This is a genomic window from Streptomyces sp. NPDC051576, from assembly GCF_040681835.1.
In the GTDB taxonomy this organism is placed as follows: Bacteria; Actinomycetota; Actinomycetes; order Streptomycetales; family Streptomycetaceae; genus Streptomyces.
Map to the genome: position 1 here is coordinate 348073 of NZ_JBFAZO010000004.1, position 55971 is coordinate 404043.

At 70.6% G+C, this 55971-nt stretch carries 56 protein-coding genes and 1 pseudogene (1 of these 57 only partly in view); 24 read left to right on the top strand and 33 right to left on the bottom strand.

All coding sequences use genetic code 11. From position 1 onward, the window contains the following. Positions 1-146 (bottom strand): annotated as a pseudogene (locus AB0M63_RS15230) (ADP-ribosylglycohydrolase family protein); the annotation flags it as partial. A 2-nt stretch (positions 147-148) separates the two neighbouring features. Then, positions 149-1267 (bottom strand): ADP-ribosylglycohydrolase family protein, encoded by a 1119-nt coding sequence (locus tag AB0M63_RS15235; RefSeq protein ID WP_366019676.1) that lies wholly within the window; start codon positions 1265-1267, stop codon positions 149-151. A 167-nt stretch (positions 1268-1434) separates the two neighbouring features. Here AB0M63_RS15235 and AB0M63_RS15240 point away from each other — a divergent pair, with 167 nt between their 5' ends. Beyond that, the gene (locus AB0M63_RS15240; protein ID WP_366019677.1) at positions 1435-1833 is read left to right on the top strand and encodes a nuclear transport factor 2 family protein; all 399 of its coding nucleotides are present in this window, start codon (positions 1435-1437) and stop codon (positions 1831-1833) included. Between the two features lie 5 nt (positions 1834-1838). On the opposite strand, the gene AB0M63_RS15245 is transcribed toward AB0M63_RS15240, so the two are convergent. The 3 genes from AB0M63_RS15245 to AB0M63_RS15255 all read right to left on the bottom strand — a co-directional run bounded on the left by AB0M63_RS15245 (position 1839) and on the right by AB0M63_RS15255 (position 6033). Further along, positions 1839-2693 (bottom strand): isocitrate lyase/PEP mutase family protein, encoded by an 855-nt coding sequence (locus AB0M63_RS15245; RefSeq protein ID WP_366019678.1) that lies wholly within the window; start codon positions 2691-2693, stop codon positions 1839-1841. Positions 2694-2803: 110 nt separating this feature from the next. Continuing rightward, the gene (locus AB0M63_RS15250) at positions 2804-3355 is read right to left on the bottom strand and encodes a hypothetical protein (RefSeq protein ID WP_355905523.1); all 552 of its coding nucleotides are present in this window, start codon (positions 3353-3355) and stop codon (positions 2804-2806) included. Positions 3356-3447: 92 nt separating this feature from the next. Next, on the bottom strand, positions 3448-6033 hold the full coding sequence (locus AB0M63_RS15255; protein ID WP_366019680.1) for a bifunctional FO biosynthesis protein CofGH: 2586 nt from the start codon (positions 6031-6033) through the stop codon (positions 3448-3450). Positions 6034-6273: 240 nt separating this feature from the next. Between AB0M63_RS15255 and AB0M63_RS15260 the strand changes: the two genes are divergently transcribed. Next, a complete protein-coding gene (locus AB0M63_RS15260; protein WP_366019681.1) occupies positions 6274-7848 on the top strand; it encodes a CehA/McbA family metallohydrolase in 1575 nt (524 codons plus the stop codon). On the opposite strand, the gene AB0M63_RS15265 is transcribed toward AB0M63_RS15260, so the two are convergent. Beyond that, positions 7808-8665 carry an endonuclease/exonuclease/phosphatase family protein gene (locus AB0M63_RS15265; protein ID WP_366019682.1) on the bottom strand — a complete coding sequence of 286 codons (858 nt, stop codon included), beginning with the start codon at positions 8663-8665 and terminating at the stop codon, positions 7808-7810. The two genes, AB0M63_RS15260 and AB0M63_RS15265, sit on opposite strands and share 41 nt — an antisense overlap. A gap of 52 nt (positions 8666-8717) precedes the next feature. On the opposite strand from AB0M63_RS15265, the gene AB0M63_RS15270 reads away from it, so the two are divergent. Beyond that, positions 8718-9110: a nitroreductase/quinone reductase family protein gene (locus tag AB0M63_RS15270; RefSeq protein WP_366019683.1), complete on the top strand. Its 393-nt coding sequence runs from the start codon at positions 8718-8720 to the stop codon at positions 9108-9110. 18 nt (positions 9111-9128) lie between these two features. On the opposite strand, the gene AB0M63_RS15275 is transcribed toward AB0M63_RS15270, so the two are convergent. The 4 genes from AB0M63_RS15275 to AB0M63_RS15290 form a co-directional block, all read right to left on the bottom strand. After that, on the bottom strand, positions 9129-10592 hold the full coding sequence (locus AB0M63_RS15275; protein ID WP_366019684.1) for an aldehyde dehydrogenase family protein: 1464 nt from the start codon (positions 10590-10592) through the stop codon (positions 9129-9131). Next, positions 10589-12319 carry a D-aminoacylase gene (locus AB0M63_RS15280; RefSeq protein WP_366019685.1) on the bottom strand — a complete coding sequence of 577 codons (1731 nt, stop codon included), beginning with the start codon at positions 12317-12319 and terminating at the stop codon, positions 10589-10591. Before AB0M63_RS15280 ends, AB0M63_RS15275 begins: the two co-directional genes overlap by 4 nt. Before the next feature lie 30 nt (positions 12320-12349). After that, positions 12350-13468 carry an LLM class flavin-dependent oxidoreductase gene (locus AB0M63_RS15285; RefSeq protein ID WP_355905547.1) on the bottom strand — a complete coding sequence of 373 codons (1119 nt, stop codon included), beginning with the start codon at positions 13466-13468 and terminating at the stop codon, positions 12350-12352. 88 nt (positions 13469-13556) lie between these two features. Then, entirely contained in the window at positions 13557-14327 is a 771-nt protein-coding gene (locus tag AB0M63_RS15290) for a glucose 1-dehydrogenase (RefSeq protein WP_355905550.1), read from the bottom strand. Between the two features lie 181 nt (positions 14328-14508). On the opposite strand from AB0M63_RS15290, the gene AB0M63_RS15295 reads away from it, so the two are divergent. Together AB0M63_RS15295 and AB0M63_RS15300 are read left to right on the top strand one after the other, a co-directional pair. Next, complete coding sequence (locus AB0M63_RS15295; protein WP_366019936.1) at positions 14509-15243, top strand: hypothetical protein; 735 nt, start codon at positions 14509-14511, stop codon at positions 15241-15243. A gap of 61 nt (positions 15244-15304) precedes the next feature. Then, complete coding sequence (locus AB0M63_RS15300; RefSeq protein ID WP_366019686.1) at positions 15305-16099, top strand: hypothetical protein; 795 nt, start codon at positions 15305-15307, stop codon at positions 16097-16099. A gap of 21 nt (positions 16100-16120) precedes the next feature. Here the strand turns inward: AB0M63_RS15300 and AB0M63_RS15305 are convergent, their stop codons facing one another. The 3 genes from AB0M63_RS15305 to AB0M63_RS15315 all read right to left on the bottom strand — a co-directional run bounded on the left by AB0M63_RS15305 (position 16121) and on the right by AB0M63_RS15315 (position 19051). Then, complete coding sequence (locus tag AB0M63_RS15305) at positions 16121-16771, bottom strand: response regulator transcription factor (protein ID WP_366019687.1); 651 nt, start codon at positions 16769-16771, stop codon at positions 16121-16123. 115 nt (positions 16772-16886) lie between these two features. Then, positions 16887-17810, bottom strand: coding sequence for an LLM class F420-dependent oxidoreductase (locus AB0M63_RS15310; RefSeq protein WP_366019688.1), 924 nt, complete (start codon positions 17808-17810; stop codon positions 16887-16889). After that, complete coding sequence (locus AB0M63_RS15315) at positions 17807-19051, bottom strand: amidohydrolase family protein (protein WP_366019689.1); 1245 nt, start codon at positions 19049-19051, stop codon at positions 17807-17809. The genes AB0M63_RS15310 and AB0M63_RS15315 overlap by 4 nt, the downstream gene beginning before the upstream one ends. 210 nt (positions 19052-19261) lie before the next feature. Here AB0M63_RS15315 and AB0M63_RS15320 point away from each other — a divergent pair, with 210 nt between their 5' ends. The 3 genes from AB0M63_RS15320 to AB0M63_RS15330 all read left to right on the top strand — a co-directional run bounded on the left by AB0M63_RS15320 (position 19262) and on the right by AB0M63_RS15330 (position 23807). Further along, complete coding sequence (locus tag AB0M63_RS15320; protein ID WP_366019690.1) at positions 19262-22216, top strand: BTAD domain-containing putative transcriptional regulator; 2955 nt, start codon at positions 19262-19264, stop codon at positions 22214-22216. A gap of 213 nt (positions 22217-22429) precedes the next feature. Continuing rightward, positions 22430-22600: a hypothetical protein gene (locus AB0M63_RS15325; protein ID WP_366019691.1), complete on the top strand. Its 171-nt coding sequence runs from the start codon at positions 22430-22432 to the stop codon at positions 22598-22600. Between the two features lie 574 nt (positions 22601-23174). Continuing rightward, positions 23175-23807 (top strand): hypothetical protein, encoded by a 633-nt coding sequence (locus tag AB0M63_RS15330; RefSeq protein ID WP_366019692.1) that lies wholly within the window; start codon positions 23175-23177, stop codon positions 23805-23807. Here the strand turns inward: AB0M63_RS15330 and AB0M63_RS15335 are convergent. Together AB0M63_RS15335 and AB0M63_RS15340 are read right to left on the bottom strand one after the other, a co-directional pair. Beyond that, on the bottom strand, positions 23804-24181 hold the full coding sequence (locus tag AB0M63_RS15335; RefSeq protein ID WP_355905577.1) for an ATP-binding protein: 378 nt from the start codon (positions 24179-24181) through the stop codon (positions 23804-23806). The genes AB0M63_RS15330 and AB0M63_RS15335 overlap by 4 nt on opposite strands. Next, complete coding sequence (locus AB0M63_RS15340) at positions 24178-24405, bottom strand: hypothetical protein (RefSeq protein WP_355905580.1); 228 nt, start codon at positions 24403-24405, stop codon at positions 24178-24180. Before AB0M63_RS15340 ends, AB0M63_RS15335 begins: the two co-directional genes overlap by 4 nt. A 117-nt stretch (positions 24406-24522) precedes the next feature. Between AB0M63_RS15340 and AB0M63_RS15345 the strand changes: the two genes are divergently transcribed. After that, positions 24523-25377, top strand: a complete 855-nt coding sequence (locus AB0M63_RS15345) for a helix-turn-helix transcriptional regulator (RefSeq protein ID WP_366019693.1) — start codon at positions 24523-24525, stop codon at positions 25375-25377. After that, on the top strand, positions 25355-25564 hold the full coding sequence (locus AB0M63_RS15350; protein WP_366019694.1) for a DUF397 domain-containing protein: 210 nt from the start codon (positions 25355-25357) through the stop codon (positions 25562-25564). Before AB0M63_RS15345 ends, AB0M63_RS15350 begins: the two co-directional genes overlap by 23 nt. On the opposite strand, the gene AB0M63_RS15355 is transcribed toward AB0M63_RS15350, so the two are convergent. Next, positions 25481-25876, bottom strand: coding sequence for a hypothetical protein (locus AB0M63_RS15355; protein ID WP_366019695.1), 396 nt, complete (start codon positions 25874-25876; stop codon positions 25481-25483). The genes AB0M63_RS15350 and AB0M63_RS15355 overlap by 84 nt on opposite strands. Before the next feature lie 205 nt (positions 25877-26081). Here AB0M63_RS15355 and AB0M63_RS15360 point away from each other — a divergent pair, with 205 nt between their 5' ends. Both AB0M63_RS15360 and AB0M63_RS15365 read left to right on the top strand, forming a co-directional pair. Then, positions 26082-26441, top strand: a complete 360-nt coding sequence (locus AB0M63_RS15360; protein ID WP_355905589.1) for a hypothetical protein — start codon at positions 26082-26084, stop codon at positions 26439-26441. Further along, a complete protein-coding gene (locus AB0M63_RS15365; protein ID WP_366019696.1) occupies positions 26434-26703 on the top strand; it encodes a hypothetical protein in 270 nt (89 codons plus the stop codon). The genes AB0M63_RS15360 and AB0M63_RS15365 overlap by 8 nt, the downstream gene beginning before the upstream one ends. A gap of 10 nt (positions 26704-26713) precedes the next feature. On the opposite strand, the gene AB0M63_RS15370 is transcribed toward AB0M63_RS15365, so the two are convergent. Then, positions 26714-28279, bottom strand: coding sequence for a FadD3 family acyl-CoA ligase (locus AB0M63_RS15370; RefSeq protein WP_366019697.1), 1566 nt, complete (start codon positions 28277-28279; stop codon positions 26714-26716). Positions 28280-28375: 96 nt separating this feature from the next. Between AB0M63_RS15370 and AB0M63_RS15375 the strand changes: the two genes are divergently transcribed. Genes AB0M63_RS15375 through AB0M63_RS15385 form a run of 3 tightly spaced genes read left to right on the top strand, consistent with a single transcriptional unit; the run spans position 28376 to position 30735 of the window. Further along, positions 28376-29524 carry a lipid-transfer protein gene (locus tag AB0M63_RS15375; RefSeq protein ID WP_366019698.1) on the top strand — a complete coding sequence of 383 codons (1149 nt, stop codon included), beginning with the start codon at positions 28376-28378 and terminating at the stop codon, positions 29522-29524. Positions 29525-29545: 21 nt separating this feature from the next. Continuing rightward, a complete protein-coding gene (locus AB0M63_RS15380; protein WP_355905601.1) occupies positions 29546-29965 on the top strand; it encodes an OB-fold domain-containing protein in 420 nt (139 codons plus the stop codon). Continuing rightward, positions 29962-30735 carry an enoyl-CoA hydratase/isomerase family protein gene (locus AB0M63_RS15385; protein WP_366019699.1) on the top strand — a complete coding sequence of 258 codons (774 nt, stop codon included), beginning with the start codon at positions 29962-29964 and terminating at the stop codon, positions 30733-30735. The genes AB0M63_RS15380 and AB0M63_RS15385 overlap by 4 nt, the downstream gene beginning before the upstream one ends. 3 nt (positions 30736-30738) lie before the next feature. On the opposite strand, the gene AB0M63_RS15390 is transcribed toward AB0M63_RS15385, so the two are convergent. From AB0M63_RS15390 to AB0M63_RS15400, 3 genes are all read right to left on the bottom strand, one after another. Further along, positions 30739-31296, bottom strand: a complete 558-nt coding sequence (locus AB0M63_RS15390) for a hypothetical protein (protein WP_355905607.1) — start codon at positions 31294-31296, stop codon at positions 30739-30741. Positions 31297-31328: 32 nt separating this feature from the next. Then, positions 31329-33674 carry a serine/threonine-protein kinase gene (locus AB0M63_RS15395; protein ID WP_355905610.1) on the bottom strand — a complete coding sequence of 782 codons (2346 nt, stop codon included), beginning with the start codon at positions 33672-33674 and terminating at the stop codon, positions 31329-31331. A 179-nt stretch (positions 33675-33853) separates the two neighbouring features. After that, the gene (locus tag AB0M63_RS15400; protein WP_366019700.1) at positions 33854-34588 is read right to left on the bottom strand and encodes a VOC family protein; all 735 of its coding nucleotides are present in this window, start codon (positions 34586-34588) and stop codon (positions 33854-33856) included. A gap of 133 nt (positions 34589-34721) precedes the next feature. On the opposite strand from AB0M63_RS15400, the gene AB0M63_RS15405 reads away from it, so the two are divergent. Further along, on the top strand, positions 34722-35357 hold the full coding sequence (locus AB0M63_RS15405) for a TetR family transcriptional regulator (RefSeq protein ID WP_355906050.1): 636 nt from the start codon (positions 34722-34724) through the stop codon (positions 35355-35357). Positions 35358-35415: 58 nt separating this feature from the next. Here AB0M63_RS15405 and AB0M63_RS15410 read toward each other — a convergent pair whose 3' ends face one another. Together AB0M63_RS15410 and AB0M63_RS15415 are read right to left on the bottom strand one after the other, a co-directional pair. Then, positions 35416-35913 carry a nitroreductase family deazaflavin-dependent oxidoreductase gene (locus AB0M63_RS15410; protein WP_366019701.1) on the bottom strand — a complete coding sequence of 166 codons (498 nt, stop codon included), beginning with the start codon at positions 35911-35913 and terminating at the stop codon, positions 35416-35418. After that, positions 35910-37100, bottom strand: coding sequence for an acyl-CoA dehydrogenase family protein (locus AB0M63_RS15415; RefSeq protein ID WP_366019702.1), 1191 nt, complete (start codon positions 37098-37100; stop codon positions 35910-35912). The genes AB0M63_RS15410 and AB0M63_RS15415 overlap by 4 nt, the downstream gene beginning before the upstream one ends. A gap of 76 nt (positions 37101-37176) precedes the next feature. On the opposite strand from AB0M63_RS15415, the gene AB0M63_RS15420 reads away from it, so the two are divergent. Then, positions 37177-38349, top strand: coding sequence for an acetyl-CoA acetyltransferase (locus AB0M63_RS15420; protein ID WP_366019703.1), 1173 nt, complete (start codon positions 37177-37179; stop codon positions 38347-38349). On the opposite strand, the gene AB0M63_RS15425 is transcribed toward AB0M63_RS15420, so the two are convergent. The 7 genes from AB0M63_RS15425 to AB0M63_RS15455 all read right to left on the bottom strand — a co-directional run bounded on the left by AB0M63_RS15425 (position 38247) and on the right by AB0M63_RS15455 (position 43193). Continuing rightward, positions 38247-39428, bottom strand: a complete 1182-nt coding sequence (locus tag AB0M63_RS15425) for an acyltransferase (protein ID WP_366019704.1) — start codon at positions 39426-39428, stop codon at positions 38247-38249. The genes AB0M63_RS15420 and AB0M63_RS15425 overlap by 103 nt on opposite strands. Before the next feature lie 275 nt (positions 39429-39703). Beyond that, entirely contained in the window at positions 39704-40099 is a 396-nt protein-coding gene (locus AB0M63_RS15430; protein WP_355905631.1) for a VOC family protein, read from the bottom strand. Between the two features lie 44 nt (positions 40100-40143). After that, the gene (locus AB0M63_RS15435) at positions 40144-40815 is read right to left on the bottom strand and encodes a pyridoxal 5'-phosphate synthase (protein ID WP_366019705.1); all 672 of its coding nucleotides are present in this window, start codon (positions 40813-40815) and stop codon (positions 40144-40146) included. 10 nt (positions 40816-40825) lie between these two features. Then, complete coding sequence (locus AB0M63_RS15440) at positions 40826-41710, bottom strand: GNAT family N-acetyltransferase (protein WP_366019706.1); 885 nt, start codon at positions 41708-41710, stop codon at positions 40826-40828. Further along, positions 41707-42306 (bottom strand): GNAT family N-acetyltransferase, encoded by a 600-nt coding sequence (locus AB0M63_RS15445; protein ID WP_366019707.1) that lies wholly within the window; start codon positions 42304-42306, stop codon positions 41707-41709. The genes AB0M63_RS15440 and AB0M63_RS15445 overlap by 4 nt, the downstream gene beginning before the upstream one ends. Before the next feature lie 12 nt (positions 42307-42318). Beyond that, a complete protein-coding gene (locus tag AB0M63_RS15450; protein ID WP_366019708.1) occupies positions 42319-42744 on the bottom strand; it encodes a Zn-ribbon domain-containing OB-fold protein in 426 nt (141 codons plus the stop codon). Then, positions 42744-43193: a DoxX family protein gene (locus AB0M63_RS15455; RefSeq protein WP_355905646.1), complete on the bottom strand. Its 450-nt coding sequence runs from the start codon at positions 43191-43193 to the stop codon at positions 42744-42746. The genes AB0M63_RS15450 and AB0M63_RS15455 overlap by 1 nt, the downstream gene beginning before the upstream one ends. A gap of 240 nt (positions 43194-43433) precedes the next feature. Here AB0M63_RS15455 and AB0M63_RS15460 point away from each other — a divergent pair, with 240 nt between their 5' ends. The 4 genes from AB0M63_RS15460 to AB0M63_RS15475 all read left to right on the top strand — a co-directional run bounded on the left by AB0M63_RS15460 (position 43434) and on the right by AB0M63_RS15475 (position 49550). Continuing rightward, positions 43434-45020, top strand: coding sequence for a subtype B tannase (locus AB0M63_RS15460; RefSeq protein WP_366019709.1), 1587 nt, complete (start codon positions 43434-43436; stop codon positions 45018-45020). A 191-nt stretch (positions 45021-45211) separates the two neighbouring features. Further along, positions 45212-46402: an NAD(P)/FAD-dependent oxidoreductase gene (locus AB0M63_RS15465; RefSeq protein WP_366019710.1), complete on the top strand. Its 1191-nt coding sequence runs from the start codon at positions 45212-45214 to the stop codon at positions 46400-46402. A gap of 128 nt (positions 46403-46530) precedes the next feature. Further along, a complete protein-coding gene (locus AB0M63_RS15470) occupies positions 46531-48756 on the top strand; it encodes an acetate--CoA ligase family protein (RefSeq protein WP_355905655.1) in 2226 nt (741 codons plus the stop codon). After that, a complete protein-coding gene (locus tag AB0M63_RS15475; protein ID WP_366019711.1) occupies positions 48747-49550 on the top strand; it encodes an enoyl-CoA hydratase-related protein in 804 nt (267 codons plus the stop codon). Before AB0M63_RS15470 ends, AB0M63_RS15475 begins: the two co-directional genes overlap by 10 nt. Before the next feature lie 24 nt (positions 49551-49574). On the opposite strand, the gene AB0M63_RS15480 is transcribed toward AB0M63_RS15475, so the two are convergent. After that, positions 49575-50168, bottom strand: a complete 594-nt coding sequence (locus AB0M63_RS15480) for an HAD family acid phosphatase (protein WP_366019712.1) — start codon at positions 50166-50168, stop codon at positions 49575-49577. 228 nt (positions 50169-50396) lie between these two features. Here AB0M63_RS15480 and AB0M63_RS15485 point away from each other — a divergent pair, with 228 nt between their 5' ends. Beyond that, a complete protein-coding gene (locus tag AB0M63_RS15485; protein WP_355905664.1) occupies positions 50397-51005 on the top strand; it encodes a flavin reductase family protein in 609 nt (202 codons plus the stop codon). A 116-nt stretch (positions 51006-51121) separates the two neighbouring features. Continuing rightward, complete coding sequence (locus tag AB0M63_RS15490) at positions 51122-51415, top strand: hypothetical protein (RefSeq protein ID WP_366019714.1); 294 nt, start codon at positions 51122-51124, stop codon at positions 51413-51415. A 3-nt stretch (positions 51416-51418) separates the two neighbouring features. On the opposite strand, the gene AB0M63_RS15495 is transcribed toward AB0M63_RS15490, so the two are convergent. Continuing rightward, positions 51419-52744: an MFS transporter gene (locus AB0M63_RS15495; protein WP_355905670.1), complete on the bottom strand. Its 1326-nt coding sequence runs from the start codon at positions 52742-52744 to the stop codon at positions 51419-51421. A gap of 72 nt (positions 52745-52816) precedes the next feature. On the opposite strand from AB0M63_RS15495, the gene AB0M63_RS15500 reads away from it, so the two are divergent. Beyond that, the gene (locus AB0M63_RS15500; RefSeq protein WP_366019715.1) at positions 52817-53875 is read left to right on the top strand and encodes a helix-turn-helix domain-containing protein; all 1059 of its coding nucleotides are present in this window, start codon (positions 52817-52819) and stop codon (positions 53873-53875) included. A gap of 34 nt (positions 53876-53909) precedes the next feature. Here AB0M63_RS15500 and AB0M63_RS15505 read toward each other — a convergent pair whose 3' ends face one another. Continuing rightward, complete coding sequence (locus AB0M63_RS15505) at positions 53910-55130, bottom strand: MFS transporter (RefSeq protein WP_366019716.1); 1221 nt, start codon at positions 55128-55130, stop codon at positions 53910-53912. A gap of 86 nt (positions 55131-55216) precedes the next feature. After that, positions 55217-55971 carry the 3' portion of a Zn-dependent alcohol dehydrogenase gene (locus tag AB0M63_RS15510; RefSeq protein WP_355905679.1) on the bottom strand. It continues 298 nt past the right edge of the window, so the window shows 755 of its 1053 coding nt (coding positions 299-1053); its start codon lies beyond the right edge, outside the window; its stop codon occupies positions 55217-55219.

Consider the following 55971-nt stretch of genomic DNA (forward strand, 5'->3'; position numbering starts at 1 on the left):
CCATGCAACGCAGGCCCCTGAGTCATCTCCACGGCGAAGTCGTCCGCGAGGACGAGCAGCGTAGGACGGCCCTCCAACTCGGCCAGCCAGGCCGGCGGGAGGGCCATCTGACCGTGCAACCCCCAGCACCCAGCCGTAGCACTCCCGGTCAGCTCCCTCGCGGATACCGCGCGATCCACCCCGGCGAAGACCCAGCCGGCCCATGCAACGCAGGCCCCTGAGTCATCTCCACGGCGAAGTCGTCCGCGAGGACGAGCAGCGTAGGACGGCCCTCCAACTCGGCCAGCCAGGCCGGTGGGAGGGCCGTCTCGCCGTGCAGGGCGCCCAGGAGGCCGCCGGTGAGTGCGCCGGCCGTGCCGGAGGGGCCGCCCTGGTTCACGGACAGGCACAGGCCGTGTCGGACGTCCTCGCCCACCAGCGCGCAGTAGACCGCACCGGCGAGCAGGCCGTCCGCGTTCCCGTCCGCCACCAGCTCCTCGACCCGGGCGGAGGAGGGCATGCCCTGGCGTACGGCGCCGAGGGCGTGTTGCAGGCCGGTGGAGACGGGCTGGTGGCCGGGGCGGGCGGCGAGGAGCGCGAGTGCGCGTTGGACGGCCGCGTCGAGGCTCTCGCCGCGGGCGAGGCCGTGCACGATGACGGCGTAGGCACCGGCCGCCAGATAGCCGACGGGATGACCGTGGGTCTGGGCCGCGCACTCCACCGCGAGCTGCATCACGAGCTGCGGCTCCCACCCGACCAGCAGCCCGAAGGGCGCGGAACGGGCGGCGGCCTCGCCCCCCGCCTCGCCGGGATTCTTGGGCGCGTCCAGCGTCCCCATCCGCTCGTCCCCGAAGCCCAGCAGACAGGACCGCGTCGGATCCCGCCGCGCGTACAGCCATTCCTCCCGCGCGAGCCACCCGTCGTCCTTACGGCGCTCGTCGGGCCCCCAGTCGTGCTGGGTGGCGGCCCACCGCAGATACGCCCGGTGCAGATCGGTCGGCGGATGCCAGGCCCCGGTGTCCCGCCGCACCTGGGCCCGGATCAGCCCGTCGACGGTGAAGAGGGTGAGCTGGGTGAGATGCGTGACGGCACCGCGCCGCCCGTACCCGAACGCGAGATCCACGACGCCCTCCGCGCCGTAGGCCTCCCGGATCTCGTCGATCGCCAGCAGATCGACGGGCGCGCCGAGCGCGTCCCCCACGGCGGCCCCGAGCAGCGTCCCCCGCACCCGGCTCCGGAAGTCCTGCTGCTCGACCCGGCCCCAGACGGCCCCTGTTGCCGTACTCACCGAGGCCTCCTCAGGGCTCCGTCCTTACGTACGAGTCAGCTCAGCACTGTAATCGAACGGGGACGGTGCGTTGAGAGGCAGATCGGTTTACGAAGCGGGCTCCACGGAGTGATGTTGGCGACCTTGCTACGTTCGCTTCAGGACGATGTGATCAGGAGGCGACCCCCATGGCAGACACCGCGCGAGCGGCCGCCGTTCCCGACTGGGTCCTGAAGTTCATGGACGCCATCGACACCCTGGAGTTCGGTGAGGGCTTCGCGCCGCTCACCGAGGACACCGACATGTTCTTCGGCACCGCGCATCTCCACGGCGTCGAGGCCATCAAGGCGTTCTTCGTCAAGATCGACGAGCCGCTGGTCATCACCCACGAGGTCCTGGAGTTCTGGACCGCCGGCGACGGCGTCCGCCTGCTGCGCGGTGAGGCGACCATGGCCAGGAAGAGCGAGCCGGACAAGGTGGTGCGCGCCCCGTTCACCCACATCTTCTACCTCGACCGCGAAGAGCCGGTCCGCGTCCGGACGATCCGCATCACCGCGGGCCCGCTGCAAACGGACACGGTGATGTGACGCCCTCACCTGCTCGCCGTATGGAGATTGCGGCTCAGCAGCTCGACCGACTCGGCGACACCGACCCGGTCACCGCTGTCGCCGGCCGGCAGGCGCCCCTCCGCAGCCCTGAGTTCCGTCAGCGCCCGGTCCATCGCCTGGTGCGCGGCGAACAGACACGGCGTGCTGTAGATCGCCACATCCACGCCGAGTTCCGCCAGTTCGGGCAGTGACAGGCGGGGAGAGCGCCCGCCGGCGATCTGGTTGAAGAGCAGCGGCTTGTCGCCGATGGCCGAGCGGATGCGCCGGATCGCGTCGGTGTCGCGCACACCGTCGACCAGCACCACATCGGCGTCGGTGGCCGCCAGCGCCTTGGCCCGTACGAGGATCTCGGCCTCGTCGGTGGCGTCCGTGCGGGCCACCACCACGAGGTCGGTACGGCAGGCCAGCACCTGCTCCAGCTTGTCGAGGTACTCCTCCAGCGGCAGGATCTGCTTCCCCGCCACGTGCCCGCAGCGGCGTGGACGTTTCTGGTCCTCCAGGATCACCCCGGACGCGCCCAGCGCCTCCAGGCGTCGCGCCACGTGGCAGGCGACGGCCGGGTCGCCGTAACCGTCGTCGATGTCCACCAGCAGGTGGTGGCGGGGGAAGGCCCAGCGCAGCCGTTCCACGAAGGCCAGCATGTCGGGCCAGGCGATGAAGCCGATGTCCGGCAGGCCGTAGTAGGACCCCGCGAAGCCGAAGCCCGAGACGAACATTCCGTCGTAGTGGGCGGCCGCGAGCGAGGCCGAGTACATGTCGTGCACGCCGATCAACGGCGTGGTCCCCGCCGCGGCGATCGCCTCGCGCAGCGCGTTCCCGTGAGGCCCTGAATGACGCATCGAACTGTCTCCCTTGCCGAGGCCACCATTGCGAACGGCACAACGGCGACGTTCACACGTGGGTCACGCGGGGAGCGATCATGTTCAGAGTGCGTTCAGAGGCGCCGCGGCTAGCCGACGACCCTGACCTTCGTCCCCGTCGTCCCGAACGACCACAGCGCCGCCCCGTCCGCCTTGCCCATGCGGACCCCGCCTGTCTGCTTGCCCGCGGCCGGGGGCGGGGAGGAGCCGTCCACCGCGTTGGAGAAGGCGATGTTGAGGCCGGACTTGGTGGCGAAGTAGACGATGTTCTCGATCGCGACGCCGTCCGAACCCGTCGTGGCGTCCTTGCGGACCGACACCGTGTACTTGCCGGGGTCTGGGCTGACCGTCCCCGGCCAGACCGCGAACGTGCGGCCCGCCTTGTCGCTCGCGTCGACCAGCCAGACCCGTTTCTGCCCCACCGAGTAGACGATGCGCCGCCCGCTGCCGGAGTCGGCGGGAACGGCGGCCGGAGCGGCGCTCTTCGTCTGCTTGGGATGCGCGCTCGCGGACGCCGAGGCGTTCGGGCGGGCGGCGGACGCCTTGGGGTGCGGCCCCTGGTTGGCCTGGACAGCCAGGACCGTGACCGCGGCGATCGCTCCCACCGTCAGACCGGTCACCCAGACCTTCGAGGCAGGCACGGGCACGCATCTCCTCAGCTACACATCCCCCGCATCCCGATCGAACAGGGGTCGGATCATCGTACCGGCCACCGTCCCGGCCACCCGCCCCCTCAGTCCAGCACCGGCAGCAGCTCCGGCAGATGCCCGTCCGAGAGGGCCGCGGCCCGCTGCCGCTCCTCCGACACCTCGCCGTACAGCGTGGTGCGCGGCCTCGCCGGCCGACCGGCCGCCTCCGCCACCGCGATCAGGTCCTTCACCGACTTGTACGAGCCGTACGACGACCCCGCCATCCGCGAGATCGTCTCCTCCATCAGCGTGCCGCCCAGGTCGTTCGCACCGGAGCGCAGCATCTCCGCCGCCCCCTCCGTGCCCAGCTTCACCCAGCTCGTCTGGATGTTGGGGATGTGCGGGTGGAGGAGGAGGCGGGCCATCGCCACCACCGCCCTGTTGTCCCGCATCGTCGGACCCGGCCTCGCGATCCCCGCCAGGTACACCGGCGCGTTGGTGTGGATGAACGGCAGCGTCACGAACTCCGTGAATCCGCCCGTGCGTTGCTGGATCCCGGCGAGGGTCCGCAGATGCCCCAGCCAGTGCCGAGGCTGGTCCACGTGGCCGTACATCATCGTCGACGACGACCGGATGCCCAACTCGTGTGCTGTCGTGACGACTTCGATCCAGGTCGCGGTCGGCAGCTTGCCCTTCGTCAGGACCCAGCGGACCTCGTCGTCGAGGATCTCCGCCGCCGTGCCGGGGATGGTGTCGAGCCCCGCCTCCTTAGCCGCCGTCAGCCACTCGCGGATCGAAAGCCCGGTCCTGGTCGCGCCGTTGACGACCTCCATCGGGGAGAAGGCGTGGACGTGCATCCCGGGGACGCGTTCCTTGACCGCCTTCGCGATGTCGAAGTAGGCGGTACCGGGCAGATCCGGGTGGATGCCGCCCTGCATGCAGACCTCGACCGCCCCGACCTCCCAGGCCTGTTGGGCCCGGTCCGCCACCTGGTCCAACGACAACGTGTACGCGTCCGCGTCCGTACGGCGCTGCGCGAAGGCGCAGAAACGGCAGCCCGTGTAGCAGACGTTGGTGAAGTTGATGTTCCGCGTGACGATGTAGGTGACGTCGTCGCCGACCGCCGACTTCCGCACGTCGTCCGCGATCCGCGTCAGCGCGTCCAGCGCCGGACCGTCCGCGTGCAGCAGGGCGAGAGCCTCCGCGTCGGTCAGTCGCGTCGGGTCGTCGGCCGCCGTCGCCAGCGCCTGCCGTACGTCCGTGTCGATGCGCTCGGGGACCATGCCGGGCGCCGCGGCCTCGCGCAGGGCGCCCCAGTCGCCGTAGACCTCGTCGAAGTCGTCACGACGGTCGGATGTACGGCCGTCCGTGTCGATCGTGGTGTGGAGGTCCGTGCGGCCGGTGGCGACGAAGGCCTCCTCCGGTTCCTGCCAGGCGTGGCCCTCCACGACCGCGTCAGGAAGGGCCAGGCCCGTCTCCGGGTCCGCGAGGGCCCGGACGTGCGGCAACAGGCGCGGGTCCAGCCAGGGTTCGCCCCGGCCCACGAACTCCGGGTAGACGCACAGCCGTTCACGGAGCTCGAAGCCCGCCTCCGCCGACTGCTCGCGCAGCAACTCGATCTGCGGCCAGGGGCGTTCGGGGTTCACATGGTCGATGGTGAGCGGGGAGACCCCGCCCCAGTCGTCGATGCCCGCGCCGATCAGGCGCTTGTACTCCGAGTCGACGAGGTTGGGCGGCGCCTGGAGGCAGGCGGACGGGCCCATGATGTGCCGGGCCACCGCGACCGTCGCCACCAGCTCGTCCAACTCCGCGTCCGGCATCCCGCGCATCGCGGTGTCCGGCTTGGCGCGGAAGTTCTGGATGATCAGTTCCTGGATGCCGTGGTAGGCCCGCGACACCTTGCGCAGCGCGAAGAGCGAGTCCGCGCGCTCCTCGTACGTCTCACCGATGCCGATCAGGATCCCGGACGTGAAGGGGACGGACGACCGGCCCGCGTCCTCCAGCACCCGCAGCCGTACGGCGGGCTCCTTGTCCGGGGAGCCGTAGTGCGGGCCGCCGGGCTCGGACCAGAGCCGGGTGGCGGTCGTCTCCAGCATCATGCCCATGGAGGGAGCAACAGGCTTCAGGCGCTGGAAGTCCGTCCAGGTCATCACCCCGGGGTTGAGGTGGGGCAGCAGTCCGGTCTCCTCCAGGATGCGGATGGAGATGGCGCGGACGTAGGCGATCGTGTCGTCGTAGCCATGCGCGTCGAGCCACTCACGGGCTTCCGGCCAGCGGTCCTCGGGCTTGTCGCCGAGGGTGATCAGGGCTTCCTTGCAACCGAGTTCGGCCCCGCGCCGGGCGATGTCGAGGACCTCGTCGGAGGACATGAACATCCCGTGGCCGGCCCGGCGCAGCTTGCCGGGGACGGTGACGAAGGTGCAGTAGTGGCACTTGTCACGGCACAGGCGGGTGAGGGGGATGAAGACGCTCTTCGAGTACGTGATCACGCCGGGCCGGCCGGCCGCCGCCAGGCCCGCGTCACGCACCCGGGCAGCAGACGCGGTGAGGTCGTCCAGGGCCTCGCCGCGGGCCTGGAGCAGCACCGCCGCTTCCGTCACGTCGAGGGCGACGCCGTCACGGGCCCGTTTGAGGGCGCGACGCATGGAGTTCTCGGTCGGGCCTGTTCCGGAGCTCGCGGGTGTCGTCATCCTTCGAGCATACGATCGGTCTGATCAGGCCAAAGAGGGGCGCCCGATTCGTTCCGGCCGGGCAGTTCGTTACACGGTGTCACTGGCGGCGGGCGGGCGCGGCTGTCGGCGATGCCGTCTCCGGTTTCCCGACACCCGCCGATTCCCTTTCCTTGCACGGGAGTTCACAGCCGACTATCAGAGTCGTACGGGTCACCCCTGCACGATCCCTGTCAGCGACGACACTCCGGGAGCAGCAGCATGTGCGACGACGATCACGGAAACGGCGATCACGGACACGGCGATCACGACTTCGGGATGAACAGACGCGCGCTGATCGTGACGGGCGCCGCCGCCGCGCTTACGTTGGGAAGCGTGACCTTCGCGAGCGGCGCCGAGGCCGCGGCAGACGGCGAGCAGGAGAGCCGGACGGTACGGGGCACCCTCCCGCCCGGCTCGCCCGACTATGTGTACGTACCCGTCGAGGTCCCCGCCGGGGTCCGCGAGCTCAAGGTGGCGTACACCTACGACAAGCCGTCCGTACCGGCCGGGACCCAGGGCAACGCCCTCGACATCGGCATCTTCGACCAGCACGGCACCGACCTCGGCGGCCGGGGTTTCCGGGGCTGGTCGGGCGGGGCGCGCACGGAGTTCTTCCTCCGGGTGGACGACGCGACGCCCGGCTACATCCCCGGCCCGGTCGGCGCCGGCACCTGGCACATCGCGCTGGGCCCCTACACGGTGGCCCCGCAGGGCCTGTCGTACGAGTTGACGATCACGCTCACCTACGGCGAACCGGGCGCCGCCCCGCACCCCGTGTACCCGCCGGAGCGGGCGAAGGGCCGCGGCCGGTCCTGGTACCGGGGCGACTGCCACCTGCACTCCTGGTACTCGGACGGGCGCCGCACCCCCGCCGAGATCGCCTCACTGGCACGGTCGGCGGGCCTGGACTTCATCAACTCCTCGGACCACAACACCCACTCCTCGCACCCGCATTGGGCCTCGGAGGCGGGCCCCCATCCCGACGGCGAACTGCTGATCCTGCTCGGCGAGGAGGTCACCACGCGCAACGGCCATGTGGTCGCCCTCGGCACCGAGCCAGGCACCTTCGTCGACTGGCGCTACCGGGCCCGCGAGAACCGCTTCGGACGCTTCGCCCGCGAGATCCGCCGGGCCGGCGGCCTCGTCGTCCCCGCCCACCCGCACGCCACCTGCATCGGCTGCGCCTGGAAGTTCGGCCTCGGCGAGGCGGACGCCGTCGAGGTGTGGAACGGCCCCTACACGCCCGACGACGAGGTCGCCCTCGCCTCCTGGGACGCCACGCTCGTGGCCTCCGTGCGCGACAACCGGGAGTGGCTCCCGGCGATGGGCAACAGCGACGCCCACCGCGACCCGGACGCGGTCGGCCTGCCCCAAACCGTGGTCCTGGCCGAGGACTTGACGAGGGAGGCGATCCAGGACGGTATTCGGGCGGGGCGTTCCTATGTCGCCGAGTCGGCGAACGTCTCCCTCACCTTCACCGCGTCCGGCGGCCGGGCCGAGCACGCCGGAATCGGCGAGCGGTTGAGGGTCGACGCGGACACCCCGGTCACGGTACGGCTGGAGGTCACCGGCGCCCCGCGCTGCACCGTCCGCTTCGTGACCGACCAGGGGGTGCTGTTCACCAGCGATCCGCTGCCGGTGGCCGGCGCGGGGAGCGTGGAGTGGCGGACGACCGCGGCCTACGCGGCTTATGTACGCGCCGAGTTGAGGCACGAGACGGCGGCGGGACCGGTGCCCGGCGCGCTGGCGGCCTTCACGAACCCGATCTTCCTGGGCTCGCCGGACCGCAGCTGACGGAGCCGTCGCTCAGGTCCACCACGACCGCCGCGTGATCGGAGGGCCACACCCCGTCGACGGGCCCGTCCCCGGCCCTCCGTACGCCCCGCACATGACCGCCCGCTCCCCTCCCCGTCGGCGCCACGAAGACGTAGTCGATACGGACGCTCGGCCCGAACGTGCCCGCGACGTACGGGTTCCCGAGGTCCCAGGTGACCGAAGGGGCGCCCGGCTCGGCGAAGTCCCAGGCGTCCATGAGGACTTGGCCGGGCACGGCGGGCGCCGTCCGGTACCCGCCGAACAACCGGACCTCGTCGGAGTCCGGCCAGGCGTTGAAGTCACCGGTGACGACGGCCGGAAAGGGGCCGTCGCCGGTGTGCTCCGCGACGAACCCGGCGAGCGCGGTGACCTGTCGGCACCGTACGGCCGAGGCGTCGGTGGCGGAGGAGAGGTGGACGGTGAAGAAGGGCACGCGCTGCCCCGGCGCGTCGATCCCCGCGTACAGCGCGAGCCGTCCGCCGTCCCCGTCCCCCGGCGGCAGCGGCAGTACGGCCTGCTCGGCGACGGGCCAGCGGCTGAGCACGGCGTTGCCGATCCCGACACCGGGGTCGCCCAACCGCCGCTGCCAGAACCCGGGATCGTGCGAGGCTCCCCAGGCCCAGTGCATACCAAGCTCCCCGGCGAGCCACCCGGCAAGATTGGCCCCGCCGCCGTCCCACACCTCCTGCAACCCGACGACATCGGGCCGCAGTTCACGCAACACGGCGAGAATCGCCTTCTGCCGGGCCTCCCAGGGCCCGTACCGCCACCACAGGTTCCATGTCACGACGCGCACGGGATCATTGAAGTCCACGGAAGCAGCAGGCCGACAGGAGATCCGGAAACCGATGCCCAGCACTCCCGAGTCCAAGTACCGCACCATCACGAGATTCCAGCGCCTGCTGAACTCGGTCACCCGCCACCTCCCCACCCAGACCGTCCTGGAGACCACCGGCCGCGTCTCCGGCCTCCCCCGCCGCACCCCGCTCGGCGGACGCCGTATCGGCGACACCTTCTGGCTGGTCTCGGAGTTCGGCGAACTCTCCCACTACGTCCGCAACATCAAGGCGAACCCGGAGGTCCGCGTACGCATCATGGGGCGCTGGCACACGGGCACGGCCCACCTCCTCCCCGACGACGATCCCCAGGCACGGCTGCGGACGTTGCCGCGGTTCAACAGTGCGGCGGTGAAGGCGGTGGGTGCGAGGTTGCTTACGGTGCGGGTGGATCTGCGGGATTGAAGCCCCGCGCCCCTCACCTCACCCCGCCCAGACGATCGCCTGCACCTCGCTGTAAGCATGCAGCGCATACGCCCCCACGTCCCGCCCGACCCCGCTCCTCTTGAACCCCCCGAACGGCGCCTCCATGTTGCGCCCCACGGTGTTGACGCCCACCCCGCCGGCGCGCAGCCGCCGCGCCACCCGGAAGGCGCGCGCCACATCCCCCGACCACACGTAGTCGATGAGGCCGTAGTCGCTGTCGTTGGCGAGGGCGATGCCTTCCTCCTCCTCGTCGAAGGGGACGACCACGACCACCGGGCCGAAGATCTCCTCGCGGACGACCCGCATCTCGGGGGTGCAGTCGGCGAGGACGGTGGGGGCGACGAGGAAACCCGGTCCGGCGGACGGGCGTTCGCCGCCCGTGACCAGCACCGCGCCCTCCTTCCGGCCCAGTTCGACGTACGACTCGACGCGCTCCCGGTGTGCCGCCGAGATCACCGGGCCGACGACGGTGTCCGGGGAGCGTGGGTCGCCGACCTTCAACCGACTGGCGTACGCGGCCAGTTGCTCCACGAGCCTGTCGTACACACCGCGCTGGGCCAGCACCCGCGTCGGCGCCGTACAGATCTGCCCGCTGTAGAAGGAGAAGGTCGTGGCGATCCCGGAGACGGCGGAGGCGAGATCCGCGTCGTCGAAGACGACCGCCGCTCCCTTGCCCCCCAACTCCATCAACTGCCGCTTCATGTCGCGCCCGCAGACCTCGGCGATCCGCTGCCCGACCGCCGTGGACCCGGTGAAGCTGACCATGTCGACGTCCGGTGAGGCCACGGCCGCCTCGCCGACCTCCACCGCTTGGCCGTTGACGACGTTCACGACCCCGCGCGGCACCCCGGCCGCCTCCAGCGCCTCGGCCATCCGGTAGACGGACAGCGGGTCCTGCGGCGCGGGTTTCACCACGACCGTGTTGCCCATGGCGAGGGCGGGGGCGATCTTTCCGGCGGGGTTCGCCCACGGGTTGTTGTACGAGGTGATGCAGGTGACGACGCCTACCGGCTGCCGTACGGCAAGCGCCCCCATGACGGCCGCCCGGCCGAACGGCCCGGCCTCGTTGACCTGCGGCGGGATCGCCCACTCGGCCGGCTCCACGGTCGCGTAGCGCCGGAAGCGAGCGGTGGCCACGCCGACCTGCATGCCCCGCGCGGTCCCGGTCGTCGCGCCGGTCTCCGCCTGGGCCAGTTCGGCGTACGGCACGAGTCGGCCCCGGACGATGTCCGCCGCCCGGCCGAGGATCGCCGCGCGTTCCTCGGCCGGGGTGCGTGACCACGGCCCGAAGGCCTCGCGGGCCGCGGCGGCAGCCGCGTGCACCTGATCCCGCGACGCCTCCGGCGCCCACCCCACGGTCTCCTCGGTCGCCGGATCGACCACGGCGTAGTGCCCGCCGTCCGGCTCAACCCACTCCCCACCGACGAACAACCGCTGTCCGTCCGCCACTTGGGAACTCACCTGGTGCTCACCGTCCTGGTGTCCCGCCCCGACCGCAGCACCCGACCGGGCACGGAACCGCTCACCACGTCGTCGCGGATCGCCTCGACTCCGTTGACCCACACGGCCCGTACGCCGATCGCCTTGGAATCCAGACGCGGACTGTCACCCGGCAGGTCGTGCACCAGGGTGGCCTTGCCCGCGTCGATCCGCTCCGGGTCGAAGAGCACCAGATCCGCATGCCAGCCCTCCCGCACCTGCCCCCGCTCCCGCAGCCCGAACAGCCGCGCCGGATCGTCGGTCAGCATCTTCACCGCCCGCTCAAGACCCACCAGCTTCCGCCCGCGCAGACAGTCCCCGATGAACCGGGTCGTGTACGGCGCCCCGCACATCCGGTCCAGATGCGCCCCCGCGTCGGACCCGCCGAGCAGCACGTCCTCGTGCTGCCAGGTCTCGGCGCGCAAGGCCCAGGAGGCCGGGTCGTTGTCGGAGGGCATCGGCCACAGGACCGTACGGAGTTCGTCGGCCGCGCAGATCTCCACCAGGCACTCGAAGGGCTCCTGCCCGCGTTCGGCGGCGATGTCCTTCACCACCCGCCCGGTCAGCCCCTCGTTGGCCGCGCTGTACGTGTCTCCGATGACATACCGCCCGAAGTTCGCGAGCCGCCGGAAGACGCCCGCCTCCTTGCTGTTGGCGTTCCGCAGCATCTCGGCGCGCACGTCCGGCTCGCGCAGCTTCGCGATCCGCTCCGGCACCGGGAGGCTCAGGATCGGCCCCCACCCGGGTATCAGGTTCAGCGCGCAGAAGGTGCCGAGGGACATGTTCATCGGCGTGAGGATCGGCATGGTCAGCGCGACGACCCGGCCGCCGGCCTTCCGCGCCCGCTCACTCGCGAACAACTGCCGGGGCACCCGCTCGGGTACGGCCGCGTCCACCGTCAGCACGTTCCAGTTCAGGGGCCGCCCGGCCACCGCGCTCATCTCGACGAACAGATCGATCTCCGGGTCGCTGAACTGATCCAGACAGCCGGCGACGATCGCCTCGATCTGCGTACCCTCGTGCTCACCGACCGCCCTGGACAGAGCGATCAGTTCGGCGGGCAACGCGTGCCGCGAGGCGACCGGCTTGCCGTCACCGTCCGAGTGGGTGGAGGACTGGGTGGTGGAGAACCCCCACGCCCCGGCGTCCATCGCCTCATGGAACAGCCGTAGCATCTCGGCGAGTTGCTCGTCTGTCGGCTGGCCGCCGACCGCATCCGCGCCCATCACATACCGGCGCAGCGCGCAATGCCCCACCATGAAGCCCGCGTTGACCGCGATCCGCCCCTCCAGCGCGTCCAGATACTCCCCGAACGACGACCACGTCCAGGGCGCCCCCTCTTCGAGAGCGACCAGCGACATGCCCTCGACCTTCGACATCATCCGGCGGGTGTAGTCGGCGTCGTCGGGGCGGCCGGGGTTCAACGGGGCAAGCGTGAAGCCGCAGTTGCCGGCCGCGACGGTCGTCACGCCGTGGTTGAGGGAGGGCGTGGCATACGGGTCCCAGAAGAGCTGGGCGTCGTAGTGGGTGTGGGGGTCTACGAACCCGGGGGCGAGGACGAGACCGCGCGCGTCCTCGCGGGTGCGGGACTCCTCGGTGACAGTGCCGATGACGGCGATACGACCGTCGCGGATGCCGACGTCGGCGACGAATGCGGGCGAGCCGGTCCCGTCGACAACCGTCGCCCCTTCGATGACGTGATCGAGCACGAACCTTGCCTCCTCAAGCGCCGTACGACCTCAGGCCGTCTCCCGGAACCGCGTGGTCCGATGCACCGGATCCGTGTCGATCTTCGGAATCACGTGCTCCCCGATCAACCGGATCGTCTGCAACGTCTCCTCCTTCGGCACCCCCACCGGCAGCCCGAAGCTCAACTGATCCGCCCCGGCCTGCTCCCACCGCTTGCACTGCGTGAGCACTTCGTCCGGGTCGCCGCAGATCAACAGCTCCTCCTCCACGAGGAGTTCGACGAACTCCGGCGTGTACTCGGGCAGCGTCTCCGGCCACACCGGGAAGCCCTCGGGCCGGGGGAACGTGTCGTGGTACCGGAACACGAGCGACGGCAGATAGTGCAGCCCACCGCTCGTCGCGATCCGGATCGCCTCGTCGTGCGTCGGCGCGCAGATCGCGGTCGTCGTCACCATCACGTTGTCGTTGACGAACGCGCCCACCGGCTCGGCGTTCACGATCGCCGTCTTGTACTGCTCCAGCACCCACTCCATGTCGGACACCTTCTGGATGCTGAACCCCAGCACCCCGAGCCCCTTACGGGCGGCCATGGCGTACGAGGGCGGGGACCCGGCCGCGTACCACATCGCCGGGTGCGCCTTGCCGTACGGCTTGGGCAGGATCTTGCGGGGCGGCAACTGCCAGTGCTTGCCCTGGAAGCCGACGTACTCGTCCTGGAGCCACATCTTGGGGAACTCGGCGATGGTCTCTTCCCAGATCTCCTTGGTGTAGTTCATATCGGTCACGCCCGGTATGAACCCCAGGATCTCGTGCGAGCCGGCGCCCCGCCCGCTCCCGAACTCGAAGCGGTTGCCCGAGAGATGGTCGAGCATGGCGACCTTCTCGGCGACCTTCACCGGGTGGTTGACCTGCGCGAGGGGGTTGAAGATGCCGGATCCCAGATGGATGCGGTCCGTCGCGTGCGCCAGATAGCCGAGGTAGACGTCGTTGGCCGAGAGGTGCGAGTACTCCTCCAGGAAGTGGTGCTCGGACGCCCAGGCGTACTTGAACCCGGACTTGTCCGCCTGGATGACGTACTCGGTCTCCTCCATCAGCGCCTTGTGCTCGGCCAGCGGGTCCGTCTCGGCACGCTTGCCCACGTATCCCTGTACAAAGAGCCCGAATTCCAAGGAGGTTCACCGTCCCAAGTCCAGATGGTTCGTATGAGTGCTACGACTTTCTGACGTGTCGTCAGATTCGTCAATAGATGACGGCCCGTCAGATGACACTGACTCCCGCCAGCCAGCCCCCGTCGATCACGAACGGCTGCCCCGTGATGTACGACGAGTCGTCCGACGTCAGGAACAGCGCGAGCCGCGCCACCTCGTCGGCCCGCCCGATCCGCCCGAGCGGCACGAGCTTGCGGTACAGCTCGTCCAGGGCCCGGGTCATCTCCTCCGGGTCCGCGTCCGGGTCGAGCCGCGACGGGTTGGACATCGCGGTGTCCACGGCCCCGGGGCAGACAGCGTTGACCCGTATCCGCCGGCTCGCCAGCTCCAGCGCGGCCACCCGGGTGAGCCCGAGGATGGCGTGCTTGGTCGCGGCGTACGTCCCCACTGCCGCCATCCCCGTCACCGCCGTGTACGAGGCCGTGTTGACGATCGTGCCGCCGTCCTCCATCACCGGGGCCACGGTCTTGATCCCCAGAAAGCAGCCGACCTGGTTGACCCGCACGACCTGCATGAACTCCTCAAGAGGCGTGTCCACAAGGGAGTTGAACCGCAGGATCCCCGCGTTGTTGACCAGCCCGTCGATCCGCCCGTACGCCTCCTTGGCGGCCCCGACGGCGGCACCCCAGTCCGCCTCCTCGCCGACATCGAGATGGACGTAGAGCGCGCCCAACTCCTTTGCCAGCGCCGCCCCTTGCTCGTCCAGCACATCCGCTACGACGACCTGCGCACCCTCCGCCACGAAGAGCCGCGCCTCCTGCTCCCCCTGCCCGCGCGCCGCCCCGGTGACGATGACGACACGTCCGTCCAGCTTGCCCATGCGGGCCTCCTCGGGATCGGTGGATGCCGGTCATCGTAGCGCCGTATCTGACGAAGCGTCAGATGGTGACCGAGGACTTCTTGCGCAGGAGTGAGGGCTTGCACAAGCACACTTGAAGTGACCGCGGAGTAGGGACATTTGACCCTGGCCATACCTCCGCTTGGCTCCAACAATGCCGAGTATGGCAAAGCGGAGATTACGCAACAGGAAAGTCAGGTACGTGGCGATCGGCGCGGCACTCGCCACCGGCGGAGTGATCGTCACCCTGCTGCCGTCGGCGAACGCGGCCGACGCGAAGACGCCGGACCAGATCATGACCATGTGCGAGAGGTCCGCGGTGGTCAATGGTGAGCAGCGGTCGGTGGATGATTTCGGCGGCGCCTTCGCGGACGGCTTCCAGGCCGACAACTGCGATTTCGTCGAGACGAACTTCGAGACCTTCGACGGACCCACCGAAAAGGCGTCCATCGACTTCCCGAACTGCGAGCCGAACGCGACCGATCCGGCCAAGGTATCCATCACCTGGTCGTCGACCTCGGCCCAAGGTCAGGGAAAGTACGTATCCACCCAACAGGGCGGCGGCGGAGGCCTGTTCGGATTCCTCAGCGGGTCCTGGGCCAAGCACAAGGGAACCCTGGACATGACCGTGAAGTCGGCGACGGCCGGCGACACGGAGGCGCGGGACGTGCCGGTCGGCAAGGTGCTCCACATGGAATTCACGCCGAAGTTGCAGCGCATGACCGGCGAATGGCGGGTACGCATCGACGCCGATCCCGGCAGCTTCGCCGTGAATCCCTCCCCCGAACAGAACTTCGTGGCGCCGGACGTCGTCGAGGGACCTGTCATCCTGCCGGGCGCCGCGGGCGCCCCCGGTGTCGTGGACGGCACCTCCAAGGCGGTCCTGGAGGACTGCTGAGCCACCGGCCGTACAGCAGGAAACAGCAGCTCAACTCCCTTACGCCCCAGAGGAGACACCCATGTCCCGGACCGGCCGCACCAGAAGCCACCGGAGCAAGAAGAAGCGCATCACCCTGGCTCTGGCCCCCGTGGCCGCGCTCGCGGTGATCGTCCCGCTGATGAACCAGGCGAGTGCCGCCACCCCGTCCGAAGTGACCGCCGACTGTTCCGCGGACTCCGACAAACTGGCCGACTGCGAGTTCGTCGACGTCCAGTTCAAGGCGAACAGCCTCGGGCCCAACGAACGCGTCTCCCCGGTGAGCGACAACTGCGGTTCCACGAGCACCGCGTCAAAGACGTTCAATGTCAGTACGTCGGTGACGCGCACCCTCCAGGTCGAGGAGGGAACCGTCACCGAGGCCGGCACGAAACTCGGGAACTCGCTCTTCGAAGTCGGCCTGGAATTCAGCACGTCGACCATCAACATCACGCGTGACGACAAGACGACCACATTGGCGTTCAGCCGCACCGACACCGTGCAGGCGGACAGCACCGCCTTCTTCATGTGGTCCGCCAAGCGCACCGACGTCAGCGGATTCCTGAAGGCCACGTACAAGGAGGCACAGGACGGGCAGACGGTGTTCTTCGCGCCGAGCGAGGGTGCCGCGACCGTGCATGTCTTCTATCCGCAGATCCTGAACAACGGAACGCCCGACGGGCGTCTTTGGCTGCGGAACGTGAAATGCGAAACCACCGCGGCCGACGCGGTCCCGAACTCCACGAGGGCGCTCCGGTCCGAAGAGGCAGGATTCGGCGAGGGCGGTGCCGATGTCACCGATGTGGAAATACCGCTGACGGAGATCCCGGCGCCCTGATCCGGCGCTCCCGGAAGGTTCTCAGGTGCGAAGCACGGGCGTGGTTCCCAGCCAGCGCAGAACCGCGTCCGTGCCGCTCCTGGCGTCCAGCTTGGCGTAGATGTTGCTGAGGTTGTTGCGGACGGTCTTCTCGCTCAGCCGTAGTCGCTGCCCGATCTGCCGTGCTCCCAGGCCGGTCGAGAGCAACTCCATGATCTGCTGCTCGCGGGGCGAGAGCAGCGCGCGCAGCCGCCGCATGGTGTCATCGGTCGCGGCCATCAGCCGGGCCCCTTCCCGCAGGGCGTCGCAGGCGGCCGGAGAGAGGTAGGTGTGCCCGAGGGTGGCCGCCACCATCGCCGAGGACATCATCTCGGGGCACCGGTCGCACTCGACCAGATAGCCCGCCCCGGCCCGGAACACCTCGACCACCGCTTCGGTGTCCCGGCGCGGACTGACCACGACCGCCGGGACGCTCCGGGCGCGGAGAAGGTCCAGCAGCCCCGGAAAGGCCACCGCCGGGTCCTCGCAGTGCAGCACGATGACGTCCGCCTCGGTCTCCGCCAGCCCGTCGTAGGGCGGGGAGACACGCACCACACGGCCCACGTAAGGATCGTCCGGGGCCGGCCAGTCCTGGTGCGGCCAGGTGCGACCGGCGGAGACCAGGGCGACCACGAGTCGCTCGGAGGATCGCACGTGAGGGGTCCTTCCGCCGGAGCCATGACGTCCGTACGTCCGTACATACGCAGCTCGGCGTGACCGTGTTCAAACAGGATGTGATCAAAGACGGGTGAAGCGATGAGAGGCGGGGTCAGAGCAGCGGCCCCACCTCGGACCCGAACTGGCCTATCTGATCGAGGAGTTCGGCACGGTCGCGGCAGCGGAACCGCACCTGTATCTGGTCCACGCCCATCACTCCGTAGGCCCGCAGCGACTCCGCGAGGACCTCGGGCGCGCCGGTGAGGGTGCGCCGCCCGACCTCCCACCCCGGTTCGCCGACGTACAGCGGCTCGGTGATGGCCCCGAACACGAACGGCCCCTGGATCGAGGCCTCTTCGCGCAGTCGCCGGATCCGCTCGATCTGCGCGGGCAGCTTCGCCCGCGGGTCGCCCTGCGGCAGCCAGCCGTCCGCCTTGAGCGCGGCCCGGCGTACGGCGGCGGGGGACGATCCGCCGACCCAGAGCGGGACGTGTTCCCGCGCGGGGCGGGGCCGCTGCCCGAGCCCCTCGAAGTCGTACAACTTGCCGTGGTGCTCGGGGAATTCGTCCGGACCGAGCGCGGCGCGCAGCGCGTCGATCGACTCGTCGAGAACGGGTCCGCGGCGCTCGAAGTCGACCCCGAGCACCTCGAACTCCTCCTGTACGTGCCCGGCGCCGACCCCGAGGATCAGCCGGCCCCCGCTGAGGTGGTCGAGGGTGGCGTACTGCTTGGCGGTGACGAGCGGGTGGCGCAGGCCCACGACCGCGACGTGGCTGAGGAGTTGGACTCGTTCCGTCACGCCCGCCAGGTAGGAGAGAGTGGCGACCGGGTCGTACCAGATCGTGCTCATGGCGGGGGCCAGGCGGCGCGGGATCGCCACGTGGTCGCAGCTCGCGATGTAGTCGAAGCCCCCGTGCTCGGCGGCGCGGGCGATCGCGACGAGGTCGGCGGGGCCGGCGTCGGCCTCCCAGGATTCGGCGTAGATGGTGCTCTGGGACTGAACGGGCAGCTGGATGCCGTAGGAGAGGCGGCTCACTTGGGCCCTCCCCAGAGACCGTCCGGTGTCAGGCCCAGCAACTCGATGGCATTGCCGCGCACGATCCGCTCGACCACGTCCGGCGCCAGGTGCCCCATCTGTGCCTCGCCGACCTCGCGGGACTTGGGCCAGGTGGAGTCGGAGTGGGGGTAGTCGGTCTCGTACAGCACATTGCCTACGCCGATGGAGTCCAGGTTGCGGAGCCCGAACGCGTCGTCGAAGAAGCAGCCGTAGACGTGCTCGGTGAAGAGTTCGGACGGCGGGCGGTGGACCTTGTCGGCGACGCCGCCCCAGGCGCGGTTTTCCTCCCAGACGACGTCGGCGCGCTCCAGGATGTAGGGGATCCAGCCGATCTGTCCCTCGGCGTACATGACCTTGAGGTCGGGGAAGCGTTCGAACTTGCCGCTCATCAGCCAGTCCACCATCGAGTAGCAGCAGTTGGCGAAGGTGATCGTGGAGCCTACGGCGGGCGGTGCGTCGGCGGAGGTGGACGGCATGCGGCTGCTGGAGCCGATGTGCATGGCGATGACCGTCCGGGTCTCGGCGCAGGCGGCGAGGAACGGGTCCCAGTCGTCGGTGTGGATGGAGGGCAGGCCGAGGTGCGGGGGTATCTCGGAGAAGGCGACGGCGCGGCAGCCGCGGGCCGCGTTGCGGCGCACCTCGGCGGCGGCCGACTCCGGGTCCCAGAGCGGGATCAGGGGCAGCGGTATGAGCCGGCCCGCCGCGTCAGGGCCGCACCACTCGTCCACCATCCAGTCGTTGTAGGCGCGGACGCAGAGCAGCCCCAGCTCGCGGTCGGAGGCCTCGGTGAACGTCTGGCCGCAGAAGCGGGGGAAGGTGGGGAAACACAGGGCGGACTGGACGTGGTTGACGTCCATGTCGGCGAGGCGGGACGGGACGTCGTAGGAGCCCGGACGCATCTGCTCGTAAGTGATGACTTCGAGCTTGATCTCGTCCCTGCTGTAGCCGACGGCCGTGTCGAGGCGGGTGAGCGGGCGGTGCAGATCCTCGTAGACCCACCAGTCGCCGATGGGTCCGTCGTCGCCGGGTTCGCCCATGACGGGCTTGAACCGGCCGCCGAGGAAGGTCATTTCCTTCAGCGGCGCGCGGACTATGCGAGGGCCGGTGTCCAGGTACTTCTTGGGCAGCCGGTGCTGCCAGACGTCGGCGGGCTCCACGGTGTGGTCGTCGACGGAGATGATCGGCGGGAGGGGCGTCAGGTCGGTGTTCTGGGTGTCCATGGCGCTCACGGTAGCGCCGATCTGACGACCCGTCAGCTAGCTGGATACGGGTTCGCGGTGCTCGGTTGTGTGCGGAACTGTGCGTAGAGCGTGTGAGGGCCTTGTGATATCCCGCGCGGCCACCTGTGAGCGGTGTCTCCGAGAGCTGACGCATCCGCCGTCAACAAGGCAAACTGTCGTAGTTATCAGGCATGCCTAGGGGGAACGGCGATGGACGGTGGACCGCGAGTACCGGAGCAGCGGCGGCCCGATCCCGGCTCGGAGGAGTCGACGGCCCTGCGCTTCAGTGTGCTCGGTCCGGTACGTGCCTGGCGGGGCCCTGTCGCGCTGCCCACGGGCTCGCCGCAGCAACGCGCGCTGCTGGCCGCGCTGTTGCTGCGCGAGGGCCGTACGGCGACCGCGAGCGAGCTGATCGACGCCCTGTGGGGCGACGACCCTCCGTCACAGGCCCTGGCCGCGGTGCGTACCTACGCGTCCCGGCTGCGCAAGGCCCTGGACGCCGGGGTGCTGGTCAGCGAGTCGGGCGGGTACGCCGTACGGGGGCTGCCCGAGGGCGCGTTGGACTCGGCGGTGGTGCAGGACCTGGCCACCGAGGCGGAGAAGGCGAAGTCGGCGGGTGACCTGTGCCATGCGCGGGACCTGCTGGGCCAGGCGCTGGCCCTGTGGGACGGCGAGCCCCTGGCCGGGCTGCCGGGCCCGTACGCCGAGGCGCAGCGCGTCCGCCTGGAGGAGTGGCGGCTCCAACTTCTCGAAACCCGGCTGGACATGGACCTGGAGCAGGGCTGCCACGCGGAGGCCATCAGCGAACTGACGGCACTCACCGCGGCCCACCCGCTCCGCGAACGACTCCGCGAGCTGCTGATGCTCGCCCTCTACCGCTCCGGCCGCCAGGCGGAGGCCCTCGCCGTCTACGCGGACACCCGGCGCCTGCTCGCCGACGAACTGGGCGTGGACCCGCGCCCCGGCCTGCGCGAACTCCAGCAGCGCATCCTCCAGGCCGACCCCGGCCTCGCCGAGCCGTCCGCACCGGCGGCGGAGACCGTGACGGCACCGGTCCGCCCCCACCAACTCCCGGCAACCGTCCCCGACTTCACGGGCCGCGCGTCCTTCGTCTCCGAACTGAGCGAGGTACTCGCATCCGCCGACGGCCGCGTGATGGCGGTGTCGGCACTGGCCGGCATCGGCGGAGTCGGCAAGACGACGCTCGCGGTCCACGTCGCCCACCAGTCGCGAACAGCCTTCCCCGACGGCCAGTTGTACGTCGACCTCCAGGGCGCCGGCTCCCGGGCCGCCGAGCCGGAGACCGTACTCGGCGCGTTCCTACGGGCGTTGGGCACCGCCGACTCCGCGATACCGGACTCCCTGGAGGAACGGGCCGCGCTGTACCGCTCGGTGCTGGACGGCCGCCGGGTCCTGGTGCTGCTGGACAACGCGCGGGACGCGGCCCAGGTCAGGCCGCTGCTGCCCGGTACTGAAGGCTGCGCCGCGCTGGTCACCTCCCGGGTCCGGATGGTGGACCTGGCCGGGGCGCACCTCGTCGACCTCGACGTGATGTCCCCGGAGGAAGCCCTCCAGCTCTTCACGAAAATAGTCGGCGCCGAACGCGTAGCGGCCGAACGGGAATCGGCCCTGGACGTAGTAGCGGCCTGCGGCTTCCTCCCCCTCGCCATCCGCATCGCGGCCTCCCGCCTCGCGGCCCGCCGCACCTGGACGGTATCCGTCCTCGCCGCCAAACTCGCCGACGAGCGACGCCGGTTGGACGAACTCCAGGCCGGCGACCTCGCCGTGAAGGCCACCTTCGAGCTGGGCTACGGCCAGTTGGAGCCGGCCCAGGCACGAGCCTTCCGCCTCCTCGGCCTCGCCGACGGCCCCGACATCTCCCTCGCCGCCGCAGCCGCCGTACTCGACCTCTCGACGGAGGCCACGGAGGACATCCTGGAGTCCCTCGTCGACACCTCCCTGGTGGAGTCGGCGGCCCCCGGCCGCTACCGCTACCACGATCTGGTGCGGCTCTACGCGCGTGCGTGCGCGGAGCGGGACGAGTGGCCGCCGAGTGAGACGGGGGCGGCGCTTTCGCGGTTGCTGGACTTCTATCTGTCCACCGTCTCGGGCGTCTACCTCATCGAACGGCCCGGGGACCGGCTGGTGGACCACCTGGAGCGCACCGAACATCCGGGCCTGGTGTTCTCCGACCGGCACGCGGCACAGGACTGGCTGTACGCCGAAGCCGTCTCCCTGCTGGCCTGCGTCCGTCAGGCCGCACGGTTGGGGACACTCCGGCGGGCCGTCGACGTCCTCTGGGCCTCGGTCGACCTGGCGGAGTCGGGTACGAATTCCAAGGAGTACGAAGGTGTCGCGTCCGCCGTACGCGAGGCGGCACGGGCGGCCGGAGACCCGCGCACGGAAGCGCGGGCGCTGCTCATGATGGCCTACGCCCACAGCGTCACCGGACGCTTCGATCTGGCCGACGAGGAATCCGCCCGCGCCGCCGAACTGACGGCCGCCTCCGACGATCCGCTGACGAGCTGCTGGTCGTCGAACATCCTCGGCGTGATCGCGCTCTACCAGAGCCGGTACGAGGACGGCGAGGCCCACTTCACCCGCGCGATCGACAGCTTCCGCCTCTGCGGGGACCGGCCCGGCGAGGCGAGCGCCCTCTGCAACCTCTCCCGCATCCATCTGGCCACCGGCCGCACGCACAGCGCGGTGTCCCTGGCCCAGCAGGGCACCGACATGTACGACGACATGGGCCACGGCCTCAAGGGTGCCAACGGCCGCTACGCGCTGGGCCTCGCCCTCACGCAGCACGGCCGGCTGTCCGAGGCCGCCGTCCGCCTGAAGGAAGCGCTGGCCGTCTTCCAGGACAGCCGCCAGCATCTGTGGGCGGGCATGTCCCACTTCCGGCTGGCCGAGGTCGACCTCGCGGCCCAACGCCCCGCGCAGGCGGCCTCAAATGCGGAGATGGCACTCACGGTGCTGCGTGGCATCGGCGGCGAGTGGCGGCGGGGCAACGTCCTCGTCGTCCTCGGTCACGCCCTCAACGGCATCGGGCAGACGGGCCGGGCGCAGGTCTGCTGGCGTGAGTCCCTGGACATCTTCGATGCGTTGAGCGCGCCCGAAGCGGCAACAGTACGGGCGCTGCTCAAGCCGATCGCGGTGGCGTGAGTTCCCGGTCGTCGGCCCGTTCATCATTCGTTTATCGCCGCCCGGCAGTCTCAAGTTGTCGAACCGTCGCGTCGGGGGGCAGACGGGGCGACTGCAAGGCCGCGGCATAAGGTGAGCGGCCCGGATGCCCGTCCGGCGGTCCTCGGGGGAGTCGCCGGACGGGCAGCAACCTCAAGGCATAAAGAAGATGAACTGTCAGGGGAGCCAGTCAAAATGAGCGACACCAACAGCACCGACAACATCCACGCCACCGACGAGCCGACTGCCACGACGGACAACATCCACGCCACCAGCGAGCCGCTCGTCGGCAAGAACATCACTGTCGAGGACGAGACCGCCGAGGCCACGACGGACAACATCCACGCCACCGACGAAAAGGCCTGACCACCAGGCTCTTCAACGCACGGGGGACCGGCCGCGACGGCACCGAGGGGGAGCCGCCGCGGCCGACGTGCGTCCGGGGCCCAGGGCCCCAGGGGCCGTGACTGGCAGTTCCGTCCCACCGCCGCTCGGCACAGGGTGGCCCGCCGGGACAGAACCACCACTCACCGCACCGCGTTATCCACAGGGCGCGGCAACAGATCGTCTTCTACGGGAGAGTCGGCCCGTGGGAATGATCGACTTGCGGGAACTGCTTGAGGGCGGGGTTCTCTTCAGCTCTGTCGCGGTTGAAGCCGGCTGGCCGCGCAGCACGCTTTTCCGGACCCTCGCAGCAGAAGGCTGGACCCGCATCACAGCAGGCGCCTGGGCTGAGCCGGGGCAGACTGTTTCAATCTCCATGCAGGTCCGCGCCGTGCAAAGGCGGGCACCGCATCTCATCGCCAGCCACAGAAGTGCCGCCTCTCTTTGGCTCATCGAAACCCGGCATGCAGGAAGCCCGGCAGACAACAGCAGCCCCCTGCATTTCACGGATCCCGGGCGCAGTACGCGCCGGGACAAGAAAGCGACCGGCGTAAGCGTGCACCGCGCAAGGCTCGCGCCGGAGGACGTAACTAATCGGCGGGACCTGCGCCTGACAGCGCCCGCCCGCACAGTTGTCGACCTCCTGAGGACAGAGCCCCGCGACGAAGCGGTCCTCGCCGCCGACTCCGCCCTCTCCCGGCGCACAGTCAACGGCATCCGCCGAGCCCCGCTTACAACGCTCGCCACCCTGACGAGTGCGCTGGCCATGCCGAAAGTCCCGCTCCGCAGCAGGAAAACCGCCCAGAGCCTGCTCCAGCTGGTCGACCCTCGCGCAGGCTCGGCCGCCGAGACGATCGCCCGGCTCCGTATGCACGACGCCGACCTCCACCCGCAGAGCCAGGCCGAGCTGAACACCCCTGACGGCCGCCGCCGGTATCTGGACTTCCTCTTCCGCGCCGAGGGCCTCGGCGTCGAGATCGAGGGCTACGCCTACCACGGCACCCGCGCCGCCCATCGGCAGGACATCGCCCGCTTCAACCAGATCCAGCAGTGCCGCGAGGTCCGCCTGCTCCTCCGCTACACGGCGGCCGACGTCTTCTTCCACCCCGCGAGGATGATCGAGGAGATCAGCACCAACCTCGGCAGACTCGGCCGCCGCAACTCCGGGGACGCGGGCACGGGCACCTAACCGGCGCCCATCACCTCGCACCACACAGTCTTGCCGCTCACCCCCTGCTCCACCCCCCACCGCAACGCCACCGCGTCGAGCAGCGCCAGCCCCCGCCCCGACTCGTCGTCATCGGCGGCATGCAGAAGAACGGGCAGGGCTCGCGGATCGGGGTCGGTGACCTCGACCCGGGTGGGCCCGCCGGCCCCGCCGGACACCCGTAGGCGAATGGGCGTCCCCTCCCCCACATGCCGGATGACGTTGCTCACCAACTCGCTGACACAGAGCTGCACTTCGCTGCAAGCCTCGCTGAAATGGGCGCGTACGGCGGCCCGCAGCTCCGGCACGGCCTTCGGTACGGCGAGCAGGTCCACCTCCAGGTGCGGTGGGTTCACTGGTCGGCTGCCTTGCGGAGTGCGGCGGCCAGCTTGCGGGCGGTCGCGAGGTTGCAGTTGCCGAGCGCGACGAGGCCCGCGCGGGGCGGATACGTGCTCGCGAGGCTCGGCAGGTCGACGCTGAGGGAGGGAAACGTGATGCCGTGGGCGGCGAGGGCGTCTCGCAGTTCCTCGGCGCAGAGGGTCATGTCGTAGGCGGTGGGGGGACTTTGGGGGTCGGTCATGCGGGGCGGCCTTCCTGCGCGCTCTGTGACGAATCACTCACACAGTGACGTGGCAGGCCGTAGCGTGGAAGGGATTTCAGCTGCGCACGCGCAACAGGCAAACGGCGGTGATGAGTTGTGCCCTCTCGTAAGGACCCCGACGCGTCGGCGAACGTCCCCTCCTTCTACGGCGCTGAGTTGCGCTATCAGCGGGAGTTGGCGGGGCTGACGCTGGAGCAGTTGGCGGAGGGAAGCTTTCACGGCATCCCGTTTCTGAGCCAGATCGAGCGCGGCGAGCGGCGCATGCCGGCGGATCTGGCCCGGCACGTCGACAAGAAGCTGAGGACCGACGGGTTTTTCGAGCGCCGTTGTGAAGATGCCGCCAAGGCACGGCGGTTGGGGCATCCGCTGTACTACGCGGATGTGCCTGACCTGGAGAAACAGGCCGAGACGCTGGAGGAGTGGGCTCCCGACGTCATCCCCGGGCTTCTGCAGACCGAGCCGTACATGCGGGTCCTCATGCATCACGCGGAGCCATCGCCGTCCCGTGAGCTCATCGAGGAGCGTATCCGTGGACGGGTGAAGCGGGCGGAGCTGTGGAACCGCGCGGACCGACCCGCCTACTGGGGGATCCTCCGCGAGGCGCTCATCCGAGACCCGATGCTCCCACCAGGAGAGATGGCCAAGCAGTTGGAGCACATCCTCGACGTGGTCCGGTCCACCGAGAGCGTTTTACAGATCGTCCCGCGCACAACCATCGCGCACCCTCTCATGTACGGCATGGCCAAGATCATGACCTTCGCCGCCGCACCCCCGCTGGTCTGGACAGAAGGCAACTCCGAGGGGCAGATTGCCGATTATCCGGCCGTCGTGAAGAAGTACCGCAGGTCGTACGATCTGCTCAGGGCCGTCGCACTTCCACCTGAGGCGTCCCTGGCCTTGGTCGAAGAAGCAGCGAGGAACTTCAAACATGAAGCGCAGCAAGGGGATTGATCTGCACTCCGTCACTTGGCGCAAGAGCAGCTACAGCAACGGAGAAGGCGCCGACTGCGTCGAGATAGCCGCCGGAGTCCCCGGCCTCATCCCCGTCCGCGACTCAAAGCGCCCCCACACCGCCGACCCCGTACTCCTCTTCCCCACCGCCGCCTGGTCCGCGTTCCTCACGGACGTGAAGCGCTGACCCGGGCGGGGTCCACTCGGGCCACCGCGTACTGCGTACCCCCGAAGTCCGCAGGGTCGCGACCTCCGTGCGGTCGATCTCGCCGTGTTCGATCGCTGAGATCCGGGCAGTCGAGACACCGATCGAGTCGGCGATGTCGCACTGGGTGAGGTGCTGATCCCGGCGGATCTCCACCAGCTTGTAGGCCCGCACCTCGGCGAGGAGGCGTTCCTTGTCGGCCCGTCTCTCCTCAGGGGTACGCACTGGCAGCCCAGCGGCCCTCCGCGCCTCGTCGACCCGGCGCTTCAGTTCCTCCCAGCTCACGGTGCTCACTTGTACTCCCTCGCGTCCAACCCGGCGATGTCGTTCCGGTAGCCCTGCCCCGCGCCGGAAACTAACGCAAGCGGTGAGCAGCGGGGCACGATCCTGGACTGATCACCCCGAAGAGTCCCCCGCCCCCGCCATCTGTCTCGAACACCCTGCGTGACGGGCCATCGCTGGCGTACCGTAAACCTGGCAGAGCCCACGGAGGGACAGGATGACCGCACAGCACATCGAGCCCGGCGGGCCGCTCACCCCGCGCCCCGAGCGCACGCCCACCGCCCTTCGCGTCGCGCTGGCCGGAGTGGCTCCGCACCGCCTGCCCGAGATGGAACGCCAGAAGGACGAGGCCATCGCTCTGGCCGCGAGGATCGGCAGCCTCGGCCCGATCACGCAGTTCCTTGAGACATGGGCCATCGTGATCGAGATCGCGAGGACTCCTTCGGCGGCTGCCCGCCTCCGTGCGGCGGAGTACACGGCGCAGAGTGTCGGTCGGGACAACCCGGCATGGCGTGACGCCATGGACGAGATCCACACCCTCCATGCCTGGGCCCGGGAGACGCTGGCCGGTGAGTGACTGGCACTGGGAGTACGACCCGGACGAAACGCACGTCATCGGCGGCGAGACGCCCGCACCTCCGGCCTTCGTCGCCGAGGTGGAGAAACGAGCCGACGAAATCGTGCGAGCCGCAGAAGCACTGCACATCGACGGGACCGCGTACCAAGGCGCGGGCGAAGGCGTGCAGACGGCTTACGTGCCCGGCGGTATGTTCCTCTACTTGTCCATCCCGCGGCACGAGTGCGTCTACATCCTCCAAGTCACCCTCTGGCCTGCCTGACCCCCACCCCTCACCGCCCCCGCAACTCCCCCTTCACCACCTTCCCACTCGCATTCCGAGGCAACTCCCCCACAAACTCCACCACCCGCGGCACCTTGTAGTTAGCCATCTCCCGCCGAGCCCAGGCGATGAGGTCGTCCCCCGTCAGCACCGCGGCCCCCGCCCGCCGCACCACATACGCCTTCCCGACTTCCCCCAGCCGCGCGTCCGGTACGCCGATCACCGCCACGTCCGCGACATCGGGATGCAGGCCGAGCAGCTGCTCTATCTCCGCCGGGTACGCGTTGAAGCCGCCGACGATGAACATGTCCTTGATGCGGTCGGTGATGCGGAGGTTGCCGGACGGGTCCAACACCCCCACGTCGCCGGTGCGCAGCCAGCCGTCCTCCGTGATGACCTGGGCCGTGGCGGCCTCGTCCTCGTAGTAGCCGCGCATGACGTTGAAACCCCGGACCAGGACCTCCCCCGGCTCACCCACCGCCGCCTCGACCCGCACCTCCGTGCCTGGTATCGCCCGCCCCGATGTCGACGCGATCACCGTCGGATCATCGCCCCGCCGGCACATCGTCACGATGCCGCTCGCCTCCGAGAGGCCGTACGCCGTCAGGACGGTCTCCACGCCCAGCTCCCCCCGCAGCCGTTCCACCAGCCGCAGCGGCACGACCGCCGCGCCCGTCACCACCAGCCGCAACGCCGAGAGGTCGTGCGCGTCTCGGGCCGGATGGTCCAGCAATGACTGGTGGAGCGTCGGCGGGCCGGGGAGGACCGACACCCGTTCCGCCGCGATGTTCGCCAGCGCGGTGTCCACGTTGAACACCGGCTGCGGGATCATCGTCGCGCCGCGCATCAGACAGGCCAGCACGCCGGCCTTGTAGCCGAAGGTGTGGAAGAAGGGGTTGACGATGAGGTAGCGGTCGCCCTGCCTCAGCCCCGCGAGGTCGCTCCAGATCTCGTACGCCCGTAGCGTCTGCGCGTGCGAGATCACCGCGCCCTTCGGCCGGCCCGTCGTGCCGGACGTGAAGACGATGTCCGAGGGACGGGAGCCGTCCACCAGGGCGGCGCGTGCCCGCACCTCGTGCGCCGGCACCCCGTCGCCCCCCGCCAGGAAGTCCTTCCAGGTGCGGAAGTCGGCGGGCGCGTCGTCCGACAGCACCACCACCTGGTCCAGCTCGGGCAGATCGGGCCCCTCCGCTACCGCCCGCCGCAGCGAGGCCACGTACGAGGTCCCGAGGAACGTCCCGGTCACGAACAGCAGCCGCGCCCCGCTGCGCCGTATTACATCCGCCGCCTCAACTCCCTTGAAACGGGTGTTGATCGGCACCAGCACCGCCCCCGCCGAGACCGCGCCGAGCGCCGCCACGATCCAGTCGAGGGAGTTCGGGGCCCAGATCCCGACCCGGTCGCCCGGCGAGACGCCCGCCGCGACGCAGGCCGCCGCCGACCGTTCGACGCGTGCGCCCAACTCGGCGTACGAGATCCGGGTCCGGCCCTCCACCACCGCCTCGGTGTCGGCGTACCGCTCGGCGGCCGACCGGACCAGGCCCGGGATGCTGCCCCACTCCACGTCTCCGCGCATGAACGGCCTCCCTGCACGCGGTAGCTGACTACCCGTCAGATTAGCTGTAGCCTGACGCCCTGTCAGCCGCCCCGGCACCATGTGGAGGCCCCAACCATGGCCGGAATCAAGGACGCCACCGCGATCGTCGGCATCGGTCAGACCCCCTTCGCCAAGCAACTCCCCGAGGACGAGCGGGCCTTGGCCTGTCGTGCGGTGCTCGCCGCCCTCGACGACGCCGGGATCGCCCCGGACGAGGTCGACGCGCTCGCCTCCTACACGATGGAGGAGACCGACGAGGTCGAGCTGGCGAAGGCCGTCGGCTTCGGGGACCTGACCTTCTTCAGCAAGGTGGGGTACGGAGGGGGCGGTTCCTGCGCCACCGTCGCGCATCTCGCCGGCGCCATCGCCGCAGGGCAGGCGAGTGTGGGGGTCGCCTGGCGGTCACGGAAGCGGGGCAGTGGGGCGAGGCCGTGGACCAACACCGCCCGCCAACTCCCCACGCCGGCCCAGTGGACCCGCCCTTTCGGACTCCTCCGGCCCGCCGACGAGATAGCCATGCTCACCCGCCGCTACATGTACGAGTACGGCGCCACCCGCGACCATCTCTTCAACGTCGCCCTCGCCTGCCGGAACCGCGCCAATCAGAACCCGGCCGCGATCATGTACGACCGCCCGCTCACCCGCGAGATGTACATGACCTCCCGCTGGATCAGCGAACCCCTCTGCCTCTTCGACAACTGCCTCGAGACGGACGGGGCGTTGGCCTGCGTGGTCGTGTCGCGCGAGCGGGCCCGCGACTGCCGTAGCCGTCCCGTCTACGTCCACTCAGCCGCCCAGGGCCTCCCCGCCCAGCACCACGGCATGGTCAACTACTGGAACGACGACCCACTGACCGGGCCCGCCTGGACCGCCGCCCGACACCTGTGGAAACACGCCGACTTCACTCCGCAGGACGTCGATGTCGCCCAGATCTACGACGCGTTCACCGCCCTCGTCCCTCTCTCCCTGGAGGGCTACGGCTTCTGCGGGCGGGGGGAAGGCGGGGCCTTCACGGAGGGCGGCTCGCTCGAAATCGGGGGCCAACTCCCCCTCAACACCAGTGGCGGTGGGCTCTCCGAGGCGTACGTCCATGGCTTCAACCTGATCAACGAGGGCGTACGGCAGTTGCGCGGCACCAGCACCGCCCAGGTCCCGGACGCCGCCACCTGTCTGGTGACGGCGGGCGAGGGCGTCCCCACCTCCGCCCTGCTGCTCACGACATGAGGACATGAGGAGTTGACCGCCATGCTCTTCCCCGTCACCGACACCGACGGCGCCCCCTTCTGGCAGTACGCCCGCGACGGCGAACTCCGCGTCCAGACCTGCGCCGACTGCGACGAACCCCGCTTCCCGCCCCGCCCCTGCTGCCCCCACTGCCAGTCCTTCGCGAGCGAGTGGCGGCCGACGAGCGGGAGGGGGCGAGTGTGGTCGTACGTCCTCCCCCACCCCCCGCTCCTGCCCGACTACGCCGCCGTCGCGCCCTACAACGTGATCGTGGTCGAGTTGGCCGACCATCCGCGCATCCGGCTGGTCGGGAATCTGGTCAGCGAGGTAGGGGCCGCGATCAACTCCCTTGCGCCGGAACGGGTTCGGATCGGGGCGCGGGTACAGTTCGTGTTCGACCCGGCCTCCGGGCTGCCGCAGTGGGTCCTGGAGCGGTCATGACGCTCCGGCTCGCCGCCGACAAGGACACCGGTGTCGCCGTCGTCACCCTCGACCGGCCGCACAAGCTCAACGCCATCGACCTCGACACGGCCGCCGAACTCAGTGCCGTATGGCGGGAGTTGCGGTTCGACGACACCGTGCGGGCCGTCGTACTCACCGGGGCCGGGGAACGCGCCTTCTGCACCGGGCTCGACCGGGACGCGGTCGTGCCGCAGCCCAACTCGCCCTATATGCAGGACGATCCGCTGCTCCACATCGGGCCGAAGGCCAACGACCTGTGGAAGCCGGTCGTCTCCGCCGTGTCCGGGATGGCCTGCGGCGGGGCCTTCTATCTGCTGGGCGAGAGCGAGTTCGTCGTCGCCGATCCGACCGCCGTGTTCTTCGATCCGCACACCACCTACGGCATGGTCAGCGCGTACGAGTCGGTGCTGATGGCGCATCGGATGCCGTACGGCGAGGTCGCGCGGATGATGCTGATGGGGACGGCGGAGCGGATCTCCGCGCAGCGGGCTTACGACATCGGGCTCGTCTCCGAACTCACCCCGCCCGGTGGGGCGTTGGAGGCCGCCGTGGCCTGCGCGGCCGTCATCGCCGGGTATCCGGCCGAGGGTGTCCAGGGCACCGTGCGGGCCTTGTGGGCGGCGAAGGAGGCGGCGCGGGCGCAGGCCTACGCGCAGGCGCCGCCGCTCATCGCGCTCGGGAACCTGCCCGACGAACGGCAGGCGGAGCTGTTCGCCGGGCGGCGGAACGGCGGCTACCGGACGCGGTGAGCGTCAACTCCCCGCTGTCGCCCTGGGGTCGACCTCGCAGTGGTCCACGGGGGTCGAGGTGCCGAGCACCGGGACGCGGACCGTGGCCTTGCCGTTCGCCGGGACCTTGACGTCCTTGTAGTTGAAGTCGACCTCGTTGTCCTGGGCGTCCTTGAAGGTGACGTCCACGGAGAAGGTGGCCTTGCGGCTGTTGGGGTTGCTGACCTCGACCGTGGCGTACTGCCGGGTCGCCGTCGCGCAGCTCACCAGCTTCGCCGTACCGTCCAGCAGCGTGCCGCCGCCGCTCCCAGTCGCCGTAGAGGTGGGTGTGGAGCGGTAGTTGGGGCGGCGGGTGTACGAGCTGCTTCCCGAACTGTCCCCCGACGTACCGCCCGACGAACTACCGCCCGATGACGTCGACGTGTCGTGATCCTGGCTGGAGCTGCTGCACCCGCCGCCCCCTCCCCCGCTGCTCCTGTGACGGCTGGTGCTGTGGTGCCGTCCGGTGGAGAAGCCGGTGAGGGTGAGGACCACCATCGCCAGTACCGCCGTGAATTTGAGCCTGCGCCCCCGCGTCTGCATCCGATCATGGTACCGACCCGAACGGGCGCCGCTCACGCGGTCCTTGCGGTGCCCGTCCCCTTCTCCGCGTCGAGGGCGTACACGCAGCGGTCCTTGCTGCACGCGTACACGACGCCGTCCCTGACGACCGGCGCTCCGGTGATCTCGCCGCCGGTCGCCAGCTTCCAGCGCAGGCGGCCGTCGTCGGCCTTGAGGGTGTAGAGGAGGTGGTCACTGGAGCCGAAGTGGATACGGCCCTCGGCGACCGCGGGGGCGCCGACGATGTCGCCGCCCGCCTGGAAGCGCCACTTGGGGGTGCCGGTGACCGCGTCGAGTGTGTAGAGGCCCTTGCCGCTGCCGACGTGCACATGGCCGGCGGCGACCAGGACCGGTTCGATCGAGGCCCGGGGTTCGGTCGCGATGCGCCAGCGGTCGCGGCCGTCGGCGGCGTCGAGGGCGTAGACCGTGCCGAGGTAGTCGGCGAGGTAGACACCGCCGCCGGTGACGGCGGGGCCGGGGGCGAAGGTGGGTGCGCAGAGGAAGACCGCGGGGGCCTCGAAGTGCCAGCGGACCCGGCCGCTGGCCACCTCGACGGACAGGACGCGGGTGCCGGCGGCGACGTAGACATGACCGTCCGGGGCGGCGGTGATCCGTACGGGTACGCCGCCGCATGAGGCCACGTCGCCGATCGGGTACGCCCAGCGCTCGTCGCCCGTCCGGGCGTCCAGGGCGCGCAGGCGGGCGTCCTGCCAGACGTAGACGGTGCCGTCGTGCAGGGCCGGGCCCGCCTCCGGGGACTCGAAGTCGGTCTGCGCGCCGGTGAGCTGCCACAGCTTCTGGCCGGTGGACGCCTCCCAGGCCTGCACTCCGCCGCCGCGCGTGCCGGTGACGACGGTGCCGCGCTCGGCCTTGAGGGAGTACACCCAGGCGTCGGTGGACAGCCGCCACAGGTCGCCGCCCTCGCGGGCGTCGAGGGCGAAGAGGGTGGGCCCGTCCGAGGCGTGGATACGGCCGTCCGCGACCGCCATCGACCAGGCGACGTCCCTGGTCTTGAAGGAGCGGCGGCCGGTCTGCACGTCCAGGGCGTGTACCTCGAAGGAGGTGACGTAGACGAGGTCGCCGGCGACGGTCGGGGTGCCCCACACGTCATTTGACATACGGAACCGCCAGGGGCGCCAGCCGGACGCGGTCTCCGGGGGCAGCGGCGGCGGTGCGGGTACGGCGGGGCCCACGGCGGCGTCGGTGCCGTTGACGCCGGGGCGGGGCCGGGACCAGGAGGCGACCAGACCGGCCTCCGGAGGGGGTGCCTTCACGGCGGCGGCGCGGGCGTCGGCGACCCGGGGGCCGGGGCCGATCGGCACGGGGGCGCCGGCCAGCCGTACCGGCCCGGTGTCGGGGGCGCCGACCGGGACGGGCACGACGGGGTCGTGGGAGGGCGGGGGCGGTACGGCGACGCGACCGCCGCCGCTGCGGCCGGCGGTGGGCGTCGGTTTCACGGCCGGGCGGCCGCCGCGCCGGGTCTCGATCAGGCCGACCGCGCGCTCGGGCAGCCAGGCCGAGGCCGTACCGCTGTCGTCGGAGCCGGAGCCGAAGAGGTGGGGGGCGAGCTGGGCCTGGAGGTCGGCCGGGTTGGGGCGGCCGGTGGCCTCCATCTGCATGCAGGACTCGATGAGGGGGCGCAGTTCGTCCGGGAGGCCGGTGAGGTCGGGGCCCTCGCGCAGCAGCATGAAGACGGTCTCGACCGGGTTGGCGCCGTGGAACGGGGGGTGTCCGGTGGCGGCGAACACGAGCATCGAGCCGAGCGAGAACACGTCGCTTGCGCCGGTGACGCTGCGGGAGTCCTTGGCCTGCTCGGGGGACATGTAGGCGGGGGTGCCGACGGCGACGTTCGTCATCGTCAGCCGGGTGTTGGAGACGCCGGAGGCGATACCGAAGTCGATGACCCGGGGGCCGTCCTCGACCACGAGCACGTTCGACGGTTTGAGGTCGCGGTGGACGAGACCCGCGCCGTGGATGGACTGGAGCGCCTCCGCGACCCCGGCCGCGAGCCAGCGCACCGCCTGGGCCGGCATGGGCCCGCACTCGTTCACTATCTCTTCGAGGGAGGGTGCCGGTACGTACGCGGTGGCCAGCCAGGGGACGGCGGCCCGCGGATCGGCGTCGACCACGGCGGCCGTGTAGAAGCCGGAGACCGCCCGGGCGGCCTCTACCTCACGGGTGAAGCGGACCCGGAACAACTGGTCCTCGGCGAGCTCCGTACGGACCGTCTTGATCGCCACGCGCCGACCGGACGCCGAGCGCGCCAGATAGACCAGCCCCATGCCGCCCGCGCCCAGCCGTCCCAGCACCTCGAACGGCCCGATCCGCCGCGGATCGTGCTGCGTCAGCTGATCCACCACTTGCCTGCCACCTCCCCGTACGGGCCACGCCACCCACATATGGACGCGACCCCGTGCAGCGTCTCACCACCGCACCGCCATGGCGGCACGCACCCTGATTCTTCCTGGCCGGGCCACAGGTTGCGAACCCGGCGACTAATCGGGGTGTCTCGGCATATCTCCGGACAAACGTCCAGGTGTCAGCGTTGCAGCAGCGCGAAGGACGCCCCTTGATTGTCGGTGACGACGGCCACTTTTCCGTACGACGTCTCGAAGGGCGGGACCTGGACCCGCCCGCCCAGCCGGTGCACCACTCCCAGCGCGTCCACGAGGCGCTCGACCCGGAAGTGGACGAGGAAATGCGGCGGCATCTCGACCGGGAACACGTCCGAGACGGGGGCCCGGCCGAAGTCGGGGGCCGCGTCCGGTCCGAAGAGGGCGTCTGTGAAAAGTCCGCCGTAGAAAGTGTTCGCGGTCTCCGTGTCGCGCGTGTACAGCTCGGCCCAGGCGAAGGTGCCGGCCTTGTGCCGGACGCCGAAGCCGGGGTGGCGGGCCGCCTGCCAGAGGCCGAAGACGGCACCTTCCGGGTCGGCGGCGAGGGCGGCGGTGCCCAGTTCCCCCACGGGCAGCGGCGCCATCACGACCTGTCCGCCGGCTGCCCGGATCCGCCCGGTCAGCCGCACCACGTCCGGCGTCGCGAAGTACACCGTCCACACGGTCGGCATCCGTCCGTCCGCCTTGTGAGCGAGCGCCGCGACGGGCTCACCGTCCTTGCGGGCCCATACGGAGCCGCCGTACGCCTCCTCGAATGTCCACCCGAAGAGCTCACCGTAGAACCGCCTGCCCGCCTCCACGTCCGGAAGCTGCGCGTCCACCCAGCAGGGGACGCCCTCCGTGTACGGCTCTTCGTTCGTGGATGCCCTGTTTTCGGCCATACCGTCAAAGTAACGGCGCCGCACGCACCGCGCAGACCAGCGCACCAGCCTCAAACAGCCCGTGCACCCCATTTGCAGTCGGCCGAATCGCGCTCCGATCACCCCTCGGTAAGCTGACGGCATGACAGGACAAGTGCGTACCGTCGACGGCCGCGTGGCCGGCCGGCGTGGGCAGGCGACCCGGCAGAAGCTGCTCGACTGCCTAAGCGAGATGCTCAGCTCCTCCCCTTACCGGGACGTCAAAGTCATCGATGTCGCCCGGAAGGCGGGTACTTCACCCGCGACCTTCTACCAGTACTTCCCGGACGTCGAAGGTGCCGTCCTGGAGATCGCCGAGCAAATGGCCACGGAGGGCGGCCAGTTGACGGCGTTGCTCGACGGCCGGACCTGGGTCGGAAAGGCCGGCTGGACCACCGCGCAGGAACTCGTGGACGGATTCCTGGAGTTCTGGCGCCGTAACGACGCGATCCTGCGGGTCGTCGACCTCGGAGCCGCCGAGGGCGACAAACGCTTCTACAAGATCCGCATGAAGATCCTCAATTCCGTGAACAACTCGCTGACGGACTCGATCACCGAGTTGCAGTCCAAGGGGCGGGTCGACAAGGACGTGAACCCGGCGGCGGTCGCCGGTTCGCTGGTCGCGATGCTCGCGGCTGTCGCCTCGCACCAGAAGGGTTTCCAGACGTGGGGCGTCAAACAGGCTGAACTGAAGCCGAACCTGGCGCTGTTGGTCCATCTGGGCGTGACCGGCAAGAAGCCGACGAAGTAGCGACCGCTTCCGCGGTATCTGCTTCCCGGGTCCCAAGTCCTGTCTCGTGGGCGGTGGTTCACCCTGGTGGACCGCCGCCTGCCCTGCCTGTGCCCCCGCGTGTGATCCGGAACAGCCGGATCTCCCGCTCCACCCGCGCCTGATAGGTGGCGTACGGCGGCCAGAAGGCGAGCGCCGCCTTCCAGACCGCAGCCCGTTCCTCGCCCTCCAACAGCCGGGCGGTGACCGGGATTTCCTCGCCCTTCCAGTTGATCGAGGCGTCGGGACGGGCGATGAGGTTGTGTGTCCAGGCGGGGTGACCGGTCCGGCCGAAGTTGGAGCCGACGAGGATCCACCCGTCCTCCACGGGCATACAGGCGAGCGGCGTTCGGCGCGGCTGCCCGCTCCTCGCACCCCTCGCGGTCAGGATCACGCCCGGCAGCATCTGCGCGCTGAGCAGCACCTTGCCGCGGGTGAGCCGGTGCACGGCCCGGTCGAGCGCCGGGACGACATGCGGGGCGACCTTCGCGAACCCCCGTGTCGACGAGACCTTCTGCACCACACGGACACCGATCACACCGTCACCTCGCGGTTCTCGAAGAGACGCGCTCCCTCGGCGGCGTACGCCCGCAGCCGGTGCACCGGCCCGAAGAGCAGTTCGTCACCGGCGGAGCGCTTGAAGTACAGATGAGCCTGGTGCTCCCAGGTGAACCCGATGCCGCCGTGCAGTTGGATCCCCTCGGCGGCGGCCGCCCGCAGCGCCTCCAGGGCCTGGGCGAGCGCGAGCGCGCCCACCCGCTCGCCGTGGACGGTCGCCCAAGCCGCGTAGTAGGCCGCCGACTTGGCCGCCTGCACCTGCACATACACATCGGCCAGCCGGTGCTTCACCGCCTGGAACGACCCGATCGCCCGCCCGAACTGCTCCCGCTGCCCGACGTGTTGGACGGTCAGCTCCAGCACACGGTCTGCGGCCCCGACGGCTTCGGCGGCGAGGACGACGGCGACGGTGTCACCGAGCGCGGAGAGCCCTCGCAGCACGGCGGGGCCATCGTCCACCCCCAGCAACTCGCCCTCCACGTCCCGCAGTTCCAGCCGCGCCTGCGGCCGGGTCGCATCGAGGGAGGTCTGCCGGGTCCGTACGATCCCGTCCGCGTCCCCCGCCACGAGGAACAGCAGGGTCCGCGACCGCGCGAACCCTCCCGCGTGGGCGGCGACCAGCAGCAGGTCGGCGCTGTGCCCGTCGAGCACCTGCGTCACCTGCCCGTACAGCCGCCACCCGGCTTCCCCCTCCCGCCTGGCCTGCACCCCGCCCGCGCGCCCGCCCCCCGCCCACTCGCCGCCGTTGTCGCCGGTGAGGGTGAGGGCGGTCGTGAGGGCGGTGCCGGGCACGGCGAGAGCGGCGGTCAGGGAACCGGCGGCGATGCGGGGCAGCAGCCGGGCGCGCTGGGCATCGGTGCCGAGCGCGAGGACGAGCGGGGCGACGAGCACGGCGGTGGCGAGCAGTGGGGAAGGGGCGAGACAGCGCCCCAACTCCTCGCAAGCCAGGGCGAGTTCGGTCGCCGTACAGCCGACGCCGTCGTACGACTCCGGGAGTGCGAGCCCCGGCAGTCCGAGCCGGTCGGCGAGGGCTGTCCACAGGACGGGGTCGTGTCCGGCGGGGGTGTCGAGGGCGGCTCGGAGTTCGGCCGGTCCGCAGCGTCTGGTGAGGAGTTCGCGGAGGGTACGGCGGATCTCGTCCTGCTCGGCGGTGAAGCTGGCGTCCATGGCACTTCCCTCCAGATCTGACGGTCCGTCATATTAGGAGTCCGGGCACGATATGCACAGAGGGAGGAGGCCCCTCATGACACCGGGGAGCCGCAAGGTCGCCGTGATGGGTGTCGCGCTGTCCGACTGCGGACGCGTGGACGACCTGACCCCCTACGCCCTGCACGCCCAGGCGGCCCGCCGCGCGCTGGCGGACGCGGGCCTGGAGAGGGGCGTGGTGGACGGCTTCGCGTCGGCGGGCCTGGGCACCCTGCCGCCCGTCGAGGTGGCCGAGTATCTGGGCCTGCGCCCCACCTGGGTCGACTCGACGGCGGTCGGCGGTTCGACCTGGGAGGTCATGGCGGCACACGCGGCGGACGCGATAGCCGCCGGCCACGCGAACGCCGTCCTCCTCGTCTACGGCTCGACGGCCCGCGCCGACATCAAGGCGGGCCGCCGGACCGGCAACCTCTCCTTCGGCGCGCGGGGCCCCCTCCAGTTCGAGGTCCCCTACGGCCACACGCTGATCGCCAAGTACGCGATGGCCGCCCGCCGCCACATGCTCGAATTCGGCACGACCATCGAGCAGTTGGCGGAGGTGGCGGTGCAGGCCCGCGCCAACGCCGCGCTGAACCCCGAGGCGATGTTCCGCGACCCGATCACCGTGGACGACGTCCTGTCCGGCCCGATGATCGCCGACCCCTTCACCAAACTGCACTGCTGCATACGGTCCGACGGCGGAGCGGCGGTGCTGCTGGCCGCCGAGGAGTACGTACGGGACTGCCGTACGGCGCCGGTGTGGGTGCTCGGCACCGGGGAGCATGTCTCGCACGCCGCGATGTCCGAGTGGCCCGACTTCACGGTGTCACCGGCGGCGGTGAGCGGCCGGCTGGCCTTCGAGCGGGCCGGGGTGCGGCCCGAGGAGATCGACTTCGCGGAGATCTACGACGCGTTCACCTACATGACGTTGGTGACGCTGGAGGATCTCGGCTTCTGCGCGAAGGGCGAGGGGGGCGCCTTCGTGGAGAAGGGCCGGCTGCGGGTGGCGGGCGGCGATCTGCCGGTGAACACGGACGGGGGCGGTCTTTCGGCCCAACACCCGGGCATGCGGGGGTTGTTCCTGCTGGTGGAGGCGGTACGGCAGTTGCGAGGAGAGGCCGGGGACCGTCAAGTCACCGACCGGACGGGCGAGTTGCCGCGACTCGGGGTGGTCTCCGGGACGGGCGGCTGGTTCTGCTCCTCGGGGACGGTGGTGCTGGGGAATGGCTGAACACCGCTGCTCCGCCCGATCAGGGACTGCCAGGACCTGTTCCGCTTGAAGGGCAGCTCGAAGACCTGGGAGAACAGCCGCGCCGCGAGCACCGAGACGGGCAGGCCGACGAGGAGCGTGAAGCAGAAGGTGTGCAGGCCGGGCGAGACGAAGTGCGGGGCCACCCGGCGGATCACGACCAGGACGATCGGCAGGTGGATCAGGTAGAGGCTGTAGGAGAAGTCGCCGAGACTCCGCAGGGGCCGTGTGGTCAGGAACCGTACGAGGGCGGCGGGCCTGCCGGTGGCGACCGAGGCGAGCAGCATCGTCATGGCGGGGGCGACGGCGAGATCCACCCAGAAGTAGTGGTTCACCGTCCACACCTCGCCCCGCACGACACCGAGCGCCAGGACGGGCAGCGCGGCCAGCACGGCGAACCATCCCCAGGGCAGGCGCCGGACCCGGTCCGACGCGGCGACGATGCCCGCGCCCACGACGCCCGCGACGAACACGGGGAAGAGATGCGGGGCGAGGAGGTTGTCGCCCTCCGCCGGAGAGGCGCCGGCCGCCGTAAGCCCGAGGCCGATCACCGGGAGCGTCGCGCACAGGATCAGGACGGTGGCGTTGAACCGGCGCCGGACCAGAAGGAGCAGCGGGAAGACGAGATACAGCTCGGCCTCCACCCCGATCGACCAGAAGGCGCCGTTCGGGGTCGGGGCGGTAAACACGTCCTGGGCGACGAGGCCGTAGACCAGGACGGAGGCGCCGGTGGGCGGCCCGTTGTGCGAGGCCGGGACCACGAGCCAGGAGACGGCCAGGCTGAGGATCAGCGCCGCCCAGTAGGGCGGCAGGATGCGCCAGGCCCGTCGGCGCAGGAACCGCAGGACGCCGTCCGACCGCCAGCCGTGCCGGGCCGGTGAGATGGCCAGGGAGAAGCCGGACAGCACCAGGAAGAAGACGACGGCGATCCGCCCGAACATCAGCACGTCCAGCCACGGGGGCGCCGCACTGTTCGGGTAGCCCGGGAAGGCGTACAACCAGCAGTGGAACAGCACCACATACAGGGCCGCCAGACCTCGGAGACCATCCAGGCCCTGCACTTGCCGCCGGTCCGCTGAAATCGTCCCGTTCCCTTCCCTGGTGCCGTATTCGTGTCAGTGACTGGTACGCACCGTCCGGCCCGGCGGTTCAGCCGGGTCACCGATCGGGGTGGACGCGGACACCTCGGGCGCGCTGATCGAGGGCGCCTTGTCCGCGGCGGCATCGCAGGAGACGAGCGACCCGGCCGGCAGGGCAACGACTGCGACACCGGCTGCGTGGCGTGAGAGGCGACGGTGGGTCCCGGGGTTCAGGGCCACGGGAGCTCCTTCGCGGCCTAGTTCCGCGGTGCCAGGGTGCGCTGGACGCAGAACTCGTTGCCCTCGGGGTCCGCCATGACCACCCAGTTGCGGTCCGGGCCCTGGCCCACGTCCGTCCTGGTGGCGCCGAGGCCGAGCAGCCTGGTCACCTCGTCCTCGGTGCTGCGGTCGATCGGGCTGACGTCGAGGTGAAGCCGGTTCTTGACGGTCTTGTCCTCAGGCACCCGGACGAACAGCAGGGTGGGCGCCATCTGGCGGGCCCGCACCTCCTCGACGGTGGGCACCCACGAGCCGATCTCGACCTTGCCCTCGCTCCGGTCGATCACCTGGAAGCCCAGAACCTCGCACCAGAAGCCCGCGAGCCTCTCGGGATCGTGGCAGTCGACGGCCAACTCGGTGAACCTACTTGTCACGACTCTCCCAGACTGTGCGGACGGGGCTCAGAGTATGCCGCGCGTCAGGGCCACAGCAGACTCTTCGACCAGCCCCGCTCCTGACGCTCATAGCTCAGCCGCACATGTCGTCGTAGCGCATCCCCTTGGAAGAACTCGACCTCGTCCGGGAACACCCGGTACAGCGTCCAGGACGGCACCGGCGTCTCCGGCTCGCGCCGCGCCCGCTCCCAGGCCGCTTCCGATGCCCGCGCCAACTCGTCGAGGGACGGCAGGACTTCGCTCTGGTGGCCGGTCAGCGCGGCGGCCAGGGCGCCGGTGGAGTGGGCGTGCAGGTCGGCCTGGGATTCGGCCGGGGTCGCCGGGAGGACCGGGCCGCGCAGCCGGACCTGGCGGCCGAGGCGGGGCCAGTAGAAGGCGAGGGCGGCGTACGGGAACGTGGCGAGCTGGCGGCCCTTGCGGCTCGTCGCATGGCTCGCGAAGGACCAGCCCTCCTCGTCGGCGCCGTGCAGCATCACGATCCGTACGTCCGGGAGACCCTCGTCGTCCCGCGTAGCCAGTGACATCACGTGCGGCTCGGTCTCCCCCGCCGCCACCGCCTCCGCGAACCAGGCGGTGAAGAGGGCGAGCGGGGTGTCAGGCGCCGAGTCCGGGTCCAGGGGCGGCAGTTCGGTCACCTCCGGGGCCCATACCCGTAGTGACCTCAGCAGTTCTTGAAGATCCGGTCCCGTTGTCATGGGTCGAGTATCACCTTGGGCCGGCGCCTTTCCTGAAGTCATACCTGGCGAAGTCCACCACCGCCCGATATCCGATCCGCCGGTACAGCGCGTTGCTCGTCGGGTTCGCCAGGTCCGTGAACAGGAGTACCTCCTCCGCGCCCGCCGCCCGCGCGACCCGGCTGACCTCCGCCGTGACCGCACCCGCGTAGCCGTGGCCCCGGAGTTCGGCCGGGGTGTAGACGGGAGCGACGCGGATCTGGCCGGCCACCTTCGCCGTGATTCCGGCCATGGACACCGGCGTGCCGTCCGGGGTCTCCCAGAGCGTGATCCCGCCGTACGCGATCCGCGCCTCGGCCCACTCGCCCGGGTCGTGTGTGACCCCGCCATCCCCTCCGATCGCCTCCACGAACTCGCCGTACCAGCATATGAGTTGTTCGCGGTCCTTTGCCTTCGCGACTCTCGGGTGGCCGGGCGGAGTGGGGTGAGGGGGCGTCAATTCGGTGAGGCGGTAGAGGCGTTGGCGGGCGTGGAGCCCGGGTGTGGCTCCGGTCTGGCGGCGCCATGCCTGCGCGAAGGTCGACGCCGTGTCCCGTTCGGCCATGACGCCGGGCAACTTGTCGCCCCGGTCGGCCAGTTGGGTCGCCAGTGCGTCGGCCTCCTCGGTGGTGAGGGCGGTGAGCATCAGTCGGCCGGGCGGGGTGCGGAAGAACGCCGCCCGTACGGCGCCGTCCCGTTCCAGCGCGCCGAACACCGGGGGTGCCTCGCCGTAGAGGTGCATCCCGCGGCTGCGCAGCGCGTGCGTCACGGTGAGGGGGACCGTGTGCAGTGCAGGGTTCGTGCGCAGGAAGTCCTCGGCGTGGGTGAGGAATTGGTCCAGGTCGCCGGTGATGTGCCAGGTGCCGGCGCCCGTCACACCTTCACCTCCGGGTCCGTAGCCAGCCGCCCGTGCAGGTGGACGTCGCGGAACGCGTCCCGCCGCCCCTCCTCGAACATCGCCCCGCGGCACGTCCCCTCCGCCGGGAAACCGCATCGTTCGGCGATGTGGCAGGAGGCTTCGTGGCCGAGGGCGTGGCCCAGTTCGAGGCGGTGGAGGCCGAGGTCGGTGAGGGCCCAGTGGGCGGCGAGGGTGAGGGCGCGGATCACGACGCGGTGGCCTCGGGCCTCGGGGAGGGTCCAGTAGCCGACTCGGGCGACGCGCATGATGTGGTCGATCTCGTTGATGCCGATATGTCCGAGGGTCCTGCCGTCGGCCGCGTCCGTGACGCGGAACGAGGCGCTGATGCCGTCCTCCGCGTTCTCGGCGCGGGAGCGGAGCGAGTCGCGGGCACCTGCGATGCCGGTGATCGGCCGCAGCGGTGTGTTCCAGCGCTGGAACTCGGGGTCACTCACTCCGCGCAGCCAGTTCCTCACATCGCGGTCGTCGTCGGCGTCCCAGGGGCGCAGCCGCAGGCCGTGACCGTTCAGCTCGGGGAAGGGGTGCCGGAGAGACCGCTCGCGTATGTGGGCCATCGCGCCATTGAATCAAGTGCCTCCCGCCCCGGATACGTCATTTTCCCTCAGCCTGAACACCGGTACCCCGTCCCGGAACGCCACTTCCAGCGGCGTGCCGGCCCGCAGACCGGCCGTCGCGGTCTCCACCAACTCCGTCATCATCCGCGGGCCCTCCGCGAGATCGACGACCGCGGCGACGTACGGCACCCGCTCCCCGAAGGGCGGCAGGTCGTTGCGGTGGACGACGGACCAGGTATAGAGCGTGGCGTGGCCGCTCGCGGTCTCCCAGGTGACGTGCTCGCTCCAGCAGTGGGGACAGAACTCGCGGGGGTAGTGGTGGGCCCGGCCGCAGTCCGCGCAGCGTCGGACGAGGAGGCGGCCCTGCTCGGCCGCGTCCCAGTAGGTGCGGGTGAACGCGTCCGCCTCGGGGAGGTCGTAGCGCGGGGCTCCGGCCATCAGAACCACCCCAGCGCCGCGTCCACCGACCAGACCTGCCAGGACATCGCGAACAGCGCGACGACCGAGATGAGCGCCATCATCGCGTTCTGCCCCTGCTCCGCCCAGTCGTGGATCATGAGCGTGAAGTAGAGGACGTTGAGGAGCAGGCCGCCGACGAGGGCGACGGGGGTGAGGAAGCCCGCGACCAGGCCGAGGCCGACCGCGAGTTCGGCGTAGACGACGACGTACGCCATCGTGCGCGGGCGCGGCGCGACCATCGTGTCGAAGCCCGAACGGACCGCGTTCCAGCGGTGTTTGGCGGCGACGTCGGCGGCCCAGGCGATGCCGGTGCCGCGTTCGAACCAGGCCTTCTTGTCCTTGTGCCGCCAGCTCTCCAGCCACCACAACCCGAGTCCTGTACGGAGGACCGCGAGCCAGTCCGCTCCGCTGAGCCAGATCGCATCCATGAATCTGACGGTACGTCAGAAGCTACGGAAAGCCGAGGGGTACAGCTGAAGAAAGCCCGGAGCCGGCCATGAAAATCCTGTGCGCGGGCCGTGCCGCTGTGGGCCCGCCATGAATCCCGGCAGATTGTTGACGATTTTGTTCGCCGCCAATTACGTTCGCAAGCGCAAGGCCAAGGAGCGTTCGGGAAGACGAGAGGCAGCACGGTGAAGCACAGGGCAGTGAAGCGCAGGACGGTAGTCATGGGCATCGGCGCCACCGCCGGTGTCGCGGCGGTCGGCGGCATCGCGCTCAGCGCGAACGCGAGCGACTCGAAGTCGTCGTCCTCGGACTCCCTGGTCTTCGACCCGGACGCCTACACGAAGCTGACGACGACCGTCACGGACACGGACGACAAGGACCACACGGTCGTCTACCACTTCTGGAAGGCGATCACCTACGTCGCCAAGCCGGTCGACGCCACCTACCAGTCGCTGAACGTCAGCGTCCCGGTCGAGATCGACGGCAAGGCCGTCGACGCGACGAACGCGCCGATCCTGTTCGCCAACTCCGTCGGCGGCTACATGCCCTCCTCGGTGTCGGACGCCACCGGCGTCGGCGGTGGCAGCGCCTCGGCGGGCGGCGGCACCATGCCCAGCGGTGCGCCCTCCTCCAGCTCCAGCGCCGCGCCCAGCGGCGCCGCCTCGAACGCCACCGGCGCGACCAACGCCACCGGCGGCGCCATGAACACCAACCAGCTCCTGGCCCTGGCCGCCGGTTACGTCGTCGTCGAGCCCGGCGCCCGCGGCCGTACGCTCAAGAACTCCAGCGGTGAGTACTACGGCACCGCGCCCGCCGCGATCGTCGACCTCAAGGCCGCCGTCCGGTACGTGAAGTCCAACAAGGGCCGCATCCCGGGCGACGTCGAGCGGATCGTCTCCGCCGGTACGAGCGCCGGTGGCGCGCTGTCCTCGCTGCTCGGCGCGTCCGGCGACAGCCCGCTCTACGACAAGTACCTCAAGGAGATCGGCGCGGCCGACGCCTCCGACGCGATCTTCGCGACCGGTGCCTGGTGCCCGATCACCGACCTGGAGCACGCGGACGGCGCCTACGAATGGAACTGGGGTGCCAACGACCTCAGCACCGGCAAGCAGGTCGACCAGACGGTGTCCAAGGCGCTCCAGGCGCAGTTCGCCGAGTACCAGGCGGGCCTGAAGCTGCGCGGCCTCGGCGGCTTCGGCCCGCTGACCGCGCGCAACCTCGACGAGTACATGGTCAAGCAGTACCTGGAGCCGTCGGCGACGACGTACCTCGCGGCCCTCTCCGACTCGGCCCGCGAGACCTACCTCAAGGCCAACACCTTCATCACCTGGTCCGGCGGCAAGGCCACCTTCACCTGGGCCGACTTCCTCACCCACGTCGGCGCCCGCAAGAAGGACACCCCGGCCTTCGACGCCTTCGACCTGTCGGCCGGCGAGAACAACGAGTTCGGCGCGGGCACGACGCTGGCCCGCCACTTCACGGCGTACGGCGCGAAGAACGACTCGACGGGCCTGAGCAGCAAGCGCGTCGCGAGCGACATCCCCGCCAAGCTCGACCTGATGAACCCGATGTACCACATCGCCAAGAAGAACGAGGGCCGCTCGAAGCACTGGTGGATCCGCCTCGGCACCAGCGACTCCGACACCGCGCTGACGGTCTCCGCGAACCTCGCCGCCGCCCTGGACAACCTGGGCGACGACGTCAACCACCTCTACTACTGGGACCAGCCCCACGGCGCCAACACCGACCCGGGCGACTTCATCACCTGGATCGCACAGGTGACGGGCCGCAAGGCCAAGCGCAAGTAGGCGCCACCTTCCACGACGCCGAGCCCGCCGCGCACACCGCGGGCTCGGCGTCGCGGCTTTTCCACGGTCCTCACACACCAGAGGCTCTACGCCACCCACCTCACCCGGTTCTCCACACGCGTGATCAATCCGCAACCAATTCCGGGCTTGACCGAGACCCATCAACGTGGGACGTGATTACGCTCGCGCTCATGGCCGACTCCACAGCGTCCCCGAGCCCCGTGGCGCACCTCCACACAGACCGTCCCGTGTACGTCGTCGGCGGCGGCCCCGGCGGTCTCGCCGCCGCGTACGCGCTGCGCGCCCGGGGCGTCCGTGCCGTCGTACTGGAGAAGTCGGACCGGGTCGGGGCGTCCTGGCGCGGGCACTACGACCGCCTCCATCTGCACACCACCCGGCGGCTGTCGGGCCTGCCGGGGCTGGCGATGCCGCGTCGTTTCGGCCGCTGGGTCTCGCGGGACGACGTGGTGCGCTATCTGGAGAAGTACGCCGAGGTCCACGAGCTGGAGATCGTCACCGGCGTCGAGGTCTCCCGTATCGAGCGCGCGCCGGACGGCGACGGCTGGCTGCTGCACGCCACCGGCGGCCGTGAGCTGACCGGCCGCGCGGTCGTCGTCGCCACCGGCACCAACCACACCCCCCGGCTGCCGGACTGGCCCGGCCGTGACACCTACACCGGCGAGCTGCTGCACGCCCGCGACTACCGCGACCCCCGGCCCTACGCCGGCCGGGACGTCCTGGTCGTCGGCATCGGCAACACGGGTGCGGAGATCGCGGTCGACCTGGTGGAGGGCGGCGCGTCCCGCGTCCGCCTCGCCGTCCGCACCACCCCGCACATCGTGCGCCGCTCGACGGCGGGCTGGGCGGCCCAGTACACGGGCGTGCTCGTACGACGGCTGCCGGTGCGCCTCGTCGACCGGCTGGCGGGGCCGATGGCCAAGCTCAGCGTGCCCGACCTGGCGGAGAAGGGGCTTCCGCGGCCCGATACCGGTCTCTACAGTCGGGTCAACGAAGGGGCGATCCCGGTGCAGGACGTCGGTCTGATCGACGCCGTGCGCAAGGGGCGGGTCGAGGTGGTGACGGCCGTGGCGGGGTTCGAGGACGGCAAGGTGATCCTCGCCGGCGGCGACCGGATCGGTCCCGACGCCGTCGTGGCTGCCACCGGCTACGTCCGTTCCCTGGAGGGTCTCGTCGGCCATCTCGGTGTGCTGGACGCGCGCGGCAGGCCGGTCGTGCACGGCGCCCGCACCCCGAAGGACGCGCCCGGCCTGTACTTCACCGGGTTCACCAACCCCATCAGCGGCATGTTCCGCGAGCTGGCCATCGACGCGGAGAAGATCGCGAAGGCCGTCGCGAAGACGGGCGAGAAGTCGGGCGCGTAGGCCCGGGCACAGAGGCATCCGCGTTCTTTGCGTGCACGACAGTTCCTGACGCAGTGTCAGTTCAGTAATCTGACACTGCGTCAGTTAATTGTGCTGTCACGACTTTCACACAGGAGCGGGGCGGACCGATGCTTGGATCAACCCACGGCACCCTCACCACCGACTCCCGCCGGGCCCGGGTCATCGCCTGCGGTGAGCAACCCGGCCCCGCCGTCCACGGCCGGCCCGCGGACGTCGACGATCTCGACGTCGGCGGACGGCCGCTGTACGCCGACGTACCCGACCTGGACCGTTTCTTCCGCCCCGAGTCGGTCGCCGTGATCGGCGCCTCGGACGCGGAGGGCCGCCCGAACACCGGCATCACCCGCCAACTCATGTCCTGGGCGGGCCGGGTGGGCGCCCGTCTGCACCCGGTGCATCCCACCCGTACGACGGTCTTCGACGTCCCCTGCTTCCCGTCCGTCGCCGACCTCCCCGAACAGGTCGACCTGGCCGTGGTGCTGGTCGCCGACCCGCTCCCGGTGATCGAGCAACTCGCCGAGGCCAAGGTGAAGTTCGCGGTCGCCTTCGCGTCCGGCTTCGCGGAGACCGGCGAGGAGGGGGCGCTGGCGCAGGCCCAACTCGCCGCCGCCGTAGGGCGGTCCGGGCTCCGCCTGCTCGGCCCGAACACCAACCTCAACGCCTTCGAGAACTTCCGCGAGGACCTCGACGGCCCCGCGATCGCCCTCATCACCCAGTCAGGACACCAGGGCCGCCCGGTCTTCGCCCTCCAGGAACTCGGCATCCGCCTCTCCCACTGGGCGCCCACCGGCAACGAAGCGGACCTGGAGACCGCCGACTTCATCTCCTACTTCGCCGAACGCCCCGAAGTCGGCGCCATCGCCTGCTACGTCGAGGGCCTCAAGGACGGCCGCTCCTTCCTGCTGGCCGCCGACCGCGCCGCCCGCCGCAAGGTCCCGGTCGTCGCGGTGAAGGTCGGCCGCACCGACACCGGCGCCCGGACGGCCGCCTCCCACACCGGCAAACTCACCGGCGCGGACACGGTGGTGGACGCGGCGATGCGCCAGTTCGGCGTGATCCGGGTCGACGGCCTGGACGAACTCCAGGACACGGCGGCCCTGTTGGCGCGCGCGAAGGCGCCCCAGGCCGAAGGGGTCGTCGTGTACTCGATCTCCGGCGGCACGGGAGCGCACTTCGCCGACCTGGCGAGCGAGGCGGGGCTGCACCTGCCGCTGCTGTCCTCGGCGAAACAGGCCGAACTGCACGAGTGGATACCGCCGTATCTGAGCGTGGCCAACCCGGTGGACAACGGCGGTCACCCGGTGGGCGACTGGCGCGGCCGGAAGATCATCGACGCGATCCTCGACGACCCGGAGGTGGGGGTGCTGGTCTGCCCCATCACCGGCCCGTTCCCGCCGCTGAGCGACAGGCTGGTGGCGGACCTGGTGGCCGCGGCCGAGCGGACGGACAAGCTGGTGTGCGTGGTGTGGGGTTCGCCGGTCGGCACGGAACCGGCTTACCGGGACGTCCTGTTGGGCTCCTCCCGGGTGGCGACGTTCCGCACGGTCGGCAACTGCGTCACGGCGCTGCGCGCCTACTTCTCTCACCACCGCTTCGTCGGCGCCTACCGTTCCCCCTTCGACGAGGCCCCCCGAGCCGTCTCCCCCTCCTTCCGCAAGGCGCAGGCCCTGATGCGTCCGGGCCGGCAACTGAGCGAGCACGCGGCGAAACAACTGCTGCGGGCGTACGGGATCCGGGTGCCGCGCGAGCAGTTGGTGACCAGCGCGGCGGCGGCCGTACGGGCGGCGGGGCTGGTGGGCTACCCGGTGGTGATGAAGGCCTCGGGCGGGCAGATCGCGCACAAGACGGAACTGGGCCTGGTGAAGGTCGGCCTCACGTCCGCGAGCCAAGTCCGCGATGCCTACCGGGAGTTGACGGACATCGCCCGCTACGAGGAGGTGCATCTGGACGGGGTCCTGGTCTGCCAGATGGTCGAGCGGGGCGTCGAGATGGTGGTGGGCGTCACTCAGGACGACCTGTTCGGGCCGACGGTGACGGTGGGTCTTGGCGGGGTGCTGGTGGAGGTGCTGCGGGACGTGGCGGTGCGGGTGCCGCCGTTCGGCGAGGAGGACGCGCGGGACATGCTCGACGAGCTGCGCGGACGGCCGCTGCTGGACGGGGTGCGGGGGCGGCCGCCGGCGGACCTGGACGCGCTGGTGGAGGTCGTCCTGCGGGTCCAGCGGATGGCCCTCGAACTGGGCGATGTCCTCTCGGAGTTGGACATCAACCCGCTGATGGTGCTGCCCCGGGGACAGGGCGCGGTGGCCTTGGACGCGCTGGCGGTGTGCCGGTGACCGGCCCGACGGACGAGGTCGTCCACACCGTCACGGGCCAGGTCGCCCACCTCACCCTCAACCGGCCCGAGGCGCTGAACGCCCTCACCCCGGCCCAACGGGACCGTCTGATAGGCCTGTTGGCCGAGGCATCGGCCGACCCCTCCATCCGCGCGGTGGTCCTCACCGGCACCGGGCGCGGCTTCTGCGCGGGCGCGGACCTCAGGGGCGGCGGCGCGACCGGGGAACAGGTGGCCGGCGATGTCGCCCGGGTGATCCGCCTGGGCGCGCAGCGCCTGATCGCCGCGGTACTGGACTGCGAGAAGCCGGTGATCGCGGCGGTGAACGGCACGGCTGCGGGGCTCGGCGCCCATCTGGCCCTGGCCTGCGATCTGGTCCTGGCCGCGGAGTCGGCACGCTTCATCGAGGTGTTCGTACGACGCGGCCTGGTCCCCGACGGCGGCGGCGCGTATCTGCTGCCCCGGCTGATCGGCCCGCACCGGGCGAAGGAGCTGATGTTCTTCGGCGACGCGGTCAGCGCGCCGGACGCGGAACGCCTCGGCCTCGTCAACCGGGTGGTCCCGGACGCCGACTTGACGAAAACGGCCCACGAATGGGCGGAACGCCTGGCCACCGGCCCCACCCGCGCCCTCGCCCTCACCAAGCAGCTCGTCAACGCGTCCCTGGACAGCGACCGGTCGACCGCCTTCGCGGCGGAGGCGACAGCACAGGAGATCAACATGACGACGCGGGACGCCCGGGAGGGCGTGGCGAGTTTTGTGGAGCGGCGGAGTGCGGAGTACCGGGGGCGGTGACCAGATCGTCCTGGGGTGGGGCTGTCAGTCCAACAGGCCGTCGTAGTCCGGCAGCTTGTACGTGGTGTCGGCATAACCGCCCGACAGGTCCGTCGTGTTGTTGCCGATGTTGGCGATGATGTCGTAGCCGTTCGCCTCGATCGCCTTGCGCTGCGAGGTCTTGAAGTCGGCGATGGACTCGGTCACCAACTGCGCGACCGTGCGGGCGTAGAGGCCGTCGACCGTGTAGCCGACCGAGGTCAGGTTGGACTTGGTGATCGTGTTGAACAGGTTGCTGCGGGCGCTGATGAAGAACACGCTGATGCCCTTGGCGTGCGCCTCCTTGGCCAGGGCGAGCACCGGCGGGGTGGCGGGGGTGCTGGTGCCGGCGCCCTCGAAGTAGGTCTCCAGCGAGGTGTTGTCGATGTCGAGCACGATCGCCTGCTTGGCGCCGGAGGTGTTGGCGGCGGCACGCGAGTCGATGTAGGTCTGCGCGGGGCCGGTGACGGCGGCGACGTCGGTCAGCCACTGGGACTCGGTCACGGTCGTGGCGGCCTGCGCGGGCAGGGCGGCGGCGAACGCAAGGGCGAGGCCGGCCACGGCGGCCACTGCGCTACCGCGTGCGGTGAGACGGTTCATCGTGTGGGTGCTCCTCAGGTCACGGCAGCCACCGGTTCGTACCGGTGGCAGTCGTTCCGCAACACTGCTGCCGGCGGGTGTGCTGGGGATGACTCCGGGTTGTCCGTGCGGCGACGTGACTCCCATGATCTGGCCGGAAGCCTGTGAATGAGCCGTGGACGATGGGCCATGGGCGATGGGCCGCACCCCTTCCTATCTGATGGGTCGTCAGCTTCAATGGGTGGCGTGATGGGACAAGCAGGGGCGGCAGCGGCCGCCGTCCGCTACCTCAGGTCGGCCGGAAGCCCTCCGGCCGCGCAGCCTGTCGAGGCGCTGCCGCGGCCGGAGCTCCGGTGCGTCGCGGACGACGAGCGGGCACCGGTCGACCAGGGTGAATTCCGGCGCGTACTGGGCAACTTCGCGACCGGTGTGACGGTGATCACCGCCCCCGCGGCACCCGGCGAACCCGGCCCCGCCGGCTTCGCCTGCCAGTCCTTCTCCGCCCTCTCCCTGGACCCGCCCCTGGTCGTCTTCATGGTCGGCCGCACGTCCACGACCTGGCCGCGCATCGCCCGCGCCGGCACCTTCTGCGTCAACGTACTCGCCGCCCACCAGGGCCAGTTGTGCCGCGCCTTCGCGATCAGCGGCACGGACAAGTTCGCGGGCGTACCGTACGACGCCTCACCGGTCTCCGGCTCCCCCCGGCTCACCGGCACCGCCGCGTGGATCGACTGCACGATCCACGCGGTCCACACGGGCGGCGACCACCTGATCGTGGTGGGCCGGGTGGACGCGCTGGGTGCGACGGACGACGGAGACGGGGCGCCGCTGTTGTTCCACCGGGGGCGGTTCCTCTGAGTGCCCTTGAGTAGTCCGCACTCCGGTGCTGAGCCAACGTACTCATGAAGGTCCGCCTCCCCTCCGGCAGCCTTGCTCCCAGACTGATCCGAGCATCTGACCGGGGGGCCTCAACCATGAGCAAGCGCACGCGAGTCGCCGTTCTCACGTCCGTCCTGATATCCACCGCCGGGCTGCTGTCGGCCTGCTCGTTCTCCACGGCGGACGCCATCTGCGGCAACGGCGAGTACCCGGTCCTGGCCGTGGGCGGCACCGCCGGCGGCGCCTGCGTGAAGAACGGCGACAAAGCACCGAGCGGCTATGCGCGGTACCCGAAGGGGAAGGTGCCGCAGCACGTCGGGGACAAGTGGGACACCTACTGGGAGACCCATTCCGTGGACGCGAAGGGGAACGTCACCTCCGCCCCGTAGCCGCTACGCCACCGCCACCGAACCCACCCCCACGACCGGCCGCCGGCGTCGGATCACCAGCGCCATCAGCGCCGCCACCGCGCACAGCGCCCCCGACAGGTACCAGACCATGTCGTACGAGCCGAACGCGTCCCGTGCCACCCCGCCGAGGAACGCGACGAGCGCCGCGCCGATCTGGTGGGAGGCGAGGACCCAGCCGAAGACGATCGCGCTGTCCTCGCCGTACTGCTCGCGGCACAGGGCGAGGGTCGGGGGGACCGTGGCGACCCAGTCGAGGCCGTAGAAGACGATGAAGAAGAGCATCGGGGGGTGGACGGTGGGGGCGAGGAGCATGGGGAGGAACAGGAGGGAGATGCCGCGCAGGGCGTAGTAGACGGCGAGCAGGCGGCGGGGTTCGAAGCGGTCGGTGAACCAGCCGGAGGCGATCGTGCCGACGACGTCGAAGACGCCGATCACCGCGAGCAGCGAGGCCGCCGCCGTGATGGGCATGCCGTGGTCGTGGGCGGCGGGCACGAAGTGGGTCTGGATCAGGCCGTTGGTCGAAGCGCCGCAGATCGCGAAGGTGCCGGCCAGCAGCCAGAAGGGGCCGGTACGGACCGCCTTGAACAGCACCGCCACGGTGCGCCGGGCCGCGCCCTGCACGGGTTCCGGCTTCGGTACGAACTCTGTCCCGCCGTACGGCGTCACGCCCACGTCCGCCGGGTGGTCCCGCAGCAGCAGCCACACGAAGGGGACGACCGCGAGGGCCGCGAGCGCCACGGTCACCGCCGCCGGACGCCAGCCGTGCCCCTCGACCATCCAGGACAGCAGCGGCAGGAAGATCAACTGGCCGGACGCCGAGGCGGCCGTGAGGATGCCGGTGACCAGCCCCTTCCGTGTGGTGAACCAGCGGTTGGTGACGGTCGCCGCGAAGGCCAGCGCCATCGAACCGCTGCCCAGCCCCACCAACAGCCCCCAGCACAGCAGCAGTTGCCAGGGGGCCGTCATCCACACCGTCAGCCCCGAGCCCAACGCGATCACGGTCAGCGCGACCGCGACGACCCGCCGGATACCGAAGCGGTCCATCAACGCCGCCGCGAAGGGGGCCGTCAGCCCGTACAGCGCGAGGTTGATCGAGGCCGCCGCCCCGATCGTGCCCCGCGACCACCCGAACTCCTGGTGCAGCGGATCGATCAACAACCCGGGCAGGGAACGGAAGGCCGCCGCACCGATGATCGTCACGAACGCGACGGCGGCGACGAACCAGGCGCGATGGATACGTACACGGCCACGAGGGGTGGGGCCGGATTCCTGGGTGGTGCCGGGCGTGGCATCGGTTGTCTGCGTCACGTCAATGAGCTTCCGGCATCCCGCCCCTCCCGATCCACTGGCCCGAAGGACAGCATTCGCTAGGATCGGGCCATGGCCCCAGTGGACACCCTCTTCCGCCCGCACCGCGTCGTCGTCCTCGCTCTCGACGGCCTCCTCCCCTTCGAGCTGGGCATCCCGCACCGCATCTTCGGCCGTCCCAAGGACCCCGCGAGCGGTCGGCACCTGTACGAGGTCGTCACCTGTTCCGTCCGGCCGCCCGGGCCGGTCGACACCGACGCCGACTTCGCCATCCAGGTCCCGAACGGCCCGGAGGCCCTGGCCACCGCCGACACGGTGATCGTCCCGGCGTCGTACGAACTCGGGCCGGTCTTCGAGGAGGGCGTCCTCACCCCCGAACTCGCCGCCGCCTTCGCCCACATCCGCCCCGGCACCCGCATCGCCTCCATCTGCACCGGCGTCTACGTCCTCGCCGCCGCCGGTCTCCTCGACGGCCGCCCCGCCACCACGCACTGGGCCGACGCCGAGCGCTTCCAGCGGCTGTTCCCTCGGATCGAGGTCGACGCGGACGTCCTGTTCATCGACGACGGCGACCTCCTCACCTCCGCGGGCGTCGCCGCCGGCATCGACCTGTGTTTGCACATGGTGCGCCGCGACCACGGCACCGCCGTCGCCAACGACGTGGCCCGCCGCACCGTCGTACCGCCCCACCGCGACGGCGGTCAGGCGCAGTACATCCACCGCCCGGTCCCGGACCCGCAGTTGGCGACCACGACCGCCGCCCGCACCTGGGCGCTGGGCCGGCTCCACGAACCCATCCAGCTCCGGGACATGGCCGAGCAGGAAGCCATGTCGGTGCGCACCTTCACCCGCCGTTTCCGCGAGGAGGTCGGCGTCAGCCCCGGCCAGTGGCTCACCCAGCAGCGCGTCGAACGCGCCCGGCACCTCCTGGAGTCCACCGACCTCTCCATGGACCAGGTGGCCACCGACGCCGGCTTCGGCACGGCCCAGTCGATGCGCCAGCACCTCCAGACAGCCCTCGGCGTCACCCCCACCGCGTATCGCCGCACCTTCCGCACCGGAGCGACGGGAGCACCGGAGTCAGACCCGGGTTCCGAGCGGCGCCACGGCACCGTCCCCACGCCGAGCTGACCGGCCACCGGCGCCGAAGGCCCACCCCCTCACCTCAACACCCTTGCTCGGCAACCGACTTCGCACCCACGCCGACATCCCCGAGCGCCCTGGCACGCCCCGCCCACCGCACCTCCCCCCACCACCCCACGCCGGTCAGCACCACGGTCAGACAGACCCCCGCAAGCATCGCCGTCGACGGCGCCACCACCCTGAGCAGCGCACCGGCCAGCGAACCCGTCGCCGCGTACCCCACGCCCGCCGCCGCGTACATGATCGAGTAGCCGGCGGCCAGGCCGTTCGGCGGCAGTACCTCGCGCAGGGAGAGGTTCCGGGTGAGCATCGCGCCCGACTGGAGGGTGCCGGCCACGACGAGCGCGACCGCGATGGCCGCCATGGCCAGTATCGAGGCGGCCAGCACGACACACACCGACGTCCCGGCCATCAGCACCAGGCTGCGCGTACGCAGCAGCCCCGGCCAGCCGCGCAGGCCGTAGACGAACGCGCCCAGGCCGCCGCCCACCGCCATGCCGGTCAGCAGCGGGCCGGACCAGCCGACGCCTATGCCGCGCTGTTCGAGCAGGGCGGGCAGGACGAGTTCCGACAGACCGAGCAGGGTGAGGCTGGCCGCGCCCACGACATACACCGGCCAGGCACCGATCAGCACCCGGAGCAGCGGAGGACCTGCCTGGCCCTCACCACCCGCTCCCCATCCGGCCGGCAGCAGCCACAGCCCCGCGACCGACCACGCCATCAGACCGGCCGCCAGCAGCAGTGGTACGCGCGGCGCGACACCGAGCGCGAGCCCGGCCACCGCGGCCGGGGAGACAGCCCACACACCGGCCGTCAGTATCGACTCGACGGACAGCGCCTGTGCCACGGAGCGCGCCGGCACCAACTCGCCGAGCAGGGTGCGCAGTCCACCGGTGGCGGCGGCGGGCGCGGCCCCGGCGACGAACGCGAACCCGGCGAGCACGGCGGGACGCGCGCCCGGAAACACCCCGAGCCCCAGATACCCCAGCGTCCCGACCGCGAGCCCGACAGCCAGGTGGACCCGGGCCCGCTCCGGCCGCAAGCGCATCCCGAGGACCGGCGCACCGCCGATCTCCCCGATGACGTAGGCCGCCGCGAGTATCGCGCCCAGCGAGTAGCCGCCCGGCCGCTCGCGCACCAGGAAGACCAGGGCCAGCGGCGCCATGGCGACCGGCATACGGGCGCCGATGGCGGTGCAGGCCCAGGTCAGGACCTGTCGGGAGACGACATCGCGGTAGGTCATGCCACGACGCTACGGGCCGGGACCGACAACGCCCCCGGATTTTTTCCCGCCTGTGGACAACTCCCGGCATGCCACCGTCAAAGCGGTCAGAACGTGAGAACCCCGCGCGCGACCCGCCCCGCCTCCGCGTCCTCCGCCGCCTTCTCGAAGTCCTCGACGGGATACGTCTCGGTCACCAACTCATCGAGCAGCAAACGCCCTTCGCTGTAGAGCTGCGCGTACAGGGCGATGTCCCGCTGCGGCCGGGACGACCCGTACCGGCACCCGAGGATCGACTTGTCCAAGTACATGGACGAGACGAGGAAGGATGCCTCCGCCGTTGCCGCCGGCACACCGAGCAGCACCGCCTGCCCGTGCCGGTCGAGCAGATCCACGGCCTGCCGGATCAGCTCCACCCGCCCCACGCACTCGAAGGCGTGGTCCGCCCCGTTCGGCAGGATCTCCCGCACGCCCTCCGTGGAGGTGAGGAAGTGCGTGGCCCCGAACTGCCGTGCCACCGCCTCCTTCCCGGGGTTCGCGTCGACCGCGACGATCGTCGACGCCCCCGCGATCCGGGCCCCTTGGAGGACGTTGAGCCCGATCCCCCCGGTCCCGATCACCACGACGCTGTCCCCGCGATCGACCCGCGCCCGGTTGAGCACCGCGCCGACCCCGGTCAGCACCCCGCACCCGATGAGCGCGGCGGACGGCATCGGAATGTCCTTCGGTATCCGTACGGCCTGCACGGCCTTCACCACAGTCCGTTCGGCGAAAGCGGAGTTGGAGGCGAACTGGTACACCGGCTGCCCGTCCGCCCGCGTGAACGGCTTCCCCGGCCGCCCGATGGCCTGCCGGCACATGG

Coding starts and splice junctions, on each gene's coding strand:
- AB0M63_RS15480 (WP_366019712.1), bottom strand. CDS start 50,168: ATGAACCGTCTCACCGCACGCGGTAGCGCAGTGGCCGCCGTGGCCGGC.
- AB0M63_RS15240 (WP_366019677.1), top strand. CDS start 1,435: ATGGCAGACACCGCGCGAGCGGCCGCCGTTCCCGACTGGGTCCTGAAG.
- AB0M63_RS15450 (WP_366019708.1), bottom strand. CDS start 42,744: ATGGCCGGAGCCCCGCGCTACGACCTCCCCGAGGCGGACGCGTTCACC.
- AB0M63_RS15465 (WP_366019710.1), top strand. CDS start 45,212: ATGGCCGACTCCACAGCGTCCCCGAGCCCCGTGGCGCACCTCCACACA.
- AB0M63_RS15420 (WP_366019703.1), top strand. CDS start 37,177: ATGACACCGGGGAGCCGCAAGGTCGCCGTGATGGGTGTCGCGCTGTCC.
- AB0M63_RS15315 (WP_366019689.1), bottom strand. CDS start 19,051: ATGGACACCCAGAACACCGACCTGACGCCCCTCCCGCCGATCATCTCC.
- AB0M63_RS15380 (WP_355905601.1), top strand. CDS start 29,546: ATGCTCTTCCCCGTCACCGACACCGACGGCGCCCCCTTCTGGCAGTAC.
- AB0M63_RS15460 (WP_366019709.1), top strand. CDS start 43,434: ATGGGCATCGGCGCCACCGCCGGTGTCGCGGCGGTCGGCGGCATCGCG.
- AB0M63_RS15360 (WP_355905589.1), top strand. CDS start 26,082: ATGACCGCACAGCACATCGAGCCCGGCGGGCCGCTCACCCCGCGCCCC.
- AB0M63_RS15455 (WP_355905646.1), bottom strand. CDS start 43,193: ATGGATGCGATCTGGCTCAGCGGAGCGGACTGGCTCGCGGTCCTCCGT.
- AB0M63_RS15375 (WP_366019698.1), top strand. CDS start 28,376: ATGGCCGGAATCAAGGACGCCACCGCGATCGTCGGCATCGGTCAGACC.
- AB0M63_RS15485 (WP_355905664.1), top strand. CDS start 50,397: ATGGGACAAGCAGGGGCGGCAGCGGCCGCCGTCCGCTACCTCAGGTCG.
- AB0M63_RS15300 (WP_366019686.1), top strand. CDS start 15,305: ATGTCCCGGACCGGCCGCACCAGAAGCCACCGGAGCAAGAAGAAGCGC.
- AB0M63_RS15340 (WP_355905580.1), bottom strand. CDS start 24,405: ATGACCGACCCCCAAAGTCCCCCCACCGCCTACGACATGACCCTCTGC.
- AB0M63_RS15445 (WP_366019707.1), bottom strand. CDS start 42,306: ATGGCCCACATACGCGAGCGGTCTCTCCGGCACCCCTTCCCCGAGCTG.
- AB0M63_RS15255 (WP_366019680.1), bottom strand. CDS start 6,033: ATGACGACACCCGCGAGCTCCGGAACAGGCCCGACCGAGAACTCCATG.
- AB0M63_RS15320 (WP_366019690.1), top strand. CDS start 19,262: ATGGACGGTGGACCGCGAGTACCGGAGCAGCGGCGGCCCGATCCCGGC.
- AB0M63_RS15325 (WP_366019691.1), top strand. CDS start 22,430: ATGAGCGACACCAACAGCACCGACAACATCCACGCCACCGACGAGCCG.
- AB0M63_RS15370 (WP_366019697.1), bottom strand. CDS start 28,279: ATGCGCGGAGACGTGGAGTGGGGCAGCATCCCGGGCCTGGTCCGGTCG.
- AB0M63_RS15435 (WP_366019705.1), bottom strand. CDS start 40,815: ATGACAACGGGACCGGATCTTCAAGAACTGCTGAGGTCACTACGGGTA.
- AB0M63_RS15490 (WP_366019714.1), top strand. CDS start 51,122: ATGAGCAAGCGCACGCGAGTCGCCGTTCTCACGTCCGTCCTGATATCC.
- AB0M63_RS15270 (WP_366019683.1), top strand. CDS start 8,718: ATGCCCAGCACTCCCGAGTCCAAGTACCGCACCATCACGAGATTCCAG.
- AB0M63_RS15400 (WP_366019700.1), bottom strand. CDS start 34,588: ATGGCCGAAAACAGGGCATCCACGAACGAAGAGCCGTACACGGAGGGC.
- AB0M63_RS15505 (WP_366019716.1), bottom strand. CDS start 55,130: ATGACCTACCGCGATGTCGTCTCCCGACAGGTCCTGACCTGGGCCTGC.
- AB0M63_RS15245 (WP_366019678.1), bottom strand. CDS start 2,693: ATGCGTCATTCAGGGCCTCACGGGAACGCGCTGCGCGAGGCGATCGCC.
- AB0M63_RS15390 (WP_355905607.1), bottom strand. CDS start 31,296: ATGCAGACGCGGGGGCGCAGGCTCAAATTCACGGCGGTACTGGCGATG.
- AB0M63_RS15415 (WP_366019702.1), bottom strand. CDS start 37,100: ATGGACGCCAGCTTCACCGCCGAGCAGGACGAGATCCGCCGTACCCTC.
- AB0M63_RS15500 (WP_366019715.1), top strand. CDS start 52,817: ATGGCCCCAGTGGACACCCTCTTCCGCCCGCACCGCGTCGTCGTCCTC.
- AB0M63_RS15350 (WP_366019694.1), top strand. CDS start 25,355: ATGAAGCGCAGCAAGGGGATTGATCTGCACTCCGTCACTTGGCGCAAG.
- AB0M63_RS15260 (WP_366019681.1), top strand. CDS start 6,274: ATGTGCGACGACGATCACGGAAACGGCGATCACGGACACGGCGATCAC.
- AB0M63_RS15295 (WP_366019936.1), top strand. CDS start 14,509: ATGGCAAAGCGGAGATTACGCAACAGGAAAGTCAGGTACGTGGCGATC.
- AB0M63_RS15470 (WP_355905655.1), top strand. CDS start 46,531: ATGCTTGGATCAACCCACGGCACCCTCACCACCGACTCCCGCCGGGCC.
- AB0M63_RS15385 (WP_366019699.1), top strand. CDS start 29,962: ATGACGCTCCGGCTCGCCGCCGACAAGGACACCGGTGTCGCCGTCGTC.
- AB0M63_RS15290 (WP_355905550.1), bottom strand. CDS start 14,327: ATGGGCAAGCTGGACGGACGTGTCGTCATCGTCACCGGGGCGGCGCGC.